Origin of the sequence: Burkholderia sp. HI2500 (genome assembly GCF_002223055.1) — a bacterium.
Lineage (GTDB): Bacteria > Pseudomonadota > Gammaproteobacteria > Burkholderiales > Burkholderiaceae > Burkholderia.
Map to the genome: position 1 here is coordinate 3,025,991 of NZ_NKFL01000006.1, position 54,622 is coordinate 3,080,612.

Below are 54,622 nucleotides of genomic sequence, written 5' to 3' on the forward strand. Positions count from 1 at the left end.
CTCAGCGTCGCGCAGAAGGCGCCGGTCGCGAAGGGCGGCGGCTATCTCGATGCGAACTTCACGCCGAACGGCCAGGTCGCGAACGCGATCACGTACGTCGACAACTCGATCGGCCATATCGTCGCGGCGCTGAAGCAGGCGAACCTGTATGCGTCGACGGCCGTGATCGTCACGGCGAAGCATGGCCAGTCGCCGACCGATCGCACGAAGCTCGTGAAGAACGGCGACACGCTGACGAAGCTGCTCGAAGCGAACAACTACGTCGACCCGAACGGCAACTTCGGCCAGAACAACACGAAGACGGGCAACCTGAACGACGGCTCCGGCCTGGTCGACACGGGTTTCGTGCAGACCGACGACGTCGGCCTGATCTGGCTGCGCGACCGCAACCAGCGCACGGCCGTGGTGCAGACGCTGAAGGCGAACCTGGGCTGCAACGCGCCGGGGATCTGCGCGGACGGCCCGCAGGCGTACGTGCTGTACGGCGCGGCGCTTGCTGACCGCTTCGGCGATCCGGCCAACGGCCGCACGCCGGACATCATCGTCCAGCCGAATCCGGGCGTGATCTACACGTCGAGCACGAAGAAGGACGAGGAGCACGGCGGCAACGCGCCGGACGACAGCCACCTCGGCCTGCTCGTGTCGTACCCGGGCCTGCATCGCGCACGCACGGTGACCGACACGGTCGGCACGAAACAGGTCGCGCCGACGATCCTCGGGCTGCTCGGCGCGAACCCGCGCCTGCTGCATGCGGTGGTGGCCGAGAATACCGGCGTGCTGCCGGGGCTGGGCATCGATCGGCACTGACGACGGTTTCCGGACACCGCTGCCCGGCGGTGTCCGGTACGGCGGGGCGCGCGGTCGAGCGCGTCTCGCCGCATGACGCATGCGGGCCGGCTTACGCCGGCGCGCATTCGTCCAGCATCCATGCCCTGAAGTGCCGCAACGCTTCGCTCGTCTCGAGGCGCTCCGGCGCGTAGCACAGGTAGTGCCCCTGCGCGTCGACCTCGACGGGCGCGTCGAACGGTTCGACGAGCGTGCCGGCCGCGAGATTGTCCGCGATCAGGAAACGCGGCACGAGCGCGAGCCCGAGGCCCGCCTGCGCGCCCTGGATCAGCACCGAATACTGTTCGAAGCGCGGCCCGGCGAGCGCGTTCATCTGCGTGGCGCGATGGCGTTCCGCCCACGCGGACCACGCGATTTCGGCCTGCTCGTGCACGAGGCGCGGCGCCGTGACGGCGTCGGCGGGCGTGCGCAACGCGTGCCGCTCGCCGAATTCGCGCGTACAGACCGGCACGAAGGTTCGCCCGTCCAGGTAATCGCTTCGCACGCCTTCCCATGCTCCGTCGCCGTAGCGGATCGCCGCGTCGAGCCCGAACGGAAAGATGTCGCCGTGCGCGAGATGGCGGCGAAAGCTCAGCGTGACGCCCGGCGCGACGGCCAGGAAACGCGAGAGCCGCGGCACGAGCCACTTGGTCGTAAACGTCGGCACGCTGGCGATCGTCAGCAGGTCGCCGTTTTCGCGCGCGCTCAGCAGTTCGATCGACGCGTTGCCGATCTCGCGCAGCGGGCCGGCGACGCGTGCGTGGTACACCTGCCCGGCACGCGTGAGCACGAGGCTGCGCCCCTCGCGCACGAACAGCTTCACACCGAACAGCGCCTCGAGATTCGCGATCTGCCGGCTGACCGCGCTGGGCGTCAGGCCCAGTTCGCGGGCCGCGTACGAGAAGTTCAGATACTTCGCAGAACAGGTGAATGCATGCAGTTCCGAGACGTTCGGATACAGGTGCTTCATCGCGACTATTCCTTCGGCGCACAGATCGATGCGGGCTTTGTACGTTTTTTTCATGACGATGCCATGTCGGATCCGCACACTTCGGCCATCCAGAAAACGCGTGACAGCCCCGCCCGGCGGGCGTTGCGTGGTGTCTTCGTCTCTTGTCCGCGAGTGTTTTCATGCCTGCGTCTACCGCCCCGGCCCTGGCCGATGGTGTTCCGATTTCGCGTAACAGGCCGGTGCGCCCGAGTGCCGGACGCTTCTTGCTGCACGCGCTCGTCGCGGTGTTCGGGCTCTACCTGTTGCTGCCGATCGTGCTGCTGCTGATCGGCTCGGTCGGCCAGTCGTGGACGAATACGCTGCTGCCGACCGGCTTCACCTGGCACTGGTTCGCCGATCTCGCCGGAAATCGCAGTTTCACCCGCGCATTCGGCGTGAGCCTGACGGTGGCGCTGGCGTGTTGCGCGCTCAACGCGGTGATCGGCCTGCCGCTCGCATATGCGCTGCATCACCGTGCGCAGGCCGGGCGCGGCATGGCGACCCGCCTCGTGATGCTGATGCCGGTGGCCGTGCCCGCGCTGACGCTCGGCTTCGGCTATATCGCGATCTTCAGCGGCGACACGCTGCCCTGGCTCGGCACGCTGCCGCTGATGATCGGGGCCCACGCGGTGCTGACGCTGCCGTACCTGCTGCAGACGCTGCTCAGCGATCTGCGCCACCTCGGGCTCGCACGCCTCGAGGCCTGCGCGGCGACGCTCGGTGCGACGCCGCTGCGCCAGTTCGTCACGATCGTGTTGCCGAACCTGCGGCACAGCCTGTTCTCGGGGCTCGTGATGGTGGCCGCGCTGTCGATCGGCGAATTCCAGATCTCGAACCTGATCGCCGGCTTTCGCTATCGCAACTATCCGATCGTGCTGCTGCAGGCGTTCTACGGCGCGTCGGGGATGGCGTGCGCGGCGACCGTCGTGCTGCTCGTCCTCGCCGTGCTCGCGACGCTCGTATCGGTCGGCACCGTGCAACGTATGAAGTGAGTCCGTCATGAGTCTCGAGTTCGAACACGTCAGTTTCCAGTATCCCGGCGCGCGACACGGCGTCGACGACGTCACGCTGTCCGCCGCGCAAGGCGAACTGCTCGCGGTGATGGGGCGCAGCGGCTCCGGCAAGTCCACGCTGCTGCGGCTCGCGGCCGGCCTGCTCGACGGCGGCAGCGGCCGCATCGTGATCGGCGGTGCCGACATGGCCGGCGTGCCGGTATGGCGGCGCGAGGTCGGCATGGTGTTCCAGCACTACGCGCTGTTTCCGAACCTGTCGGTGGCCGACAACGTCGCGTACGGGCTGAAAATGCGCGGCGTCGCGGCGCATGCGCGGCGGCAGCGTGCGCGCGACATGCTCGAGCGCGTCGGCCTGGCGGCGCATGCGGAGCGCGGCATCGCGATGCTGTCCGGCGGCCAGCAGCAGCGCGTCGCGCTGGCGCGTGCGCTCGTGATCGAGCCGAAGCTGCTGCTGCTCGACGAGCCGCTGGCCGCGCTCGACGCCGGCATCCGCCATCAGCTGCGCGACGAGATTCGCGCGCTGCAGCGCGCGTGCGGCGCGACGACGCTGCTCGTCACGCACGACCAGGACGAGGCGCTGAGCATGGCCGACCGCGTCGCGATCGTCGACGGCGGGCGCGTGCTGCAGGTGGGCACGCCGCGCGACCTGTACGAGCGGCCCGCGTCCGCGCAGGTCGCGCGCTTCGTCGGCCATTCGACGCTGCTGCGCGGCCGCGTGACCGCGCACGATACGGTCGACGTGCGGTTCGCGACGCTGCGCGTCGAGACCGGCGGGCACCGGCCGGGCGCCGAGGTCGAGGTGCTGGTGCGGCCCGAGCACGTGGAGGCCGATCCGCCGGCGCACGGCGTGAACCGCATCGACGGCGCGCCGGGCGACGTGCGCTACTTCGGCGCGACGCAACGCTACGACTTCATTCCCGCCGGCTCGGCCGACCCGCTGCTGTGCGAAGGCCGCGTGCCGGCCACCCGGCGGATCGCGATCGACCCGCGCCATCTGCTCGTGCTGCCGGCCGCGCCGGACGCGCAATGACCCCTTTCATTCAACGGAGATCCCCGATGCCTGCAGGCCACCCTCTTGTGAAGACCCTACGCGCCGGCGTGCTGGCGCTCTGCGCGTTCGCGGCGCTGGCCGCCGCGCCGGCGCACGCCGCGCCGCTGTATCCGGGCGAGGACGCGCTGTATGCGAAGGCCGCCGACGAAGGGCTCGTCGTGTCATTCGACACGGGCCCCGAATGGGCGAACTGGAAGGCGCTGTTCGCCGAGTTCCGCAAGCGCTATCCGAAGGTCGAGATCACCTACAACGACATCGGCTCGGCCGCGACCGTGGTGTCGCTGGACAAGTCGCGCCGCCGTCCGCAGGCCGATACCGCGTACTACTTCGCCGCGTCGGCGCTCGACGCCGAAAGCAAGGATGTCGTCGCGCCGTTCAAGCCGGTCAACTTCGACAAGCTGCCGGACGTGTTTCGCTCGGCGGACGGCCGCTGGTTCGCGGTGCACTCGCTGAACATCGCGTTCCTCGTCAACCGCAAGCTCGTGAAGAACGTGCCGCAGCGCTGGTCCGACCTGCTGAAGCCGGAGTATCGCAACGCGGTCGTCTATCTCGACCCGCGTTCGACCGGGCAAGGGCAGGTCGCCGTGTTCGCGGCAGCCTATGCGAACGGCGGCAGCGTCGAGAACCCGAAGCCCGGCGCGGAATTCCTTGGCAAGCTGAAGCGCGCGGGCAACGTGCTGCGTGTCGAAGGCACGACGCCTTATGCGAAGTTCGTGAAGGGCGAGATTCCGATCCTGATCGGCTACGAGAACGACGGCCTGAAGGCGAAGTACGTCGACGGCATGGGCGACGCGGCCGACGTCGTGATTCCGCAGGACGGCAGCGTATCGGCGCCGTATGCGATGAGCCTCGTGAAGAACGGCCCGAACCCGTCCGCCGCGCAGCTGTGGCTCAACCTGGTGATGAGCGACGTCGGGCAGGGGCTGTTCGCGCAGGGCTTCGTGCGGCCGGCCGTGCCCGGCACGCCGGTCGCGCCGGATGTCGCGGCGAAGCTGCCGAAGGCGCCGCAGGTGCGTCCGCTCGACGTGGCGAAGGCGGCCGCACGCAAGACCGAGATCGACCAGCTCTGGTCGCAGGCGACGCTCGGCCAGTAAGGGGCACACGATGCAGACCTCCCTGGCGGAACGCGGCGCGCTGCGCCGCTTCGGCGCGGTGCCGGCGGCGGTATTGCTGGCGGTGTGCTTCGCGCTGCCGCTCGCCGCGCTCGTCGGCTCGGCCTTCACGGACGGCGGCCGCGCGTTCGGCGCGGTGCTGCGCGATCCGCTCGTCGCCGATGCGATCGCACGATCGCTGGCGCTGGCGGTGGGCGCCGGCACGCTGTCGGTCGGCGTCGGCGTGCCGGTCGCATTCGCGCTGGCGGGGCAGTCGCCCGCCCGCCGCCATTGGACGCTCGCGCTGCTCGGCGTGCCGCTCGCGTTCTCCGGGCTCGTGATCGCGTACGGCTTCATCCTCGCGTTCGGCCGTGCCGGCTTCGTCACCACGCTCGCGGCGTCGCTGGGCGCGGACCCGACCGTGCTCGGCGGCGCGATCTACACGATGCCGGGGCTGGCGGTCGCGTATGCGTATTACCTGATCCCGCGGGTCGCGCTGATGATCTACCCGGCGCTCGCGAATCTCGACCGGCGGCCGCTCGAGGCGGCACTGACGCTCGGCGCGCGGCCGTGGCGTGCGTGGCTCGACGTCGCGTGGCGCGAACTGTGGCCGTCGGTCGCGTCCGCGTGGTGCCTCGTCACGGCGATCGCGCTCGGCACCTACGGCACGGCGCTCGCGCTGGCCGGCACGCAGATCAACATCCTGCCGCTGCTGATGTATCTGAAGCTGTCGGACGGGCAAACCGATTTCTCGCAGGCGGCCGTGCTGTCGATCGTGCTGACGGCGATCTGCACCTGCGTTCTTGCATTGGGGGAAGGCCTTGTACGGCAACGACGTCATGGATGAGTGGTCGGAAGCGGCGTGCGACGCGCTGGCGCAACTCGCGCAGCGGCAGCGCGGCGCGCGGGGGCACCGCATGCCGGTCGGCGTGATCGGTCCGCGCGAGGCGACCGACGAGCAGATGCGGGTCGCGCAGCGGATCGCGCATGCGCTCGCGGCGGCGGGTGTCGCCATCGTCGGCGGCGGCAAGCAGGGCGTGATGGAGGCGGCCGCGCGCGGCGTGCATGCGGCCGGCGGGTGCGCGATCGGGCTGCTGCCGGAAGACGATGCGACGCTCGCGAATCCCTACCTGAGCGTCGCGCTGCCGACCGGGCTCGGCATCACGCGCAACGCACTGGTCGCGCGTGCGTCGCTGTGCCTGATCGCAGTCGGCGGCGGGCTCGGCACGCTGTCCGAGATCGCGCTCGGGTTGCAGTGGGGCAAGCCGGTGTTCGCGATTTGCGACGCGCCGCGCGTGGCGGGCGCCGAATGCTTCGACGAAGCGGATCCGCTCGTGGCGCGGGTCGCGCGGTGGCTGGCTGATTCGGCGTAGGTCGTGTGGCGCGCGTGCCGATCGCCGGCTGCGCCGGCGGGGCGAATGCCGGTTCGAACTTGAAATGAGGCGCGCGGCCCGTCATATTGTCTGCGCCTGAACTTTCAACGACGCCCCCGGAGGATTCCCGATGCGCCTTTTGCTTGCCCTGCTGTTGCCGTGGTTCCAGTTCTTCACGATCGGCCGCCCGATCGCCGGGATCATCTGCCTGATCCTGCAAATTACGATCATCGGCTGGCTGCCCGCCGCGATCTGGTCGGTGTATGCATTGAGCCAGTACAAGACCGACCGCAAGATCGAAGCGGCGTTGGGCGAGCGGCGGTAGGCTGCCGTCGAGCGCGCGAAGTAGCTGTTTCGGCAGGGATCTACATGGATTGCCGGCCTCCATGGACGCGATTCGTATGGATTTCTGCCGAAATGACACTGTTCCTGGTGAACAGGCAGACGCCACACCATGGATCAACTTCGCCATGCCGGAATGGACGCTCGGCGTCGTGCGGCGCGCGCCGCGACAGCGATTCCCGGCGTCGTGGCAACGGCGCATCCGTCGATCGACAGAGGCGCGAGGCGTCAGGAGGGAAGGAATGCCGGTCGGTCGACCGGCTTATTTCACCGCAAACAGCGTCAGGTTCATGAAGATCTTGAACGCATAGCCGAGCGTGACGGCGCCGATCACGCCGCCCGCCCACAGGACGACGAACCACATCCAGCCGCGCATGCGCGGCTTCGGCGCAGCGGGCTGGCGATCGGCGGAATCAGTGGTGGTAGTAATGCTGGTCTTCATGGCGCACCTTGCCTCGGAATACCCAGTAACCCATCGTCGTGTAGGCGATGATGATCGGGAGGATAACCGCTGCGCCGACCAGCGTGAAGGTCTGGCTCGAACGCGGCGCCGCGGCTTCCCAGATCGTCATCGTCTGGGGAATCGCATACGGGAACAGCGTGACGAGCAGGCCGACGTAGCCGAGCAGCACGAGCGCCAGCGCGAGCACGAACGGGGTCATGTCGTGCCGGGCGCGCACCGCGCGGCGCATCCATACCGCGCAGCCGGCGACCAGGAACGGCACCGGCAGCAGGCGCCAGAACAGCCCCGAGTCGAACCAGCGCTGCGCGATGGCCGGATCCTGCAGCGGCGTCCACAGGCTGACGACCGCGATGAAGCCGAGCAGCACGACCGTCAGCGGCCACACGACGCGATGCAGGCGCCGCTGCAGGTCGCCTTCCGTCTTCGCGACGAGCCAGCAGCAGCCGAGCAGCGCATAGGTCACGATCAGGCCGAGGCCGGTCAGCAGGCTGAACGGCGTGAGCCAGTCGAACGCATCGCCCGCGAATACGCCATCCTTCACGTTGATGCCTTGCAGGAACGCGCCGAGCGCGATCCCCTGGAAGAACGTCGCGCCGGCCGAGCCGCCGATGAACGCGAGATCCCACAGCTGCTTCGTGCGCCGCGCCTTCGCGCGGATCTCGAACGACACGCCGCGGAAGATCAGGCACACCAGCATGAAGATCAGCGGCAGGTACAGCGCCGACAGCACGGTCGAATAGACGACCGGAAACACCGCGAACAGCCCGGCGCCGCCGAGCACGAGCCACGTCTCGTTGCCGTCCCACACGGGTGCGACGGTGTTCATCATCAGGTCGCGTTCCTTCTCGTCCGGGAAGAACGGGAAGACGATGCCGATGCCGAGGTCGAAGCCGTCGAGCACGACGTACATGAAGAGCCCCAATGCGATGATCGCGGCCCAGATTACGGTGACGTCCATAGGTTTTCTCGTATGCGAAAAAGGGTGGGCTCAGACGGTCTCGAGCGGCTCGTCGACGGCCGACATCGGGCGGCGCGCGGTGTGGTCGGGGCGCGTGTCCGGGGTGTCGTCGTGCTTCACGTCGGGCAGCGCGGGGCCGGCCTTCATCAGCTTCAGCATGTAGTACACGCCGGTGCCGAACACGAGGAAGTACACGATCACGAACGTCATCATCGACAGGCTGACCTGCTGCACCGACAGCGGCGATACCGCATGCGCGGTGCGCATCACGCCATACACGACCCACGGCTGGCGGCCTGCTTCGGTCGTCACCCAGCCCGCGAGCAGCGACACGAAGCCGGTCGGGCCCATCACGAGCGCGAAGCGCTGGAACCACTTCGATTCATACAGGCGGCCGCGGCGGCGCAGGAACCACGCGAGCGCGGCGAGGCCGATCATCGCGAAGCCGAGGCCGACCATGATCCGGAAGCTCCAGAACACGACCGTCGAATTCGGGCGGTCTTCCGGCGGGAATTCCTTCAGGCCGCGGATCTCGCCGTCCCAGCTGTGCGTGAGGATCAGGCTGCCGAGGTGCGGCACCTTCACCGCGTAGCGGGTCGTTTCCGCCTGCATGTCAGGGATGCCGAACAGGTTGAGCGGCGTGCCGCCCTTCTCGGTTTCCCACAGCCCTTCGATCGCGGCGATCTTCGCCGGCTGGTGCTTCAGCGTGTTGATGCCGTGCTGGTCGCCGATCACGGCCTGCAGCGGCGCGAGCACCAGCAGCAGCCACAGCGCCATCGAGAACATCTTCTTCACGCCCTTGTCGCGGCGGCCCTTCAGCAGGTGCCACGCGCCGGTCGCGGCCACCACGAGCGCGGCGACGATGAATGCGGCGATCGCCATGTGGAACAGGCGGTACGGGAACGACGGGTTGAAGATGATCGCGAACCAGTCGGTCGGCACGACGCGGCCGTCGACGATCTCGAAGCCCTGCGGCGTCTGCATCCAGCTGTTCGACGCGAGAATCCAGAACGTCGAGATCAGCGTGCCGATCGCGACCATCAGCGTCGCGCCGAAGTGCGCGCGCGGGCTCACGCGATTCCAGCCGAACAGCATGATGCCGAGGAAGCCGGCCTCGAGGAAGAACGCGGTCATGACCTCGTACATCAGCAGCGGGCCGGTGACGGCGCCGGCGAAGCTCGAGAAGCCCGACCAGTTCGTGCCGAACTGGTAGCTCATCACGACGCCGGAGACGACGCCCATCCCGAACGCGACCGCGAAGATCTTCGACCAGAACAGGCAGAGGGTTTTGTAGTACTGCTTGCCGGTTTTCAGCCAGCGATATTCGAGCACGGCGATGAAGCTGGCGAGGCCGATGCTCAGCGCCGGAAAGACGATGTGAAAGGAGACGGTGAACGCGAATTGCAGGCGGGCCAGATCGAGGGCCGAAAGAGCGGTGTCCATACCAGTTGACCGAGGCTGACGATACCCGCCGGCGGGTGCCGGCGGACCCCGGCGGACGGGCGTCGGGGTTGGCTGGAGTATGGGCCGCGATGTTGCACCGCGAAATGCGCCAACTCGTCGCAGATGTCCAGCCCGTCGCGCGCATTTCCAGGGTAAATCGTTGATTCGTATCAAGAAGGCTGCTTGCGACGCGCGCGGCCGCGGCGTGGCGGTCTGACGCACGTGCGGCAATATGGCGCGTCGCGTCATCGGAACGGTTCGGCGCGGACGCAAACGCCGCGTGACACCGCGCGTCACGGCGCCCGCGCGGCCGAACCGTTTCAGTGCGTTATCGCGTAACGCAAGCGGTCGTGCCGGCGGGCCGCGGCCGTTGGGGTCTGTCACATGGGTAACGCCGCGCAACCTTCGATACGCACACGCTGCATGAATTGCGTACACTCTGAGTCTCGTTTCGGCAGGGCCGGGCGCATCGGTTCCGGTCCGCGTTTACCCAGGACTCAGCGATGATCGATTTACGCAGCGATACCGTGACACGTCCGAGCCAGGCAATGCTGGCCGCGATGACTGCCGCCGAAACCGGCGACGACGTATGGGGTGACGACCCGACCGTGCTGCGCCTGCAGGCGGTGACGGCAGAGCGGGCCGGCAAGGAAGCCGGCCTGTTCTTCCCGAGCGGCACGCAGAGCAACCTGGCCGCGCTGATGGCCCATTGCGAGCGCGGCGACGAGTACATCGTCGGCCAGCTCGCGCACACCTACAAGTACGAAGGCGGCGGCGCGGCCGTGCTCGGCAGCATCCAGCCGCAGCCGATCGAGAACGCACCGGACGGCACGCTGCCGCTCGCGAAGATCGCCGCGGCGATCAAGCCGCTCGACAACCACTTCGCCCGCACACGCCTGCTCGCGCTCGAAAACACGATCGGCGGCCAGGTGCTGCCGGAAGGCTATGTGCAGGAAGCCACCACGTTCGCGCGCAGCCGCGGGTTGTCGCTGCACCTCGACGGCGCACGCGTGTGCAACGCGGCCGTTGCGTCGGGGCGTTCGATCGCCGAGCTTTCCGCGCCGTTCGACAGCGTGTCGATCTGCTTCTCGAAAGGGCTCGGCGCACCGGTCGGCTCGGTGCTGGTCGGCAACCGTGCGCTGATCGAGCGCGCGCAGCGCTGGCGCAAGGTGCTCGGCGGCGGGATGCGGCAGTCGGGCATTCTCGCGGCCGCCTGCCTGTATGCGCTCGACCACAATGTCGAGCGGCTCGCGGACGATCACGCGAATGCCGCGCATCTCGCCGAAGGCCTCGCACGCATCGACACCGTGAAGGTGCTGTCGCACGCGACGAACATGGTGTTCGCGCAATTCCCCGAAGCCGATTGCGCGCCGCTCGAGGCGTGGCTCAAGGAACGCGGGATCCTCACGCAGATGCTGTACGCGTCGCGTTTCGTCACGCACTGCGACGTGTCGCGTGCGGACATCGATACGTTCATCGATGCGGTCGGTGCGTATTTCGCGCAACGCCGCGCGTAAGGTGGAATGCGCCGGCCGGCGGGGACGCCGGCCCGATGTGGCGCGAAGCAGGGGGCGGAGAGGCGACGGGGGCGACGTGGCAACCCGTCTGTCGATATCGGGCGAGCCGGCGGATCATGCTTGCCGGGGTGCATCGGCGGGCGGTGTGCCGTCGTGGAACAGCGCTTGCAGTTGCGTGCGCAGTTCGGCGCTGTCGGTGTGCTGGTGAACCTGGACCGCATGCTGCACGGCGGCTTCCAGCAGTTCGTTGTCGGAGTCGGCAGAAATCGCGACCGAGCAATTCATCGCGCTGGGAAACTCGCGGCAATCGATGTAGCGGCGAGACATGATGTTCTCCTTGCGGGAAAGGGCGCGGCCGGATAGGCGTGATCGGCCGCGCGGCGCGTTCGCGAGGCCGATGGAAAAAGTATAGGCGGCGCGGCGGGGATTCTCGCCTTCAGGTATACCGCACCCCGCGCACGGTGGCGATGGCGGTGCTTACGGCAGCGGCGCGAGCAGCCGCCGCGCCGCTTCGACGACCCGCTCGGACAACGACGCCATCGTCGGCGACTGCACGGTCCACGCGTGCCAGTACAGCGTGACGTCGGTCGGATGCGCGGGCGCGAGATCGACGAGCCCCTGCGTGTCGAGCGGTTCGCTGCCGATCAGCGGCTCCGGCACCATCGCGTAGCCGAGCCCGTGCCGCACCGCCGCGAAATGCGAATGGGTGCCCGGCACGTAGTGGCACGGGTACGCGCCGTCGGGCAACCCGAACTTCTCCTTCAGGAACGACGACTGCAGCGTATCGCGCCGCGAATACGCGACGACGGGCGCCTTGCGCGCGCTCGTGCGGTTCAGCCCGCGCGGAAACCAGCGCACCGCGAACGCGGCGGCCGCGAGCAGCCGGTAGCGCATCGTGCCGAGCGGCGTCGCGAGGCAGCCGCGCATCGGTTTCGGCTCGGTCGTCACGCAGCCCACCGCCATCCCGCTTTCGAGCAACGCGAACGTGTGGTCCTGATCTTCGACGATCAGCTCGAACAGGATGCGTTCGCCGGCGAGCACGGACGTCAGCGCCGGCAGAAACCACGTGCCGAGGCTGTCGGAATTGAGCGCGATCGTGACGGAGATCGGCGATTCGCGCTCGGTCGCGAGCGTGCTCTGCAGGTCGGCCTGCAGCAGCGCGACGCGGCGCAGGTGCTGCAGCACGCGCTGCCCGGCCACCGTCGGGCGGCACGGCCGCGTGCGCAGCACCAGCGGCGTGCCGAGGCTCGCTTCCAGCGCGCGGACCCGCTGCGTGACGGCGGACGCGGTCACGTGCAGGCGCACGGCGGCCTGCTCGAAGCTGCCCGTGTCGGCGACGGCCAGCAGCGCGGCGGCCTGCTTCGGATCGATCGTCATCGACATGTCGGTGGGATTCCTGTGAACGTAAGACGAGAACAGCCGGTAGTGTAAGTCAGTGCGTATCGGCGGCCGGGTGCGGCGCGAGGTTCTGCAGCCCCGCATTCATCGTCGGAATCGGCCACGATACGCAAGCACGCCGCGTGCTCGATACCGGTGGCGCGCGCATTTTGAACTAGGCTATATGAACGCGCGGACCCCGGCATGTGCCATGCCGGCCCTTCGCGCGCGGACGATCGCGCGTCGCGCGCAAGCCGCGGCGCGGGCGTCGTGACGATTCCCCTTTCACGGAGACGAACATGTCGATTCGACTAGGCGAGGACGCGCCCGATTTCACCGCGGAGACCACTGAGGGAACGATCCGCTTTCATGAATGGATCGGCGACCATTGGGCGATCCTGTTTTCCCATCCGAAGGATTTCACGCCGGTGTGCACGACCGAACTCGGCTACATGGCCGGACTCAAGCCGGAATTCGACAAGCGCAACACGAAGATCATCGGGCTGTCGATCGATCCGGTCAGCGATCACCGGAAGTGGGTGGCGGATATCGCCGAAACGCAGGGGCATGCAGTCAACTATCCGCTGATCGGCGATGACGAGCTGAAGGTCGCGAAGCTGTACGACATGATTCATCCGAATGCGAGCGGCGGCCCGCGCACGGCGGTCGACAACGCGACGGTGCGCTCGGTCTTCATCATCGGGCCGGACAAGAAGGTCAAGGCGATGCTCGTCTATCCGATGAGCGCGGGGCGCAACTTCGACGAGGTGCTGCGCCTGCTCGACGCGCTGCAGCTCAACGCAAAGCATACGGTGGCAACACCGGTGAACTGGAAGCCCGGCGACGATGTCATCATTCCGACGTCGGTATCGGACGATGCGGCGAAGCAGAAGTATCCGGATGGCTTCCGGACGCTGAAGCCGTACCTGCGCTACGTGACGCAGCCGCGTTGACGCACCGTGCCGGCCGGATGCCGGCGATGCCGGACCACGACGGGGCGGCCCGCGCGACAGCGACAGTCGCGGCGCGGGCCGGACGACAGCGTCACGTACGCATAAAACAAGCGTCAACCAGCGACGGAGCGACTTCGCGATGATCTTCCGGCAACTCTTCGACCCGCAATCGTCAACGTACACGTACCTGCTTGCCGACAGCGCGTCGCGCGAAGCGGTGCTGATCGATCCCGTGTTCGAGCAGGTGCGCCGCGACGCGGCGCTGCTCGACGAGCTCGGGCTGCGGCTCGTCGCGACCGTCGACACGCACGTGCATGCCGATCATGTGACGGGCGCGTGGCTGCTGAAGCAGCGCACGGGCAGCACGATCGCGATATCGGCCGCGAGCGGCGCGCAGGGCGCCGACCGCTACCTGAACGACGGCGACCGCTGCGCGTTCGGCGCGCGCTACCTGACCGTGCGCGCGACGCCCGGCCACACGAGCGGCTGCATCAGCCTCGTGCTCGACGACGAATCGATGGCGTTCACCGGCGATTGCCTGCTGATCCGCGGCACGGGCCGCACCGACTTCCAGCAGGGCGACCCGCGCGCGCTGTATCGCGCGGTGCACGGCCGGCTCTTCACGCTGCCGGCCGCGTGCCTGCTGTATCCGGCGCACGACTATCGCGGGCTCACGGTGACGAGCGTCGGCGAGGAGCGGCGCTTCAACCCGCGTCTCGGCGGCGACCTGAGCGAAGACGATTTCGCGGGCTACATGCGCAACCTCGGGCTCGCGCATCCGCGCCAGATCGACGTCGCGGTGCCGGCGAACCTGCAATGCGGCGTCGCCGCGAACGCGCCCGATGTACAGGCCGCGCCCGACTGGGCGCCGCTCGTCTATACGTTCGCCGGCTTCTGGGAAATCGATCCGCAATGGCTCGAGGATCATCTGCCGGCGGTGCAGGTCGTCGACGTGCGCGAGCCGGACGAATTCACCGGCCCGCTCGGCCACCTGCCCGGCGCGACGCCGATTCCGCTCGGCGAACTGGCCGCGCGCGCCGGCGAGATCGCGCGCGACCGGCCGGTCGTGACCGTGTGCCGCGCCGGGGGGCGATCCGCGCAGGCGACCGTCATTCTGCTGAAGGCCGGCTTCGACACGGTGGCGAATCTCGGTGGCGGGATGCTGCGCTGGCGTGCCGAAGGGCGCGTCGTGATGGACGGCCGGTCGTAACGCCCCGAGTCGCACGACAAAATAAATGCCGACTCGCTGTCGAAACGGGCGCGTGCCGTTCGTCGTCAAGGTATCCGATCATGTGGCGCCGCATCACGCGGCGCCGAAACCCTGAGAGACCGCACGATGATGCCGACGCTCTACGCCCATCCCTTTTCGTCCTACTGCCAGAAGGTGCTGACCGCGCTGTACGAGAACGGCACGCCGTTCGCGTATCGCGTGCTCGCGCACGACGATCCGAAGCCGATGCAGGAGCTGGCCGCGCTGTGGCCGCTGAAGCGCTTTCCGGTGCTCGTCGATGCCGGCCGCACGGTGATCGAGGCGTCGATCATCATCGAGTATCTCGGCCTGAACCATCCTGGCCCCGTGCGCCTGCTGCCCGACGATCCGCACGCGGCGCTCGAGGTGCGGACGATGGATCGCTTCTTCGACAACTACGTGTCGACGCCGCAGCAGAAGGTCGTGTTCGACGCGCTGCGGCCGGAGGCCGAGCGCGACGCGCGCGGGGTGGCCGATGCGCGCGCGATGCTGGAGACGTCGTACGCGTGGCTGGACAAGAAGATGGCCGATCGCGAATGGGCGGCCGGCGACCGCTTCAGCCTCGCCGACTGCGGCGCGGCGCCGTTCCTGTTCTACGCGGACTGGACGCATCGGATCGATCCGTCGTTCGCGAACGTGCTGGCGTATCGCCGGCGTCTGCTGGCGCGGCCGTCGTTCGCGCGCGCGGTCGACGAGGCGCGGCCGTTTCGCCCGTTCTTTCCGCTGGGTGCGCCTGATCGCGACTGATCGGCGCGGGCGATGCGCGGCGCGCCGCCACTGCGCATGGCCGGCAGCGCGTGCCGGGGCGGCGGAACGTAAGCAGCGGCAGCATCGCGGCGTCTCTCCGTCACATCGTGTGGGTGGCTGACTGCGCGAGCGTCAGCAGTTCGTCGAACTGCGTGATCAGCTCGAAGCACAGCAGGAACGCGAGCGTGTAGGCCGGCGCGGGGAAGCGCTTGATCATCGCGAGCACCTGCGGCGCGAAGCGCGAGCGGATTGCATCGCGCGTCAGCAGCCACGCGAGCGCGATGCCGATCGCGGCGCCCGCGATCAGGTCGGTCGGATAGTGAAAGCCGAGATACGCGCGCGGCACGCAGATGAACACGACCGCATACACCAGTGCCAATACGCCGACGCGGCGCGCGATGATGAAGATGCCGGTGGCGATCGCCATCCACAGCATCGCGTGATCGCTCGGAAACGAACTCCATGCCTGCAGCGTGGCCGCGCGGAGTCCCGCCGACGGAAAGTGCAGGTGCAGGTCGGCGTTGTAGATCGGCCGCACGCGGAACGGCAACACCTGCGCGAGCAGCCGGCCGAACGCGAGCGCGATGAGCCCGCTCGCGATCGTCGCGACGACCAGCTCGCGCTGCCGCTCGCGGTTCGGGCCGGGCTGGAACCACAGCCAGCACAGCACGGGAATGAGCACGAAGCCCTTGAACGTGTACAGGCCCGCGATCACGCGGATCGCGTGATTCATCAGCGGGCCGAACGTGATGTGGGTGAGGAAGGTCTGGATCGTGGTGTCGAAATCGTTCATGTTCTGTGCGACCCGGGCGGACGCTCAGCGCATGACATGCGGCCGGCAGGATCGAAAAGCGCGCTCGTACCGGAGCGCAACGGGGGGCAAGTATGTCACCCGATATTTCGAAGAAAATGCGAAAAAATACCGGGAATCCCCTGATAAAACGGGGCTGTGCGGTGGGGCCGGATGGGCGGGCGCCACGTGGCGGGGCGCATCGAATCGTCCGACGTTTTCGCATTGATGCACACGGCCATCGGAAAAATAATCGGTTGAACTGGACATTCGTTCGAGCGGGTGCGGACCTTGCGCCGCATGGGGGCTTTTCGTGCCGAATGCGCACGAATCGGCTGGACTGCGCAGCGTCATGCGTGCGCCGATCGAAAATAAAAGAAAAGGCGGACAAGCCCTGTGGGCCTGCCCGCGTTGTGCGTGCGATGCGGAATTTCAGTGGCGCCAGATCCGCACGGCGAGCGCGGCGAGTGACGTCACGACGGCCAGCCCGGTCACCGCATTCCAGCCCAGTTGCGCGAGCAACAAACTGCCGATCGCGGCGCCGGCTGCCATCCCGATGAACATGCCGACGAACAGCACCGCGTTGAGGCGGCTGCGCGACGCGGGGTCGATCCGGTAGACGATTGCCTGGTGCGCGATCAGCGTGGCCTGCACGCCGAGATCGAAGCCGATCGTCGCGACCGCGAGCAGCACGAGCTGGGCATGCGCCGACATCAACGGTGCGGCGGCCATCGACGCGAACGACACCGTCGCGATGCCGATGCCGATGCGCGTGACGCGCTCGGGGCCGTGATGGTCGGCCAGGCGCCCGGCAATCGGCGCGGCCAGCGCACCGGCCGCACCTGCGAGCCCGAACGCGCCCGCGGCCGCGCTGCCGAGGTGGAACGGCGCGCCGTGCAGCATCACCGCGAGCGTCGACCAGAACGCGCTGAACCCGATGGCCAGCAGCCCCTGCGCGAGCGCGGCGCGGCGCAGCGCCGGATGCTGGCGCCACAACTGGCCGAGCGACCCGATCAGTGCGCGATACGGCAGGCGCGTGGTCGGCTCGAAGTGCGGCAGCCCGCGCGCGGCCACGACGCCGATCACGGCGACGCTGACGGCCGCAAGCGCGAACATCGCGCGCCAGCCGGCCGTTTCGGCGACGAATCCGGCCACGACCCGCGACAGCAGGATGCCGAGCAGCAGCCCCGTCATCACCGTGCCGACGATGCGGCCGCGATGCGTGTCGTGCGCGAGCGTCGCGGCGGCCGGCACGACGTCCTGCGCCATCGTCGCCGCGAGGCCGATCGCGAAGCTCGCCGCGAGCAGCAGCCCGAGCGACGGCGCGATGGCGGCGAGCAGCAGCGCGACGACCAGCGTCGCGGCCTTGGTCACGATCACGCGGCGGCGGTCGAAACGGTCGCCGAGCGGCGCGAGCAGCAGGATGCCGAGCGCATAGCCGAGCTGCGTGAGCGTCGGCACGAAGCCGATCGCGCGTGCCGACGCGCCGAGATCGGGCCCGAGCGCGCCGAGCATCGGCTGCGCGTAGTAGAGCGGCGCGACCGCGAGGCCGGCGGCGGCCGCGAGCAGCAGCACGAGCCGGCGATCGGGCATCGAATGGGCGGCCGGCTGGGCCGGGGCGTGAGCGGCGCGGGGCGCGGCATCGAGACGGGACGGGGTGGACATGGCGTGCATCCTGGTTGCGATGAAGGAATGGACGCGAGTGTGGCGGCATGCGGCCGGCCACGGTAGTGCCGCCCTGCGCAGATTTGTTATACGCTCCACGAATGACCGAAAAATCCCCCTTCTCTCCCGCTGCTGGCGGGTCTCCGCGCATTCAGGCGGTGCCGGTGGACGGCGCCGGCTATCGTTTCGAGCTGATGGAAACCTTCGTGCGCATAGTCGAAGCCGGCAGCCTGTCGGCCGCGGCCGCGCAACTGCATACGACGCAGCCGACCATCAGCCGGCGGCTGCAGGCGCTCGAGCGCTCGCTCGGCATGCGGCTGCTGCAGCGGACCACGCACACGATGCGGCTGACCGTCGACGGCGAGCGCTGCTTCAAGCGCGCGAAGGAACTGCTGGCGAACTGGGCGGCGTTCGAGGCCGATCTGCGCGGTGCGCAAGAGGAGCCGGACGGGCTGTTGCGGGTCGCGGTGCCGCACGCGTTCGGCCAGGAGCGCTTCGTCGAGCCGCTCGCGCGGTTCCTGCGCGACTATCCGCGCGTGTCGGTCGAGTGGCTGCTGCAGGACGAGGTGCGGGATTTCGTCGGCAGCGGCATCGATTGCGCGATCCAGGTGGGCGAGCCGACCGATCCGGCCGTGGTCGCGATCCGGCTGTCGAAGGTGCCGCGCTTCGTGGTCGCCGCGCCGTCCGTGCTGAACGGCGCCGACGTGCCGGCCGACCCCGATGCGCTCGCCGAGTTGCCGTGGCTCGCGCTGCGCACGTACTACCGCACGGAGCTGGCGCTCACGCATTCGGTCACGGGCGAGACGCGACGCATTGCGATGCGCCCGCGCATCACGACCGCGAACCTGTACGCGCTGCGCAGTGCGGCGCTGCTGGGGGTGGGGGCGTGCGTCGGCTCGTCATGGATGCTGGCCGATCACCTCGCGCGCGGCGAGCTCGTGCACCTCGCGCCGGAGTGGCAGGCCGCGCCGCTGCCCGTCTACCTGACCTACCCGCATGCGCAGTTCTATCCGTCGCGGCTCGTGCGGTTCGCCGCGATGATGCGCGAGGCCGTGCCGGGGCTCGTCGAAGGGCGCGACAGCTGACCTCCGACGCGGGATGTGCCGCAAGCGGAGGGCGGCGGGCGGCCGCAGCGGCTTCAGCCGCGCCGGATCCCTTCGGGCAGCGCGCTGATGCGGCGCACCTCGGGCGAATCGAGCCACGCGCGCGACGTCGCGCAGTCGGCGAACATGTCGGTCGCATCCTCGCCCCAGAACAGGTCGCCGTCGAGTGCGAAGGTCGGCACGCCGAATACGCCGTGCGCGATCGCGTCGTCGGTGTTTGCGCGCAGTGCGTCCTTCACCGGCTGGGCGTCGACGGCCGTCACGCCTTCCGGAAAATCGACCGCTTCGCACAGCGCGGCGAAGCCCTCCGGCGTCGACACGTCCTGGCCGTCGCGCCAGATATGCCGGAAGATCCGCCGGATCGCGTCGGGAGAATTGCCCATCGCGATCGCGAGGCGCAGCGGCTTGATCGGATTGAACGGGTGCGCGGGCGGCATCCGGAACGCAATGCCGAGCTTGTCCGCGCGATATTGCGCGTGGCGATAGGTGAAGACGCGTTTCGCCGCGATCTCGGCCGGCGCTTTCTGGCCCCAGTGGGCGAGCAGTGCGCCGAGCACGATGGGCTTCGGCTCGAACGCGGCGGCGGCCGGCAACCGGTCGAATTGTTCCTGCTGCAGATAGGCGAACGGCGAAACGAAATCGAAATACCAGGTAGCGGTGCGCGCGGTGTTCATGGTGGCGACCCTCAAGCGTGTCCGGTTGGCGGTGGCTCGCGCGGCATGCCCGCAGGCGGCGCGCGATGCATGCATCGGCGGCCAGTGTCGCACGCGGCCGCCTTTTGCGCTGTTGCGTGGCCAGGCGCGCGCCGCCGCCGGTTACGACGCCGCGTCGCCGTGGTCCGCTGGCGATGCGAGCCGCGCGAGGCTGTCGCGCACGGCCGCTGCGTCGTAGCGTGCACCTGAGCCGCCGAGCGCGACGGTCGCCTTCTGCGCGAACGGCAACAGCATCGCGAGCGCCGCCGCCATGGCCGGTGCGTCGGCGAGCCGCGATTTCGGGCCCGATACGGTCAGCGCGCCGACGCACTCGCCGGCGGCGCCGAACACGGGCACGGATGCCGACGCCGTCTCCGGGTCGCGCTCGCCGTACGACGCGGCCCACAGCTGTTCGCGCACGTCGTGCCATTGCGCATCCTGCATGTCGGTGAACGCCAGCAGCACCTTCCCGGACGCACCCTGGCGCACCGGAAACTCCTCGCCGACCCGAATCGACACGCGCACCGCACGGGCGGGCTCGACCCGGTACAGCACCGAGCGCATGTCGCCCTGGCGCACGTAGAACGACGCCGTTTCGCCGAGTTCGCGGCTCAGCGTCTCGAGCAGCGGCTCGACCACCGGGCCGACCCGGAACGAACGCTGATACAGCGCGGCGAGCCGCAGCGGCTCGTGTCCGATCGCGTACTGGCCGTCGTCGAGCTTGCGCATGAAGCCGCCATGTTCGAGCGCCGTGAGCAGGCGCAGGATCGTGCTCTTGTACAGCCCGGTGCGACGCGACAGCTCCGCGAGCGACAGCCGGTCGTCGGTCTGCCCGAACGCACGGAGGATCGCGAACGCGCGATCGAGCACGGCGACGCCGCTGGACGCTTCTTCGGCCGACGAATCGGGCTCGCTGCCGGCGTGATCGGTTTGAGTCTTGGGCACTGCGTGCTTCCTTCTGAGGATGATCGATCGACTATATCGTTCTGTCTGACAGAACTCAAGTTCCAAAAAATCGCAATTTCACGGGTATACCCCGCTTACAGCCCATTCGACGCACGCATAGAGTTCTATCAAACAGAACGATGTTCTTTCAGACAGAACGATGGAGTGTCAAATGAGCGTTTCCGAATATCCGAAGGTGCTGGTCAGCGAGGTCGGGCCGCGCGACGGCCTGCAGAGCATCCAGGCCGTGATGCCGACGGCCGGCAAGCTGCGCTGGATCACCGCGCTGGCCGCGGCCGGCCTGCGCGAGATCGAGGTCGGGTCGTTCGTGCCGGCGAAGCTGTTGCCGCAGATGGCCGATGTGCGCGAAGTCGTCGCGCACGCGCTGGCGATTCCCGGGTTGCACGTCGCCGCGCTCGCGCCGAACCTGCGCGGCGCCGAGGGCGCATTCGAGGCCGGTGTGCACAAGCTGACGCTGCCGGTCTCGGTGACGGAAGCGCATTCGCTGGCGAACATCCGCAAGACGCCCGCGCAGATGATCGACGAGGTGCGTGCGATCGTCGCGCTGCGCAATGAGCGGTTTCCATCGGTGCAGATCGAGGCGGGCGTGTCGGTCGCGTTCGGCTGCACGATCGCGGGCGCGGTGAGCGACGACGAGACGATCGCGATGGCGGTGGCGATGGCCGAATGCGGCGTCGACGAGATCGGGCTGTCCGACACGAGCGGCTATGCGAATCCGGCGCAGGTGCGCCGGCTGTTCCTGCGCCTGCAGCGCGAAGTCGGCGACAAGGCCGGCGGCGCGCATTTCCACAACACGCGCGGGCAGGGGCTCGCGAACGTCGTCGCGGCGCTCGACGCGGGCGTGACGACGATCGACGCGAGCCAGGGCGGCCTCGGCGGCTGCCCGTATGCGCCGGGTGCGACCGGCAACATCGTCACCGAGGATCTCGTGTTCCTGCTCGAGGCGATGGGATTCGACACGGGTATCGACGTCGACGCGCTGCTCGCCGCGCGCGCGATCCTGCACGCGGCGCTGCCGGCCGAGGCGTTGTACGGCCATGTGCCGGACGCCGGGTTGCCGAAAGGCTTCCGTTACGCGGACGGCCGCGCTCCGAGCGCGGTGCAACCGGAAGGATGCCTGACGGGAGTCGTGCAATGAACGACCACCAACCGGCTTCGACGCTGCCGTACGCAGGCACGCGCGTGATCGAGATGACGCACATGGTGATGGGTCCGACCTGCGGGATGTTGCTCGCGGATCTCGGCGCGGAGGTCATCAAGATCGAACCGATCGCGGGCGACAGCACGCGCGCGCTGCGCGGTTCCGGCGCGGGCTTCTTCGGGATGTTCAACCGCAACAAGAAGAGCCTCGCCGTCGACGTGAAGGATCCGCGCGGGCTGGAGATCGTGCTGCGGCTCGTGGCGACCGCGGACGTGTTCAGCGAGAACTTCAAGAGTGGCACGATGGACCGGCTAGGTCTCGGCTATCCGGCGCTGCATTCGCTGAATCCGCGCCTCGTGTACGTGTCGCACAAGGGCTTCCTGCCGGGGCCGTACGAGCATCGCACCGCGCTCGACGAAGTGGTGCAGATGATGGGCGGCCTCGCATACATGACGGGCCCGGAAGGGCGGCCGCTGCGCGCGGGGGCGAGCGTGAACGACATCATGGGCGGCATGTTCGGCGCGATCGGCGCGATGGCCGCGCTCGCGCAGCGCGAACGCACCGGCCGCGGCCAGCAGGTGCAGAGTTCGCTGTTCGAGAACAACGTGTTCCTCGTCGCGCAGCACATGATGCAGTTCGCGGTGACCGGGCAGGCCGCCTCGCCGATGCCGAGCCGGATTTCCGCGTGGGCCGTCTACGACGTGTTTTCAGTTAAGGATGACGAACAGATCTTTCTCGCGGTCGTGTCGGACACGCAGTGGGCGCTGTTCTGCGATGCGTTCGGCCTGGCCGCGCTGAAGGACGATCCGCGCGTCGCGACCAACAACCTGCGCGTGCAGGCGCGCGAGTGGCTGCTGCCCGAGTTGCGTGCGCGGCTCGCGCCGCATTCGGCCGCGGAGATCGGCGCGATCTTCGAATCGAACGGCCTGCCGTACGCGCCGATCACGAAACCGCAGGACCTGTTCGACGATCCGCACCTGCTCGCCACGGGCGGCCTCGAGGCCGTGACGCTGCCGGCCGACGCGAGCAGCGCCGGGCGGCCGGTCGACACGCGCACCGCGCTGCTGCCGCTGACGCTTGGCGGCGAACGCCTGCGGCTGCGCGCGGCACCGCCCGCACTCGGCCAGGACACGCGCGCGCTGCTCGGCGAGCTCGGCTACACGCCGGACGAGGCGCGTGCGCTGATCGAAGCCGGCGTCGTCGCGGGGCAGCATGGCGCGGACGATGCGGCGCCGGGCGGCGCGCCGTCACCGAACGAGCTGGCGAGCGCGTAGCGCGGCCGCGATTCACCGAACGAACAAAGGCGTCCCGGCCGTGCCACGCACGGGCGCGGCCGCCCCATCCACGGAGACAACCATGACATCCGCTTCCCCGGCACTGGCCGACGATCGCGAGACCGACGCGTCGCTCGAGCAACGGGCCGTGCGCAAGGCCGCGTGGCGCTTCATTCCGCTGCTCGCGCTCGCGTACTTCTTCAACTACCTGGACCGCACGAGCGTCGGCTTCGCGGCGCTCACGATGAACCGCGATCTCGGCCTGACCGCGACGCAGTTCGGCTGGGGCGCGGGGATCATGTTCGCCGGCTACTGCTTGTTCGAGGTGCCGAGCAATCTCGCGCTGTACCGCTTCGGCGCGCGGCGCTGGCTTGCCCGCATCATGATCACGTGGGGGCTGATGGCGGCCGCGACCGCGCTTGCAACCGGGCCGACGAGTTTCTACGCGATCCGGCTGCTGCTCGGCATCGGCGAAGCCGGATTCTTTCCGGGCGTGATCTTCTTCCTCGCCGTGTGGTTTCCGGCGAGCTACCGCACGCGCGTGCTCGCGTGGTTCACCGTGTCGACGCCGCTGTCGTCGCTGATCGGCGGTCCGTTGTCGACGTGGCTGCTGCAACTCGACGGCGTGTTTGGGCTCGCCGGCTGGAAATGGATGTTCATCGTCGAAGGGCTGCCGGCGTGCGCGCTCGGTTTTCTCGTGCTGAAGCTGCTGTCCGACTCGCCGGCGCATGCCGCGTGGCTGTCCGACGACGAGCGGGCGGCGCTGCAGCGTGCGTTCGAGCGCGACGGCGCGGCCGCCGGCCGCAAGAAGCGCTTCGGCATCGCGCTGCGCGACGTGCGCGTGTACCTGCTCGCGCTGATTTCGTTCGGCTTCACGATGGGGTCCTACGGGATCGGCATCTGGCTGCCGCAGATGCTGAAGGCGCACGGCATGTCGACGATGCAGACGGGCTGGCTGTCCGCGGTGCCGTACTTCTTCGCGACCGTCGCACTGCTGTGGTGGGCGAAGCGCGTGGACCGGCGCGGCGGCCCGGTTGCGAACCTGGCGATCGGGTTGTTCATCGGCGCGGTGGCGCTTGGCGTGTCGACGCACTTCCAGACGCTCGGGCCGGCACTCGTCGGCATCACGCTCGCGCTGATCGGCACGATCGCCGGCCGCACGATCTTCTACACGCTGCCGTCGCGCTTCCTGTCCGGCCAGGCCGCGGCCGGCGGGCTCGCGCTGATCAACTCGATCGGCGCGCTCGGCGGCTTCGCGGGCCCTTATCTCGTCGGCTACCTGAAGGACAGCTTCGGCACCTTCACCGCCGGCATGCTGGGCCTCGCGATCGTGCTGGCGATCACGACGCTGCTCACGCTGTCGCTGGTTGCATTCGACCGGAGCGAATGACATGGACACGACGATGTCGATCAAGCGACGCCGGCTGCTCGGCGCGGCCGCCGCCTCGCTCGCGCTGCCCGCGTTCACCAAGGCGCGCGCGGCCACCCAGGAAGGAGTTTCACGCATGACGACGCAAAGCAACTATCTCGCGGTCCGCCCCGACTGGCTCGCGTCGGCGCTCGAACCCGCGCTCGAGCCCGACCTGCCGATCGTCGACGCGCATCATCACTTCTACGAACGGCCGGGCTGGATCTATATGCTCGACGACTATCTGCAGGATGCGCGCTCGGGCCACAACATCCAGGCGTCCGTCTACATGCAGGCGCAGACGCGCTATCGCGACTCGGGCCCGGCCGAACTGAAACCGGTGGGCGAGACGGCCTACGTCGCGGGCGTGACCGAGCCGCTGCAGCACGGCCCGGTGGCGGTCGCGAAAGGCATCGTCGGCCACGCGGACCTGCGCCTCGGCGAACGCGTGCGCGAGGTGCTCGAAGCGCATCTCGAAGCCGGTCGCGGGCGCTTCCGCGGGGTGCGTCACCTGACGACCTGGGACGCCGATCCGACGCTCGCCAATCCGCTGTCGGCGGTGCCGCGCGGGCTGCTGCTCGATCCCGCGTACCGCGCGGGCGTCGCCCAGCTCGCGCCGCTCGGGCTGTCGTATGACGCGTGGCTGTTCTTTCCGCAACTGCCCGAACTGTTCGAGCTGGCGAAGGCGAACCCCGATACGCGCGTCATCGTCAATCACTGCGGCGGTGTCGTGCGGATCGCCAGTTATGCCGACAAGCGGCCGGAGGTGTTCGAGCGCTGGTCGGCGTCGATGCGTACGCTCGCGCAACTGCCGAACGTGTACGTGAAGGTCGGCGGGCTCGGGATGCGCATCAACGGTTTCGATTTCGAGAAGGGCGAACGGCCGCCGTCTTCCGTGCAGCTCGCCGACACGTGGAAGCCGTGGATGATGACCTGCATCGACGCGTTCGGCCCCGGGCGCTGCATGTTCGAGAGCAATTTCCCGGTCGACAAGGGCTCGTATTCGTTCGTGAACGGCTGGAATGCGTTCAAGCGGCTGACCGCGCAGGCGAGCCCGGACGAGCGCGACGCGCTGTTCCGCGGCACGGTCACGCGCGCTTACCGGCTCGGCTGACGCGCGCGGCGGCGGGCCCGGCGCGGCAGGGGCTTACTCGGCTTCCACCAGCGCCGCGAGCCGCGCCAGCGCCATTTGCCAGCCGGTCTCGTTGTCCGCGGCCGGCACGCCCGGCGGCACCCCGTCGTGCACGGCGTCCACACGCGTGCCGCCCGCTTCGTCGGACAGCGTGATCGTGATCGTCATGGCGCCGCGCAGCATCGGGTCGTCGGTCTCGAACACGTCGATCTCGACGATCTGCTCGTCTGGCACGAGCGTGACGAAGCGGCCGTGATAGGTATCGGTGCGCGCGGTGGTCTTGCCGGTGCCGGCCGAAGGCGCTTCATAGCTCAGCGATACCCGCAGCGCACCGCCTTCGCGCGCGTCGTACGCATGCACGCGGCAGGTCATGCCGTCGGGCACTTTCCATTGCTCGACCGCGTGCGGATCGAGGAGCGCGCGGTAGACGCGGCCGCGCGGGGCGTTCAGGTGCCGGCTGACCCGGGTCGAATGCGTGTGCGTGTGCAACATGTGGCCTCCCGCGGAGTGCGCACGACGGTGCACGCCGGCGGCCGGCGTGTCGTCATGCTTCCTTCAGGAATCCTAGGCGCGCGAGCGGCGGCATGCAATGACCGCACACGCGGCCGCGGCCGGCTCAGCGCAATGCGGCCGCGAATTCGTCGAGCTGCGTGATGCAGGTGTTCCAGCCCTCGAAGAAGCCGAGCGCTTCGTGGCGCTCGCGCGTGGCGGCGTCCGGATGCATCACGCGCGCTTCGTAGCGGCTGCCCGCGTCGTCGTCGGCCATCGTGATGATCGCGGTGAAGCCCATCCACGGCGCCTGCGGCCGCCAGCCGCCCGTGAGCATCGACGTGAACGCGATGCGCGATTCGGGCACGATCTCGAGGAAGCAGCCGGGATTGTCGCTGGTGCCGCCATCGGGGCCGCGCATGTAGGTGTGGAAGGCGCCGCCCGGCCGCAGGTCGAACGCGCGCACTTCGGTGGTCCACGGTTTCGGGCACCACCATTGCTTCAGCAGTTCGGGCTCGGTCCAGGCACGCCACAGCGCGTGGCGCGGCGCACGCAGCGTGCGCGTGATGACGAGGTCGTGGGCTTCAACGGGGTCGACGGGGCTGGCTGACATCTTGCTCCTCCTGGTGACGGCGTTCGACGAATTCGACGAGACGATCGGATCGGGCTTCCCACAGTGCGCGCTGCTCGGCGAGCCATGCCTCGGCTTCGGTCAGCCGGCTGCCGACCAGCGTGCAGGTGCGCGAGCGGCCGGCCTTGCGGGTCTGGACGAGACCGCTGCGCTCGAGCACGGCGACGTGCTTCATGAACGACGGCAGCGCCATGTCGAACGGTTCGGCCAGCGCGGAGACGGTCCGTTCTCCGTGGCCGAGCATGCTGACGATCGCGCAGCGCGTCGGATCGGCGAGGGCGTGGAAAACGTCGCTGATGCCGGGTTGAAAGTTAGCCATGTGGCTAAGTATAGGGGGGGCGAACGGCGATGCAACGGAAATTTTCGTCGCGTAGGATGATGGGGCGGTAACACGCGCCGGCCGGGTGCGGCGTTGCCGAGCGCCTGCCGCCGTTGCGCGAGCCGCGACGGCAGGCCGGTGTTTCCTTCCCATCCGGCCGCACGCCGAGCCCGCGTGTGCGACCCAACTGACTACCGGAGTTGGCATGACCGAATCCGTTACCGTCCGCCGCGTCGGCGCGGACGAAGCGAAGCGCTGTGTCGAAGCACTGGCCGACGTGCTGATCGATTGCGTCGAGGGCGGCGCGTCCGTCAGCTTCATGTTGCCGATCGAGCGGGCGACCGCCGTCGCGTTCTGGACGAATGTCGCCGACGGCGTCGCGAACGGCGAGCGCATCCTGCTCGTTGCCGAGGACGCGGCCGGCCGGATCGTCGGCACCGTGCAGGTCGTGACCGCGCAGCCGGAGAACCAGCCGCATCGCGCCGATATCTCGAAGATGCTCGTGGCGCGGCACGCGCGCCGGCAGGGCATCGCCGCGCGGCTGATGGCGGCGGCCGATGCGGCCGCGCGCGACGCGGGCAAGACCGTGCTCGTGCTCGACACCGTGACGGGCGGCGACGCCGAGCGGCTGTACGAGCGGGCCGGCTGGCAGCGTGTCGGTGTCGTGCCGAACTACGCGCTGATGCCTGACGGCACGCTCTGCGCGACGACGTATTTCCACAAGCAGCTCGCGTAACGGCATTCGTCATGCATCCCGTCGCCCCGTTGCTCCTGTTCGTCACGCTCGCGGCGGGTGTCGTGGCGCTGACCGCGCCGGTGTTGCTCGCGGTCGCATGGCGGCGCCGCGCGCAGGTGCCGTTGCGGGTGTTTTTCTACGGGATGCTGACCTTTTTCGTGTTCCAGCCGGTGCTGCGCCTGTCGTGGCAGGTGCCGTTGTTCCGCTGGCTCGCGCACGATCCCGGCTGGCACCTGCCGATGCTCGTGTTCGCCGCGCTGACGGCCGGGCTCTTCGAGGAGTGCGGGCGCTGGGTCGCTTTCCGGTATCTGCTGCCGAAGCGACATGACGCGCCGACGGCCGTGATGCTCGGGCTCGGGCACGGCGGGCTGGAAGCGATGCTGCTGGTCGGCGTCGGATTCATCGCGCTCGCTGCCGCGTACCTGCTCGCGCGAGCAGGCGTCGTGGTGCCTGAAGGTGCGCAGTCACTGATCGGGTCGCAGTTCTCCGGCATGACATTCGCGTCGCCGTTACTCGCGCTGTTCGAGCGCGTGAGCGCCATGGCCGCGCACGTGGGGCTGTCGCTGATCGTGCTGCAGGCATTCGTCCGCGGCACGAAGCGCTGGCTCGCGTATGCGATCGCGCTTCATCTCCTGTTCGACCTCGCCGCCGTGCTGCTGACGCGGTACTGGCATGTCGATACCGTGCTGGTCGAGGTGCTCCTGTTCGTGTGCGGTGTCGCGCTTCTGTGGCTGGGTGTTCGCTGGAGCCGCCGGATGCCGGGTGCCGGCGAGGCCAGCACGGAGCCTGTTGCCTGATTGGCAACGCGCCGTCGCGGAATCAAGCCGGGCCGCGGACATCGCCGGTCCGATATATTCACGCAGGAAGACTTCAGCAGAACGAGAACGCCCCGGAACCACCGCCCCGATGAAACGCTCCCATGTCGCTTTTGCCCTCACGGGCCTGCTCGTCGCGCTGCCGATTGCCGCGTATGCGCTCGTCAAGCCGTTGCGCGTCGTCGCGCCCGCGCTGGTCCCCGGTGTGTCGTGCCCGAGCGCCGATATCTGCACGGACGATGCCGCGAAGCTCGGCGACGCGCGGCAGCTCTATCGCGACGGCTATGCGCGCGCGGCGGCGGCCGTCGGTGCATTCCAGGCGGCGCCGCGCGTCGTGTTCTGCTCGACGCGGGCGTGCGCCGATGCGTTCGGCTTGGGCCAACGCGCGGCGCTGACGCTCGGGAATTTCGGCGTGGTGATCGCACCGCGCGGCTGGCAGACCTACTTTCTCGCGCACGAGCTGATCCATCACCGGCAGGCCGAAGTGCTCGGCAACCTGGCCGTCGCGACCCGGCCGCGCTGGCTGATCGAAGGGATGGCGTATTCGCTCAGCGACGATCCGCGCCACCCGCTGGCGGAGCCGTTCGAAGCGTGGCGCACGCATTTTGCCGCCTGGAATGCGGCGCGCGGTGCGCAGCCGCTGTGGGATGCCGCCCGGGCGGTCGAATAGCGCGGCGAGACGTTGAACCATCACCGCGCACGCCGACACGCCGCACCGGCCGACGCACCATGACATCTTGGCGCGGCTACGCCGGCGCGCCCGGATCGTCGCGCCCGGCGGTGAGCGTTTCCCGCGCGGCGGCGAGGATCTCGTCGGCCAGCGCCGGATCGGTGCCGGCGATCGCGCGCGACAGCACGAGCGCGCCGACCATCTGGCTGAAGACCGCGACCGCATCGCGACGCGTCTGCGCCGGCGTCGCGCCTTCCGTGGCCACCATCCGTTCCAGCCGATCGAGGTACGTGGCGAGGCCGTGCGCGTAGCGCGCGCGTGCCGCATCGGTCAGTCGCGGCGCATCGCCGGCGAAACCGGACAGCGGGCATCCGGCCTCGACGTTGTCGCGATGCGCGGCCGACAGATACAACGCCACCTGCGCATCGAGACTGCCGGCATTCGGCGAATCCGCCCGGTCCTGCATTGCCTTTTCCATCACCTCGGCGACCAGCGCGTCCTTCGACTTGAAGTGGTTGTAGAAGCCGCCCTGCGTGAAGCCGGCTTCCTTCATCAGCTCCGTGAGCCCGACCGCGTCGACGCCGCGCGCGCGGAACAGCCGCTCGGCGGCCGCGACGATCGCGCTCCGGTTCTCGGCAGCCTGCTGTCTTGACACGCCCATAGATCCCTCCCTGATTTTGTCGATCGCGTCGATTGGAAAGCACAATGGCGATCACCATTGACATGCCCGAAGGGCGAGAACACAATGCATCGCAAAGACGATGGTGATCGACATTGACATCGAGTGTAGCCGACTTGGCGGCGGGCGCAAAGCCGCGACCGGAACACCGGATGGCAAGCGGTCGGGGTCTTGGGCGCCGCCGGGTCACGGGCAGCGGGCGGCTCGCCGTCTGCCGGCGGCGGCGCCACGATTCGGCAAGCAAAGGGCAGGCTGGTTTTCCACCGGATCTCACGCGCGCGGCGAGCCGGCGCGCATGCGATTCATCATGCGAAAGGAACGAACATGAAGATCGAAGGTGCAGTGGTGTTCATCACGGGCGCAAACCGCGGGCTCGGGCTCGAGTTTGCGAAGCAGGCGCTCGCGAGAGGGGCGCGCAAGGTCTATGCGGCGGCGCGCGATCCGGCCACCGTGACGCTGCCGGGCGTCGTGCCGGTGAAGCTCGACGTGACCGATCCGGCGGCCGTCGCCGCGGCGGCCGATGCCGCACGCGACGTCACGCTGCTGATCAACAACGCGGGCATCGCGCGGCTCGGCAGCCTGACCGACGATGGCGCGCCCGACGCGTTGCGCGATCACTTCGAAACCAACGTGTTCGGGATGCTGGCGATGTCGCGCGCGTTCGCGGGCAGCCTCGCCGGGAATGGCGGCGGCGCGATCCTGAACATCCTGTCGGTCGCGAGCTGGGTGAACCGGCCGATCCTGGCGGGCTACGGCGTGTCGAAATCGGCTGCGTGGGCGCTGACCAACGGGCTGCGCCATTCGCTGCGCGAGCAGCACACGCAGGTCGTCGGGCTGCATGCCGGTTTCATCGATACCGACCTGACGGCCGGCCTCGACGTGCCGAAGGCCACGCCGGCCGACGTCGTGCGCCAGGCGTACGAAGCGATCGAAGCGGGAGAGGAGGAAGTGTCGACCGACGAGTTCACGCGGCAGGTGAAGGCCACGCTGTCGTCGGGCGTTTATCTGGAAGAACCGGCGCCGCGTTGAAGCCGCCGGTATCCCGAGCCCGCCGCCCCTGCTGCGCGTGCAGCGGGGGCGGCGGGCCGTACCGTCAGACGGTGGTGTCGATGATGCCCGGGATCTTCACGTCCGGGTTCACGTCCGCGTCGTAGTCGACGCCGGCGATCTCGAAGCCGAACAACCGCAGGAACTCGGTCTTGTAGCCGGTGAAGTCGGTCAGCTCGTACAGGTTCTCGTTCGTCACGTGGTTCCACTGCGCGACGACCTTCGCCTGCACCTGCGGATCGAGCTCCTTGTAGTCCGCGCGCAGGCGGCCTTCTTCGTCGACGTGCGGCGTCGTGCCGTACAGGCTGTCCTTGAACAGGCCGTACACCTGCTCGATGCAGCCTTCGTGCGTGCCGGCTTCCTTCATCGTCTTGAACAGCAGCGACAGGTACAGCGGCATCATCGGGATCGCCGAGCTGGCCTGCGTGACGACCGCCTTCAGCACCGACACGCGCGCGTCGCCGCCGTGCGCGGCGAGCTTGTCGCGGATCGACAGCACTTTCTTGTCGAGATCCTTCTTCGCTTCGCCGATCGAGCCGTTCCAGTAGATGTCGTGCGTGATCTGCTCGCCGAGATACGTGAACGCGGTGGTCTTCGCGCCGTCGGCCAGCACGCCGGCTTCATCGAGCGCGTCGATCCACATCTGCCAGTCCTCGCCGCCCATCACGGCGACGGTGCCGTCGATCTCTTCCTGCGTCGCCGGTTCCAGCGTGACGTCGCGGATCACTTCCTTGTCGGTGTCGAGGCCGCGGAACGTGACCGTCTTGCCGATCGGCTTGAGCGTCGAGCTGATGGTTTCGCCCGTCTTCGGATGCGTGCGGCGCGGTGCCGCGAGGCTGTAGACGACGAGATCGACCTTGCCGAGATCCTGCTTGATGGTGTCGATCGTGACCTGCTTGACCTTGTCGGAGAATGCGTCGCCGTTGATGCTGCGCGCATAGCGCCCCTTTTCGGCGGCGAATTTCTCGAACGCGGCGGTGTTGTACCAGCCGGCCGTGCCCGGCTTCGTCTCGCTGCCGGCACGCTCGAAGAACACGCCGAGCGTGTCCGCGTCGGCGCCGAAGGCGGCCGAGATCCGGGCGGCGAGGCCGTAGCCGGTCGACGCGCCGATCACGAGCACCTTTTTCGGGCCGTTGGCGATCGGGCCGTGCGAAGTCACGTAGTCGATCTGTTCCTTGACGTTGGCTTCGCAGCCGACCGGATGAGTCGTCACGCAGATGAAGCCACGCACGCGCGGTTTGATGATCATGGAAACCTCTACTCTAGTCAGAAAGGCTGGGACGGCCTGAATTCGGAAAATCCCGCGCATTGTAAAGGAAGCGGCCGATCGCGGGCGGGCGCCGCCGGAACCGGTCGGATCGTCCAGTTATTTCTCTCTTGACAGAAATAACTGAAATGCCTAAATTTCACGTCATGGAACTCACACCGATTGCCGAACGATTCATTCTCCACTGGGGCGAAATGGGCTCGCGGTGGGGCGTCAACCGCACCGTCTCGCAGATCCACGCGCTGCTCTATCTGGCCGGCCGGCCGGTCGCGGCCGACGAGATCGCCGAGACGCTCAATGTGGCGCGCTCCAACGTCAGCACGAGCCTGAAGGAGCTTCAGGCGTGGCGGCTGGCGAAGGTCGTGCACGTGCTGGGCGACCGCCGTGACCACTTCGAGACGTCGACCGACATCTGGGAGCTGTTCAAGCTGATCGTCGAAGGGCGGCGGCAGCGCGAGATCGAGCCGACGCTGACGGTGCTGCGCGACTGCCTGACGAATCCCGAGATCGCGAACGAGAGCCGCGAGACCGAGCAGCGCATCCGCGACACGCTGCAGTTCGTCGAGACGCTCACGACCTGGTCGGACGAGATGCTGCGGCTCAAGCCCGATACGCTGATGAAGGCGCTCGGCATCGGCGCGAAGATCAGCCAGACGGTCAGGCGCAAGCCGTCGAAGTAGGCAGGACACGCAGTGCGGGCAGCCAGCCCGCTTTTTTTGGGATCGTTATTTCTGTCTGTACAGAAATAACTGTAAATAGAGGATGAAAATGGACACCGTCTTGCCGTCGACCCGCCCGCCCGGTCGCACCGCGGCGCGCAGCATGACCGTTCTCGTGTGCGGGGCGAACGGCTTCATCGGGCGGGCACTGTGCGCGCAGCTCGAAGCCGGCGGCCATCGTGTGCTGCGCGGCGTGCGTCAGGCGGCCGGCCCGTCCGACGTCGCGATCGACTTTGCGAAGGACGTCGACCCGGACGCGTGGCTCGCGCGGCTGGAAGGCGTCGACGTGGTGATCAATGCGGTCGGCATCCTTGCCGATCAGCGCGGCGCGACGCTCGACGCCGTGCATCGCGCCGCGCCGTGCGCGCTCTTCACCGCGTGCTGCCGCGCCGGCGTGCGGCGCGTGATCCAGATCTCGGCGCTCGGCGTCGAGCGTGGCGATACGCGCTACTTCGCGAGCAAGTCCGCGGCCGACCGCTTCCTGCAGACGCTGCCGATCGACAGCCGGATCGTGCGTCCCGCGCTCGTCTACGGCACGGACGGCGCGTCGGCGCGGTTTTTCCGGATGCTCGCGAGCCTGCCGGTGCAGGTCCTGCCGGCGGGCGGCCGTCAGCGGTTGCGCCCCGTGCACGTCGACGATCTCGCCGAAGTCGTCGCGCGATGCGTCGATGCGCCGGCGGCCGGCCGCCCGGTGATCGACGTCGTCGGCGCCGACGAAGTCGAATACCGCGAGATGCTGGCCCGCTACCGCGCGGCGCTGGGGTTTCCGCCGGCCGCTCGCATCGGATTGCCGGGCCCGCTGGCCGGTGTGGCGGCCGTGCTGCTCGGCACGTTGCCGAGCGCGATCTTCACGCGCGATACGTGGACGATGCTGCGTGGCGGGAATACCGGCGATCCGGCCGCCGCCACGGCGATGCTCGGCCGGCCGCCGCGCGGGATCGACGGCTTCATCGGCGCGGAAGCCGCCGCGCTGCGTCGCGATGCGCTCGCGATGTGGCGTCGCCTGCTGTTGCGCGGCGCGCTGGCGATCGTGTGGATCTGGACGGCCATCGCCAGCGCGTTCATCCATCCGCTGCACGCGAGCCTCGCGCTGCTTGCACCCGCGCACCTGACGGGGCTGCCCGCGCTGCTCGCGCTCTATGCGGCCAGCGCGCTGGACTTCGCGTTCGGCGTCGCAACCGTCGTCGCGCCGTCGCGCCGCCTGTGGGTCGCGCAAGCCGCGCTGATCGTCGCGTATTCGGCCGTCATCGCGGTCACGATGCCGGGCCTGCTCGCCGAACCGTTCGGCCCCGTGCTCAAGAACGTGCCGATTCTCGCGATCCTGTTGATCCTTTTTTCAGAAGAAGAACAATCATGAATACCTATCTCGTCATCAAGGCGCTTCACATCCTGTCTTCGGTGCTGATGGTCGGCACCGGGTTCGGCACCGCGTTCTACCTGTTCTTCGCGAACCGCACGCGCTCGGTGCCCGCGATCGCGGCCGTGTCGCGGCTCGTGGTGCGCGCGGACTGGTGGTTCACGACGCCGGCCGTGATCTTCCAGCCGGCATCCGGGCTGTGGCTCGCGCACATGGCCGGCTGGCCGTGGGATACGCCGTGGCTCATGGCGTCGATCGTGCTGTACGCGATCGCCGGTGTGTGCTGGCTGCCGGTCGTGTGGCTGCAGGTCGAACTGGCCGCGATGGCGAAGCTCGCCCACGCGAACGGCGATGCCGCGCTGCCGGAGCGGTACTGGCTTTACGCGAAGCGCTGGGAACTGCTCGGCTATCCGGCGTTCTTCGCGATGCTGACCGTCTACTTCCTGATGGTGCTCAAGCCGATGTAAGTGCGTTGCCGCCGCTGCGCAGAAGCGGCGTTGTGGCACAGCGGAGAGCCGTCGATCGATTCATGAAGCATGCGAAGGGTAATAAGAAGGAATGCGAATCATGGAATCAAGTGAACTGGTGCTGTACTTCGACGGACGATGTCCGTTGTGCGTGGCGGAGATCAAGCGTCTCGGGGCTCGCGACGCGCGACACCGGCTGGCCTTCGTCGATATCGCCGCGCCGGGTTTCGATCCCGTGCCGCTGGGCGTCGACCTGCCGGCGCTGAATCGCGCGCTGCACGCGCGCCTGCCCGACGGACGCATGCTGACCGGCGTGGACAGCATCCTGGCCGCCCAGGCGCTGACCGGGCGTCGCCGGCTCGTCCGGCTGCTTCGTGTGCCGGTCGTGCGCGGTGCGCTGGCGCCGCTGTATCGCCGCTTCGCGCGCAACCGGCATGCGGTATCACGCTGGCTCGGCTATCGCACCGAAGCGCGTTGCGATGGGGCGGCGTGCCGTGGCGGTAGCGAACGTGCCGCTGAACACCCGACGGATCGTCCGGCGCGAGACAACGTTCGCCGCATCGTCGTGACCTGGATGTACTGCGCCGCGATCGCACATCTGCTCGTCGGCGTTGCCGTTCCGTGGGTTGCCGGCGCACCGTGGCTCGACGCGTATCACCGCGTCATCGAGCTGCATTTCTGGGCGGAATCGGCTCCCGACGCGGCGCGTGCGCAGCAGATCTGGTGGATGTCGCTGATGGGCGCGACGGTGCAATGCGCGTCGGTCTGGATGCTGGCGCTCGTGCATCTCGGCAACAGGTTGCAGAAACGGGAAGTGTGGGGATGGCTGCTGGCCGGCCTGCTGATCTGGGCGCCGCAGGACATGCTGCTTTCATTGCAGGCCCAGGTATCGGGCCACGTGGCGATCGACGCGGCGGCACTCGTCGCGATGGTGCCGCCGCTTGTCTGGCTTTGGAGGAGGGACGCGGTATGAACACCTTGCCTGCTTACGACTGGGCGCTCAACCTGCTGATCGTGCAGGGTGCGATGGGCGCATTCGATACGCTTTATCACCACGAACTCACGCAGGATCTGCCGCACAGCCCGCGCGCGCGGCTCGAGCTGGGAATTCATGCGGTGCGTTCGGTGCTTTACGGCCTCGTGTTCGCATCGATCGCGAACGTCGCTTTTCACGGCGCGTGGGTCGCGGCCCTCGCGGCGGTGGTCGTCGTCGAGATAGTGCTGACGCTGTGGGATTTCGTCGTCGAGGACCAGAGCCGCAAGCTGCCGGCGACCGAGCGCGTGCTGCACACGCTGCTGGCCGTCAACGGCGGCGCGCTGTTCGGAATGATCGCGATGCAGCTGGCCACGTGGGCGCACGAGCCGACCGCGCTGCAGGCGATCGATCTCGGCTGGCGCGGCTGGGTGCTGAGCCTCTTTGCCGTCGGTGTGACGATTTCGGGAATCCGCGACGGAATCGCGGCCTGCCGGATTGCGCGACGCGAGCCGGTCGTCAATCCGTTCGCGGGGCAGCCGCCGGGAAACGTGCTCGTCACTGGCGGCACCGGCTTCATCGGCGAAACCCTCGTGAACCATCTGCTCGATGCAGGGCATGCGGTCACGTTGCTGGCGCGCGATCCGCTGCGCGCGGCCTACCAGTTTCACGGCCGCGTGCGCAGCGTCACGTCCGTTGAGCAGCTGCAGCCGCACGAGCGTTTCGACACGGTCATCAATCTCGCGGGTGCGCCGGTGCTCGGTGCACGCTGGAGCAAGCGCCGGCGGGCGGTGCTGCTGGCCAGCCGCGTCGGCGTGACGGAATCGCTGATGCGCTGGGTCGAGACCGCCGAGGTCAAGCCGAGCACGTGGATCCAGGCATCGGCGATCGGTTACTACGGCGTGCGCGCTGCCGACGAGCGGCTCGACGAAGGCAGCAGCGCCGGCAGCGGCTTCATGTCGGAGCTGTGCCGGCAATGGGAGCAGTCTGCACGACAGCTCGAGCGTCATGGCGTTCGTTCGGTGGTGCTGCGGCTGGGCGTCGTGTTCGGCCCGGGCGGCGCGCTGCGCCCGATGCTGTTGCCGCACTACTTCGGGATGGGCGGGCGCTTCGGCGACGGCGCGCAGGTGATGAGCTGGATCCACCGGGACGACGTGCTGCGGATCATCGCGCGTGCGATGGCGAACCCGGGCATGTACGGCGTCTACAACGCGGTCGCGCCCGCACCGCTGACCCAGCGCGAGTTCGTGCAGGTCGTGTCGAAGGTGCTGCAGCGCCGGGCCTGGCTGCACGTGCCGGCCGCGCCGCTGCGTATCGCGATGGGCGAGATGGCCGAGCTGCTGCTGGACGGCCAGCGCGTGATGCCGGCGCGGCTGCATCAGGACGGATTCATGTTCCGCTTCCCGACGGCCGAGCACGCGCTGCGCGACCTGACGAATCGTCCGCACGCGGATTTTCCGCGTACGGCCTGTCGTTTGCCCCGCGGTCGCGTTTGACTGCTCTCCTCCCTGAGAGAAGGATATTCCCACTTCATTGAATGCAACCCGACATCGCCTCAAAGAGACATGGGACTTACGCTTTCTCCATGGGCTGACACCGCCAGTCCGGCGGCCAAAACGTTACGCGCTGCATTGACGTCGCGGTCGTGGGGCGCCCCGCATTCTGGACAAACCCACGCCCGCATTTTCAACGGCAGCTTGGCTACGATATGCCCGCAGCCGGAGCATCGCTTGCTGGACGGATGCCACCGATCGATGCCGATCAGTATGCGGCCGTGCCATTTGGCTTTGTACGTCAGTTGCCGCACGAATTCCGACCAGCCTGCATCGCTGATCGATTTTGCGAGTCTTCGATTCTTCAGCATGTGGCTGACGGAAAGGCTTTCGATGGCGATCACTTGGTTTTCGTTGATGAGCCGGGTCGAAAGCTTGTGCAGGAAATCCCTGCGGCGGTCCGCTATTCGAGCATGCATGCGAGCGACTTTGAGCCTGGCCTTCCTGCGATTGGCGGAACCTATTTGTTTCTTCGCCAACCGCCGTTGCAACTTGGCGAGCTTTGCTTCGGTCTTGCGAAACTCGTTCGGTGCAGCGATCTTCTCGCCCGTCGAAAGAACGACAAAATCTGTCAACCCTAAGTCGATTCCGACCTTGTTTTTCGATTCCGATTTTGCGGAAACCACGTCGTCGCAAAGCATTGAAACGTGGTATCGGCCCACAGCGTCCTTCGACACTGTGACGGTCGTCACTGTCGTGCCTTTGGGAATCGTACGCGACCAGCGGATCGCGAGCGGCGTGTCCATCTTCGCCAGCTTCAGCGAAGTGCCGTCCCACCTGAAGGCGCTTGCCGTGTACGTGGCCGACTGCGTACCGTCCTTGCGTCGGAAGTTAGGATACTTCGCCCGCTTGGCGAAAAAGTTCGCGAATGCTGTCTGCAAATGGCGCAGCGCCTGCTGAAGCGGGACCGAACTTACTTCGTTCAGCCACGAATGCTCAGGGGTTTTCTTCAGCGCGGTGAGCGCGGCGGAAGTCTCGTGATACCCGACACGCACCTGATGCTGTTGCCATGCATCGGTGCGCATTTTCAGCATGTGGTTATACATAAAGCGCGCGCACCCAAATGTCCGGGCAAGAATCGCTTTTTGCTCGAGTGTCGGGTAGAACCGGAATCGGTAGGCACGCTTGATGTCCATGCCTTGAACATGTCATAGGTTTGCGTTTGCCTCAAGCGTTGGGAGAAGCGGCAGTTCCGCCGCGCTCCTTTCATCCCCGCACCGCACCCCGAAGGAAGTCCCCTTGGGGAAAGGACGAGGGTTCTCGGAGCAAACCTGATAAATTCGGCGTGTACGCGTTCGGGAACTGTCGTGCGTCCCGGGCGCCCCGCATCCGACCTCACAAGGAGACTGCATGCTGCACATCCTCGGCAAGATCCCGTCCATCAACGTTCGCAAGGTGCTGTGGCTGTGCACCGAGCTGAACCTGCCGTTCGAACAGGAAGACTGGGGCGCGGGCTTCCGCACGACCCACGATCCGGCCTATCTCGCGCTGAATCCGAACGGTCTCGTGCCCGTCATCAAGGACGACGATTTCGTGCTCTGGGAATCGAACACGATCATCCGCTACCTCGCGAACCGCTACGGCGGCGACGCGCTGTATCCGGCCGAGCCGCAGGCGCGCGCGCGGGTCGATCAATGGATCGACTGGCAGGGCGCGGATCTGAACCGCTCGTGGGTCGGCGCGTTCCTCGGCCTCGTGCGCAAATCGCCCGATCACCAGGACCCGGCCGGCATCGCGCAGTCGATCGCGGGCTGGACGAAGCACATGCAGGTGCTGAACGCGCAGCTCGAAGCGACCGGTGCGTACGTGGCCGGCAACGGCTTCACGCTCGCGGACATTCCGATCGGCCTGTCGGTGAACCGCTGGTTCGGCACGCCGTTCGAGCATCCGGATTTCCCGGCGGTGTCGCGCTATATCGAACGTCTCGCGACGCGCGAAGGCTTCCAGAAATACGCGGGCAGCGCGAACCCGTGATGCGTCGCGGGTAGTGTGCGAGGCGGCGCCGTGGCAAGCGCCATCGCGTTTGCGTCACGACCGATATGCACGGGCCCTCGGGCCCGTTGTCACGCGCCGGGCGCCGGCACCGCGTCGAGCACGCGCGCGAGAAACGCCTCGTGATTCCACGCGGATTCCGGCCGCGACAGCCCGAGCCGCACGACCACCAGCTGCCGGCTCGGCACCACGCTCACGAACTGGCCTTCATGGCCGACCGCATGAAACGCGTCGGCCGGCATCGCGACCGCATGCGGATCGCGATCGTTGAACGGCTCCGGCACCTTGACCCACAGCTGCGCGCCATACTCCTGTCGCGCCGACTGCGGCGTCGTGCGCGTCAGGTAGCGCACCCAGCCGTCCGGCAGCAGCCGCTGCCCGCCCCACACGCCATCCTGCAGCAGCAGTTGCCCAAAGCGCGCCCAGTCGCGTGCGCTCGCATACATGTACGACGGGCTGACGAGCGTGCCGGACGCATCGGGTTCGAACACCGCGCTGCGCATCCCGAGCGGCGCGAACAGCGCGCGGTGCGGTAACGCGAGGTAGTCGGCGTTGCTGCCGCCCAGTGCCTCGCGCATCACGCGCGCGAGGATCGCGCTCGTGCCGCTCGAGTAGGACCACCGCGCGCCGGGTGTCGCGGCGAGCGGCTTCGCCGACGCGAACCGCGCGGTATCGGGCTGCGCGTACAGCATCAATGCGACGTCGGACAGCGGGTCGTCGTAGTCCTCGTTGAATTGCAGGCCGCTCGTCATCCGCAGCAGCTCGTCGAGCGTGATGGCCGCGCGCGGATCGCCGCCGCCGCGCCATTCGGGCAGCAGCGCCGACGCATCGGGCGACAGCTTGTGCTGCGCGACGAGCGTGCCGACCAGTGCGGCCGTGACGGTCTTCGTCATCGACCAGCCGGGCAGCGGCGTGTCGGCGGTGAAGCCGGGCGCATAGCGTTCGGCGATCACCTGGCCGCGCCACATCACGACGACCGCGCGCGTGCGCCGCGGCCGCGCCGGATCGGGCTCGTCGAACGCGCGGTCGAGCGCGGTCTGCAGCTTCTGCGCGTCGATGCCGGCCGGCAGCGTGGCCGGGGCCGGCTGTGTGGACGGCGGATCGGGGAGAGGCGGCAGCGCGGCCGGCAACGCACCGGGCGACGGCCCGAGCGCGAGCGTGCAGCCGAGCCCGGGCCGGAAGTCGGCTTCGCGTTCGGCGAAGCCGGCGAAGGTCGCCGTCGCGCGATGATGGTCGGGGTCGATCGACGGGTGTACCAGTTTCAGCAGTGGGTGCACGCCCGCCATGATGTCGACGTCGATCACGGACGCGGCCGGGCGGCCCGACACGTACACGCCGGAACACAGCGCCTTCGCCGCATAGCCGGTCGCGATCGGCGCGAGCCGGGACAACATATGGCCCGTGTAGCCGACCGCGGCGACGACGGCGAGCGCGACGCCGCGCAGGATCAGCTTCTTGAAGGGGATCGTCATGCGCGAGCGTCCTCGATTGTCGGCAGGCGGAACCTGAACCGGCAGTGTCGCAGGTTCGGGCCGGCGGTGGCAATCGCGGGTGCGGGCGACGCCGGGCGGCGCCGACAGCGCGCAAGGTGCCCGGCGTGTGTGACGCGCATGTGTCGATCGTCTGGGGCGAACGGGCCGCATGCGGCCCGTCCAGGCGGCGCGTTACTGCGCGTTGTTGTTGTCGGAGCGCAGGGTCCAGACCGTCGCGGTATTCGTGTTGTCGTCGACGGCTGCGAATTCCAGCTGGCCTTTGCTGCCGTGCCCGAACGCGAGGCCGAAGGCGGCCCCCGGCACGGTGTCGACCTGCATTTGCGCGACGAAGCGCCCGTCCACCGTGAATTCGACGATCTCGCTCGGCTGCTGCGGGTCGGCGTTGACCGCGTCGCCGTTCGCGGTCACGAGATGGCCGTTCGGTGCGAGCGCCAGCGCGAGCGGGCCGTGCAGGTGTGCCGCGTCGAAGTAGATCATCCGTCCGACGCCGCCGTTGCGATTCGTCGACGCCGCGTTCTGGATCGCGAACACGGCGTTGTCGCCGGTGGAGGCGACATACAGCACGTCGCTGTTCGGGTCGTAAGCGAGGCCGGTCGGGCCGACGACGAGTGCACTGGGATCGGTTCGATTCACGTAGCCCGACGCGATGACGCGCGAGCCCGGCAGCATCGTGGCGCCGTTGTCGCCGATCGCGAGTTCGATGCGCGAGACCGTTCCGTTCAGCACGTTCGACACGAATGCGGTCACGCGCTGGCCGCGATCGATCACGGTCATGTCCCACGGCCCGTCGAGCAGCGCCGCGCTGCTGAGTTGCGTGACGAGATTGCCTTGCGGACCGATGACGAGCAGCGACCCCGGCGGCACGACGGTCTTGCCGTCCGGCGCCGGGACGTTGCCGACCAGCACGAAGCCGCTGCGCAGCACCGCGAGCGCGGTCGTCAGGCCGAGATTGCTGCCCTGGAAGAAGGCCGCCGGCGTCTTGCCGGGCGACAGCTTCACGATCGTCGTGCCGGTGCCTTGCGTGTTCGACGCCGCGTTGAAGTTGGACACGACGACGTCGCCGGGTTTCAGCGTGCTCCAGCTCGGCACGCCGCGCGGCACGAACGCGATGCCGTACGGATTGACATCGCCGTTGGCGGGCACGGTCGACGCGGTAAACGATGGAATCGGCAAGATGATGTCGCTGCCGCCGGCCCATGCGAACGCCGACGACAACGCGACCAGCCCGGCGCCGCATGCCGCGCGGCATAGCGAATGCGCAAGCGTGCGCCGGACGCGCGCGACGACCGGCGGATCAACCGCAAGGACGGGCGTGGCGGGGGAACGACAGGAGGGGAGAGGGTCCATGGCATGACTCCGGTTGATGATCGCGAGCAGTCATCCCGGCTGCCGGCCTGCGCAGCCGACGGGTGTCCGGCGCGGGTTCGCGATCGTGCTGTTGCCGCGTGAACCCACGCTCGAAATAAACGGATGGCGACGGCCGGATATTCCATTCCGTTACCGATGTTGCAGGCGAGCCGGCGGCCATTGTTCGCCGCAAGGGCGATGCGGCCCGACAAGTTGAAATCCGACCCGCCGTCGGCCGATAATCGTCCGGCATCGCTTTCCCCCTCTCCCAGTCCAACCGTAATCGGAAAACGCCATGTCCTACGACAACAACAACCCGTTCGCCAAGATCCTGCGCGGCGAACTGCCGTGCGTGAAAGTCGCGGAAGACGACGCGACCCTCGCGATCATGGATCTGATGCCGCAGGCCGACGGCCACGTGCTCGTGATCCCGAAGGAGCCGGCCGCGCAGATCTTCGAGTTGTCCGGCGATGCAGCCGCGGCCGGCATCCGCATGACGCAGCGCGTCGCGGCGGCGGTGCGCGCGGCGCTCGAGCCGGACGGCGTGTTCATCGGCCAGTTCAACGGCGCGGCCGCCGGCCAGACGGTGCCGCATGTGCACTTCCACGTGATTCCGCGCTGGGAAGGCGCCGAGCTGCGAATGCATGCGCGCGAGATCGCCGACGCGGCGACGCTCGAAGCGCTCGCCCAGCGCATTCGCGCGCGTTTCGTGTAACGCGTCGATTGCATTCGGCGACGGCACGGCTTGGCGTACCGGCTCGCCGCCGTGCCAACGCCTGTTTCAGCGGTCATGCGAGGTAACACGTGTAACCGCCGGCGAAACTCGTCTCGGCCCACCCGGCGCTAGACTCCGCGCATTGCTTCACCGAGCGACAGGAAGGGCGGATCGCCTCTTCGTGCCGGCCGGCCGCCTTTCATGGCGACAAGGCTTTCGCGAGGTGCCATTCGTCTTTCGCGCCGGGAATCGAGCCATGACCAGACTTCTCATCACGCTTGCCCTGATCGGCGGCCTGTCCGGCTGCTACGTCGCGCCGCCGTACGGCTACGCGCCCGCGCCGGCCTACTACGGCTATGCGCCGGCGTATTACGCGCCGCCCGTCAGCGTCGGGATCGGCGGCAACTTCCGCATCCGCTGATCGGGCATCGGGCGTAGCTGCCGGCCGCATCGGTCAGTGCCAACACGTTGCGCCGGAGACTCGCGCGGATTCGCGTATCGCATGACGGCGGTGCGCAGCGCGGCGTGCGCGCGCTTCCTATACTTCACAGGAAAGCGCATTCCGCATTCCGCGTTCCGGTGAGGCAGCCATGGCAGTCACCCGCAAGGTCGCAGTCGCGTCGGCCATCTCCACGCTCGTCTATCTCGGGCTCGCGGTGCTTGGCAGCGGCGGGTTCGCGGCGTTCTTCTCGCATCCACCGCTGACGGTCGTCGTCGTCGCGACGCTCGCGATGGCCGTCGCCGCGCTGTTCACCGAAGGCAACCTGAGCAGCGGCGAGCGCGAGAACCGCGACAACCGCTGGGTGCTCGCGGCGTTCGGGGTGAGCGGGTTCCTGCTCGCATACCTGCCTGCGCTGACCGACCGGCTCGACTTCTGGACTTTCGGCGGCGAGGCGGTGCGCTGGATCGGCGTCGTGCTGTACATCGTGGGCGGCGTGCTGCGCATCTGGCCCGTATTCGTGCTCGGCAAGCGCTTCAGCGGGCTCGTCGCGATCCAGCCGGGCCATACGCTCGTGACCGACGGCATCTACCGCCGCATCCGCAATCCGAGCTATCTCGGCCTGGTCGTCAATTCCGTCGGGTGGGCGCTGGCATTCCGCTCGGGTGTCGGCGTGCTGCTGGTCGCATTGATGATGGTGCCGCTCGTCGCGCGCATTCGCTCCGAGGAGGCGCTGCTGCGTGCCCAATTCGGCGCCGAATACGACGCGTATTGCGCGCGGACCTGGCGTCTGCTGCCGGGCGTGTACTGACCCTCTTCATTTCTTTCCCACCGCCGTTTCGGGCGCTGCCCACGATCCGTTCCCGATGTGTTGCCACGTGTGTCGCAAACGTGCGACGCCGTGGATGGGCGGCCTGTCGTTCCACAGGGCCGGACCGTCGGCGAAGCCAATGCTGGCGCGGGTTTGCGGGCATTCCGGTGCGGCTGTTCGAACGCGCTTATTCGTAAACAACTTGTTACCAGAATGTCCACGGCAAGGATGGGGGACCGGTGCTATTCTTCGCCGCAAGCTCATTGAAATGAATTGGTCCGCGGTTCGGCACAATGCCTGACACGACGTCGATCGATTCAGATCGTCGTACCGAGCGGACCTTCAATAACCAGATTGCGAACAAGGAAGAATACGGGAATGTGGAAGAAAATCGCCCCCGCTCTCGTCGTCGCCGCTTTGACCGGCGCGACTGCACTGCCGGCCATGGCAGGTGACATGAACAACGCGCTTGGCGGCGCGCTCGGCGGGGTAGCCGGCGCAGCGGTCGGCGGTGCGCTCGGCGGCAGCACGGGCTCGGTGATCGGCGGCGCCATCGGCGGCGGCGCGGGTGGCGCGGTGACGTCGAACCGTCGCGAGCGCACCGGCGCGATCATCGGCGGCGCCCTCGGCGGCGGCGCAGGTACCGCGGCAGGCAACGCGATGGGCGGCCGCACGGGCGGCCTGCTGGGTGCGGCGGTCGGCGGCGGTGCCGGCGCGGCCCTCGGCGGCAACATGTCGCGCAGCTCGTACGAGCGCGATTACGGCGGTCGCGGCGATCGTGGCTACCGCCACCGCAAGCATCACCATCACCGCGACTGGGACTGATCGCCGCTGGCGCGGCTCGGTGCGCGAACCGCGCACCGGCGCGCCGACGGCGTCGGCACCCGACGCGAGATTCGGCCCGGCGGCCTGCCGGGCCGTCATCGCCGGCCAGACCGGCGAATACCCTTCTGGCTTCCTCAGCCGCGGCCAGATGCCCGATCGACGGGCCGGCAAGTTTCCCGCCTCGCTGTATTTCCCCGTTTTCCGACTCCATCGACTCTCGTGACTGAATGCGTCCGAGGAGCACCGAGACCATTCGCGTTCCATTCGATTTCCGTTGCCCCCGTTCTGCGGCCTGACGGCGGCTCATGACTGGCGCGGTGCGGCTTGCTGCCGTGCGCACGTCGGCGCGATCCAGTCTGCGTAACCGGATGTATCGCGCACCGCGTGTGTCGCTACAGCGGCTGCGGCTTTTCATCTGTCCGGTAGCGTCCGGGCAAACATGCGCGTTGCCCCGTCCGTCAGGATTTCCCTGATAGCCAGAGCGTCGTTTCGCGCGTCCTTACCGCGTATCGCGGCTGCCGGCTGGTAGTGGGAAATCGAATGGAATCCATCGCAACATTTAATTGGTCGATTGCGAATGAGTTCGCTATCGTCGGCGATGCTCGCGTACGGCATCGCACCGTGCCGCTGGCCGCGTCTCCCGCATGATCGCGAGCGCCACGGCCCGGTCGCCGGCCCCACAAGCACGGGCCGCTACGTCCGAAGAACCGGACGGACCCGTCGCGAAGCCTGGCCGACCGAACGAAGGCGCATGCGCCTTCAAGCCACCCCGGCAACGATGTCCCGCCGCCGCATGCGTGCCCCACGCGCGTACGTGCCGCCCGATGCCGTTGGCACCCGGGGCCGGACCAACCCATTGCCTGGATGCACTATGTCTAAGACAACGTATTACGCGCCGCACGGCGGCCACCCGCCGCAGACCGATCTGCTGACCGATCGCGCGATGTTCACCGAGGCGTACGCGGTGATCCCGAAGGGTGTGATGCGCGACATCGTCACGAGCTGGCTGCCGTTCTGGACGAACACGCGCCTGTGGGTGATCGCCCGCCCGCTGTCGGGGTTCGCGGAAACCTTCTCGCAGTACATCGTCGAAGTGAGCCCGGGCGGCGGCAGCGACAAGCCCGAGCAGGACAAGAACGCCGAAGCGGTGCTGTTCGTCGTCGAAGGCGAAGCCGAGCTGACGCTGCAAGGCACGAAGCACGTGCTGAAGCCGGGCGGCTACGCGTTCATTCCGCCGGGCGCGGACTGGACGCTGCACAACGTCAGCGATGCCGCGGTGCGTTTCCACTGGGTGCGCAAGCACTATCAGGCCGTCGACGGCATTCCGCTGCCGGAAGCCTTCGTGACCAACGAGCAGGACGTCGAGCCGATCCCGATGCCGGGCACCAACGGCGCATGGGTGACGACGCGCTTCGTCGACATGAGCGACATGCGCCACGACATGCACGTGAACATCGTGACGTTCGAGCCGGGCGGCGTGATTCCGTTCGCTGAAACGCACGTGATGGAGCACGGGTTGTATGTGCTCGAAGGGAAGGCTGTTTATCGGCTGAACCAGGATTGGGTCGAGGTCGAAGCCGGTGACTTCATGTGGTTGCGTGCTTTCTGCCCGCAGGCGTGCTACTCGGGTGGGCCTGGGCGCTTCCGTTACCTGCTGTACAAAGATGTGAACCGTCACATGAACCTGTTGCTGAATCCGGCGCGTTAAGCGTCGTTCAGGCAGTTGGATGTGAAAGCCCGCCGGTGAATGCCGGCGGGTTTTTTTTCGGGTTCTTCGCGGGTTTCCAGGCGGGCCGTTTGACGCCCCGTTTCCGGCGGTCGGGTGGCCGCGGTTCCAACGGCAGGTATCACCTGCGGATTCAACCCGGCATCGACGGAATCCAGCCAGTGCGTGTTGCGAACCCACCGACCGTCAGTCGGATGCCGCCGGCGACTCATTGCCCTGCGTCGCGCCACATTGATGGCAATGCGGGAAGAAGAAGAAATTCCGGCCACCGCATCCGCATACGTTGAAGAGCCGCAATCCGCAATGCACGCAGAACGTGGAGTCGTCGCCGCCGAGATTCCATTGTTTGTCGCAGGACGGGCAGCGCTTTTTCTCGAGTGAGCGAACGGCCTTTTCGTATCCGATCGTGCGCGCACGTTCTCCCTGGTCCTGCTGCAATTCGAGCCGCTTGCGTTCGGCATAGCGCTGAAAGGCCTTCATCATGTAAAGGCCGGCGAACACCGTGAGCGCAATGCCGACCAGGACCCGGACATAGCCGCCGAAATTCGGCAAGTACGGGACCAGTTCGATGAAAAACGCGCTCAGTGAAAACAGGCCGAAGCCATACACGAAAGGCCAGTAGCGCATCTTGCGATAGCGCACGAACAGCCAGATCGCCATCAGCAGAATCGGCAGTGTGAGCGCAAGCCGCAGTCCGAACACCTGCAACTCGTAATGCCGGTTCGCCTTTTCGAAGCGCTGTTGGGCTGCCGCGTCCGCGTCGGCGATTTGCGTGTCGACTTGAGTCTGCTGCGACGCCAGGGCCCGTTGCTGGTCGCCGATCGCATCGATCTGATGCTGCCAGTTGACGACCACGGCCTGGAGCGTATCCAGCTTGCGAGTTCGCGCCAGAATGTCCGGGTCCCTCGCACTGTCTCCCGTCACCGAGCGGGTTGCCAGCCAGTTGCGGAAACTTTCTTTCTCGGCCGCGTACTCCTTCGCGGCGCGTCCGCGAGCCACCTCCATTGCGTCGGCCTTCTCGGCAAGCGCGTCGTGCCGTGCCTGCAGATCGCGCCGGGCTGCATCCAGCCGCGCCTTCAATGGCGCATCCGCGAATTGCTCGACGACGGGCGGCCCGCCCCTCGGAGCGAAGGCCATGTCGCGAATCACGAGACTGCCGAGCATGTTCAGAAAGACAGCGAAGATGATCGCAATTACCCACGAGGCTATCCGCAGGAGACGTGCCGGACTGGTCAGGCCGTCGCTGGAAGTCATCATTGTTTTGCCTTTGTTGGAATGGTTATATAAGCGGGCTTGATTGTCGACGATTCCCGCACCCTTGTCGAACGTCCCCTCCTGGCCGGGAGCCGTCGGTCTTCCCGCGTTCCGCGGGAATTCATGATGAACGTGTTTTCACGGGCGATGCGTGTGGCTATAGGCCGAGCGCCGCCGCCGCGAGCGTCGCGACCTGCAGCCGTGTATCGGGCGACAGGCCGTCCTCGATCAGCCACACGGCCGACAAACCCGACCACGCGAGAATCCACTGCAGTAACCGGCGCCTGTCGAGCCGTGCAGCATCGGCCACGACTATGACACGCTGTTCGAACCGCACCGGATCGACCGCAATATCGTGCGACGGATTGCAGAACAGGTTCGCGTAGTCGAACGCGCGATCGCCGCGCAGGCCTTTCGGGTCGATCGCACGCCAGCCGCGCTCGCCGAAATGGAGAATGTTGCCGTGATGGATGTCGCCGTGCAGGACGACTTCGTCGACGGCCGGCCCGTCCAGCAGCTGGCGCGCGACCGTTCCCGAGCAACGAAGCACGTCATTGGCTGACGCGTCAGACAACAGCGCCTGAAACCAGTCATGCAGCGGCACGACCGAAGGCGGCTCCGAAGCACGATACGCATGCAGCCGCGCGACGACATCACACGCGATGCGCATCGCATCGTCGTCATGCCCCGATGCCGAAAAGCCGGCCAGCGTCGGTTCCGGCTGCGCCCGTTCGAGCAGAATCGCATCGCCGTCGTGCTGCCACACCTGCGCGGCGCCTTGCCCGTTCCACCAGGTCATCAGCGCATTACCGCGACGTTCTTCGTCGCAGGTAGCGACTTTCAACATCGCCGGCCGCGATTGCCAGACGACGGGCAACAGGCCGCCGCTCGCGGTCAGGATCGGGCCGCCGTCAGGAACGAGGCCCCACAGGCCGAGGTATCGATCGAACATCACCCGATGCTACCGCCGAACCGGATCGCGCGCAGCACGGTTCGTCCAACGGTGCGTCACGCGGTCGCAGATGCGACGTGAACGGCCAAGGCACACTTTCCTAAATAAAATTTAGCCAGCCAAACTTTGGCTAAAGAATGTTCCGGTTTCGTGCCATCCCTTCGACAATGCGCGCCTTTCGTGACCGTCGGTGCCTCTCGCGCACCGGCCGCCACAGCATCGAAGAAGGAGCCCGACATGACCGACCACACCGCATCCCCGCCGCCGCCATCCGCGCCACCGCCACGCCGTCGCCGTGTGTGGCGCACGCTTGCGGGCGCGCTGCTCGGCCTGACGGTCGCCTGCGCGGGCATCGGCGCATGGACGATCCAGCGGATCTGGACGCAGTTGCCGTCCGTCGAGCACCTCGCCGTGTACCGTCCCGCGTTGCCGCTGCGGATCTTCTCGCGCGACGGCGACCTGCTGGCCGAATACGGTGTCGAGCGGCGCGAGTTCGTGCCGCTCGAACGCATCCCGCCGCTGATGCGGCAGGCGCTGCTCGCGGCCGAGGACGCGAAGTTCTACCAGCACGGCGCGGTCGATTTCAACGGCCTCGCGCGCGCGACGTTCGCGAATGTCGTGACGGGGCAGCCGGGGCAGGGCGGCAGCACGATCACGATGCAGGTCGCGCGCAACTTCTACCTGACGCGCGACAAGGTGCTGAGCCGCAAGCTCGCCGAGATCCTGATGGCGACCAAGCTCGAACGCGAATACAGCAAGGACAAGCTGCTCGAGCTGTACATGAACGAGATCTATCTCGGCGAGCGGGCCTACGGTTTCGCGGCGGCCGCGAACGTGTATTTCGGCAAGCCGCTCGACGCGCTGAGCGTGGGCGAGGCGGCGGTGCTCGCGGGGCTGCCGAAGGCGCCGTCCGCGTTCAACCCGGTCGTCAATCCGGCACGCGCGACCGCGCGGCGCAACTACGTGCTCGGCCGGATGCATGCGCTCGGCCAGCTCGACGAAACGACGTACCGCGCGGCCGTCGACGCGCCGATCGCGCTGGCTACCACGCCGCCGCCGGGGATCATCGCGGCGCCGTACGTCGCCGAGCGCGCGCGCCGGATGATGGTCGAGCGTTTCCATGACGATGCCTATACGCTCGGCCTCGACGTGACGACGACGATCTCGATGCGCGACCAGCGCGCGGCCGAATCGTCGCTCGCCCGCACGCTGAGCCGCCAGCCGCGCGCGCAGCGCGATGCGCGCAACGGGCTCGAAGGCGCACTGGTATCGCTCGACGCGGCAACCGGCGACATGCTCGCGCTCGTCGGCGGCGCGGATTTCAACCGCAACGTATTCGACCATGCGCTGCAGGCGTATCGCCAGCCGGGTTCGAGCTTCAAGCCGTTCGTCTATTCGGCGGCGCTGGAAAAGGGCTACTTCCCGGGCGTGCTCGTCGACGATACGCAGCGCACGCTCACGCATGAGGAAACCGGCGCGCGTCCATGGCGCCCGCGCAATTTCGCCAACAACTACGAGGGATTCATTCCGGTGCGGCGCGGGCTCATGCGCTCGAAGAACCTGGTGGCGGTCAGCCTGATGCAGGCCACTGACGCGCGCTACGTGCAGCAGCACGCGGTGCACTTCGGCTTCGACGCGCAGCGCAATCCGGCGTCGCTGCCGCTCGCGCTCGGCGCGGGCGCCGTGACGCCGCTCGAACTGGCGAGCGCGTACAGCGTGTTCGCGAACGGCGGCACGCGGATGGAGCCGCGCCTGATCCTGTCGGTGAAGCAGCGTCACGGCGGCGCGATATACGAGGCGACGGCGCCGTCGGGTGAGCGCGTCGTGTCGGCGCGCAACGCGTTCGTGATGGACAGCATGCTGCGCGACGTCGTGAAGTCCGGCACCGCGCGCGGCGCGCTCGCGCTGCGCCGCGACGACGCGGCCGGCAAGACGGGCACGTCGAACGGCTCGAAGGATGTCTGGTTCGCCGGCTACTCGTCGGGCATCGTCGCCGTTGCGTGGCTCGGCTACGACACGCCGCGCCCGATGGGGCGCGCGACCGGTGCGTCGCTGGCGCTGCCGGTCTGGCTCGACTACATGAAGACGGCCGTCGACGGGCGTACGCCGGTCGAGGCAACGCCGCCGCAGGACGTCGCACTCGTCGACGGTGACTTCGTCTACGCCGAATACACGCGCGGCACGTGCACGGCCGACGTGCCGTCGTACATCCGCAGCCGCTTCGCGTGCGGCGGGGCGGCGGCGGTGGGCGGTGCGTCCGACGCGCCGGGCAACAACGGCAAGCCTGCCGAGCCAATGCCTGCCGCGGTCGATGCGGCCGAGCGCGAACGCGTGCTCGACCTGTTCCGGACGGATGACTGACGCGCACCATGCATACGCTTTATCTGATTGCGATCGTCGCGGAAGCGATGTCGGGGGCGCTGATGGGCATGCGCCGCGGGATGGACCGCTTCGGGCTCGCGCTCGTCGGCGCGGTGACGGCGCTCGGCGGCGGCACCGTGCGCGACGTGCTGCTCGGCCACTATCCGCTCGGCTGGATCGCGCATCCCGAGTACCTGGTGATCACGCTCGTCGCGGCGACCGTCGCGTCGTGGGTCGCACGGCATGTCACGCGCATGAAGACGCTGTTCGTCACCGTCGATGCGATCGGCCTCGCGGCGTTCACGATCATCGGCTGCGACGTCGGCGCGTCGACGGGCACTGCGCCGATCATCGTCGTGCTGGCCGGCGCGATCACGGGTGTCTGCGGCGGGATGCTGCGCGACCTGCTGTGCAACGAGATGCCGCTGATCCTGCGCGAGGAGCTGTATGCGAGCGTCGCGTTCGTCACGGGCGGGCTCTATGTCGGGATGCAGCATCTCGGCGTCGAGGCGGGCTTCGCGACGGTCGTCGCGCTGGCGGCCGGGTTCTCGATGCGAATGCTCGCCGTGCGGCTCGGGTGGAAGATGCGGACGTTCGGCGCGGCGGATCTCGAGCATTGAGCGGGGAGGCGCGCCGTCCGTGCGGCGCTGGGTGAGGGCGATGTCGGCCGGGGCGTTTGAGTGAGCGCCCAGGCCGAACGGAACGTCAGTCGGCCTGCATCACCTGGAAGACGTTGCCTTCCGGATCGATGCCGTCGTACATCGTGTACGCGAACCCTTCATAGCGCTTGAGGTCGCGTACCGTCACGCCGCTGCGGGCCAGCCGGTCGCGATGCGTGCCGATGTCCCGGTCGATCGAGAACACGAACTTCACGTGGCTGGTTTCCGCGCGCGCTTCCGTGTGAGCCGACACCGCGTGGCGGAACGCCGGGCCGGCGAGATGCAGCGCGAGTTCGATGGCGCCTGCGCCGAGCACGACCCACTCGTTTTCGATTTCCTCGATGACGGGTAGATCAAAATACCGTTGGTAGAACGCCTTCAGCAACGCGACGTCCTGGACGTACAGGATGATGCGGGTCATCGGAAGCGGCACGTGGGTCTCCTTGAAGGGGATTCGCGAAGCGCGAATGATGCGTCGTGACAGTCGTTGCCATCGATCAAGCAGGGCATCGCGCGACTCAAAGCTCATGCGACCTGCGGCACACGCCCGCGCTACGCCGGCACCATCACCGGCGGTGCACCGTCGCCGGTTTCCACCATCTTCACCGCGAATCCGTAGCACTGCGCGATGTGCGCCGGCGTCATCACGTCGCGCGGCGTGCCGTGCGCGACGATCGTGCCGTCGGCGAGCATCGCGATCGTATCCGCATGCCGTGCGGCGAGATTCGGGTCGTGCACGATCGCGAGCACGCCGAGCTGCCATTCGCGTGCAACGGCGCGCACGGTTTCGAGCAGGCGGTGCTGATGTGCGAGATCGAGCGCGGCGGTCGGCTCGTCGAGCAGCAGGTAGCGCGGGCCGCTTTCCGTCGCATCGTCGTCCGGCCACAGCTGCGCGAGCACACGGGCGAACTGCACGCGCGCGAGTTCGCCGCCGGACAGCGTCGTGACGTCGCGGCCGACGAGTGCATCGGCGCCCGCGCGTTCGAGCGCGCACCACGCGATCTCGCGATCGCGATGCGACGTCGCACCGCTGCGCCGCGCATGCGGATAGCGGCCGAGCAGCACGATTTCGTCGACGCTGAACGGGAACGCCGGCTGCGCGGCCTGCGGCAGCACCGCGCGCAGGCAGGCGAGCCGCGGTGCGTCGATGCGTGCGAGCGGTTCGCCGTTCAGCGTGATGTCGCCGGTCACGCGCACGCCGTTCGGCGCGATGCCGCCGGTGAGTTCGCCGGCGAAGGTTTTCAGCAGCGTGCTTTTGCCCGCGCCGTTGCGGCCGAGCAGCGCGGTCACGCGGCCGGGTTCGATCGACAGCGACAGGTCGCGCAGGATCGCGTTGTGTCGACGGGCGACGTCGAGGTGATGGGCGGTCAGCATGAGCGTCGTGAAAGAAGGGTTAGCCGCCGAGCGCGCCGCGGCTCTTCCACAGCAGCGCGAGAAAGAACGGTGCGCCGAGCAGCGCGGTCAGCACGCCGAGCGGAATTTCGGCGGGCGCGGCAATGGTGCGCGCGGCGAGATCGGCGGCGAGCGTCAGCAGCGCGCCGAGCAGCGCGGCGCCCGGCAGCACGACGCGCTGGTCGGGGCCGCACGCGAGCCGCACGCAATGCGGCGCGACGAGCCCGATGAAGCCGATGATGCCCGCGCACGACACCAGCGCGCCGACCGCGAGCGCGACCGCGACGAGCACGCGCCGCTTCAGCCGCTGCACGGGCACGCCGAGGTGCAGCGCCTCGGTTTCGCCGAGCTGCAACGCATTCAGCGCGTCGCGTTCACGCGCGAGCAGCACGCAGCCGATCGCGACGCACGGCGCGACGGCCGCCAGCGCGGACCATTGCGCGCCGCCGAGGCTGCCGAGGCTCCAGAAGGTCAGCGAGCGCAATTGCGCGTCGTCGGCGACGAACGTGAGGAGCCCGATCGCCGCGCCGACCAGCGCGTTGATCGCGATGCCGGCGAGCAGCAGCAGCGGCAGCGCGAGCCGGCCGCGCGACGCGGCGAGCCGATAGACGAGCGCCGCGACCGCGAGCGCGCCTGCGAACGCGGCGATGGGCAACGCGGCCGCGCTCACGTGTGCGGCAAAGAGCGCGGGGCCGAGCACGATCATCGTCGTCGCGCCGAGCGCGGCGCCGCTCGACACGCCGACGAGCCCCGGATCGGCGAGCGGGTTGCGGAACAGCGCCTGCATCGCGGCGCCGGTCGCGCCGAAGCCGCCGCCGACCAGCAACGCGAGCGCGACGCGCGGTGCGCGGATGTCGAACAGCACCGCGCGCGCCTGCTGTGCGGCCGCATCGCCGGTCAGCGCGGCCCAGGCTTCCGCGAGCGGAATGCGATAGGCGCCGACGCACAGCGCGACGACGGACATCGCGCATACGAGGCAGGCGAGCGCGGCCAGCGCGAACGGGGCGAAACGGCGCGACGCGCCGATGCGCGCGGCACCGGCGCTTGACGCGGGCGACGATGCGGGGAAAGGCGAAGCGTGAGCGGGCATCGGGTCGATCCGGAATCAGGCGAGCGCATCCGACAGGCGTCGGTGCAGGGTCGTGACGGCGAGCGGCAGGCGCGGGCCGAAGCCGAGCAGGAACAGCGCGTCGAGCGCGACCACGCGCTGCGCGCGGCCGGCCGGCGTCGCGACGAAGCCGGGCGTCGCGAGCAGCGCGGCGCGGCCGCCGACGGCCGCGAGCCCTTCGTCGGAGATCAGCACGATGTCGGGCGCGGCGGCGGCCAGCGCCTCGGTCGTCAGCGGCTTGTAGTGATCGAAGCCCTGCATC

General features: G+C 68.2%; 57 protein-coding genes (2 of these 57 cut by a window edge). 33 read left to right on the forward strand and 24 right to left on the reverse strand.

Annotated elements, in window-relative coordinates; translation table 11 throughout:
* Window positions 1–807: the final stretch of an alkaline phosphatase family protein gene (locus CFB45_RS31385; protein WP_373558424.1), read on the forward strand. Its footprint begins 870 nt before the window's first position; only the last 807 of its 1,677 coding nucleotides appear in the window; the start codon falls outside the window, past its left edge; the stop codon is at window positions 805–807.
* A gap of 91 nt (window positions 808–898) precedes the next feature.
* Here the strand turns inward: CFB45_RS31385 and CFB45_RS31390 are convergent, their stop codons facing one another.
* Window positions 899–1,795 carry a LysR substrate-binding domain-containing protein gene (locus CFB45_RS31390; RefSeq protein WP_089428879.1) on the reverse strand — a complete coding sequence of 299 codons (897 nt, stop codon included), beginning with the start codon at window positions 1,793–1,795 and terminating at the stop codon, window positions 899–901.
* A 161-nt stretch (window positions 1,796–1,956) separates the two neighbouring features.
* On the opposite strand from CFB45_RS31390, the gene CFB45_RS31395 reads away from it, so the two are divergent.
* From CFB45_RS31395 to CFB45_RS31420, 6 genes are all read left to right on the forward strand, one after another.
* Entirely contained in the window at window positions 1,957–2,808 is an 852-nt protein-coding gene (locus CFB45_RS31395; RefSeq protein WP_089428880.1) for an ABC transporter permease, read from the forward strand.
* Between the two features lie 7 nt (window positions 2,809–2,815).
* Complete coding sequence (locus CFB45_RS31400) at window positions 2,816–3,859, forward strand: ABC transporter ATP-binding protein (protein WP_089428881.1); 1,044 nt, start codon at window positions 2,816–2,818, stop codon at window positions 3,857–3,859.
* Window positions 3,860–3,885: 26 nt separating this feature from the next.
* Entirely contained in the window at window positions 3,886–4,974 is a 1,089-nt protein-coding gene (locus CFB45_RS31405) for an extracellular solute-binding protein (RefSeq protein ID WP_089428882.1), read from the forward strand.
* Between the two features lie 10 nt (window positions 4,975–4,984).
* On the forward strand, window positions 4,985–5,818 hold the full coding sequence (locus tag CFB45_RS31410; protein WP_089428883.1) for an ABC transporter permease: 834 nt from the start codon (window positions 4,985–4,987) through the stop codon (window positions 5,816–5,818).
* Entirely contained in the window at window positions 5,811–6,344 is a 534-nt protein-coding gene (locus tag CFB45_RS31415) for a TIGR00725 family protein (RefSeq protein ID WP_089428884.1), read from the forward strand. The genes CFB45_RS31410 and CFB45_RS31415 overlap by 8 nt, the downstream gene beginning before the upstream one ends.
* Before the next feature lie 130 nt (window positions 6,345–6,474).
* Entirely contained in the window at window positions 6,475–6,669 is a 195-nt protein-coding gene (locus CFB45_RS31420) for a YqaE/Pmp3 family membrane protein (RefSeq protein ID WP_060317401.1), read from the forward strand.
* Window positions 6,670–6,948: 279 nt separating this feature from the next.
* Here the strand turns inward: CFB45_RS31420 and CFB45_RS31425 are convergent, their stop codons facing one another.
* Genes CFB45_RS31425 through CFB45_RS31435 form a run of 3 tightly spaced genes read right to left on the reverse strand, consistent with a single transcriptional unit; the run spans window position 6,949 to window position 9,550 of the window.
* A complete protein-coding gene (locus CFB45_RS31425; RefSeq protein ID WP_089428885.1) occupies window positions 6,949–7,128 on the reverse strand; it encodes a hypothetical protein in 180 nt (59 codons plus the stop codon).
* Window positions 7,100–8,107 carry a cytochrome d ubiquinol oxidase subunit II gene (gene cydB / locus CFB45_RS31430; RefSeq protein WP_039364378.1) on the reverse strand — a complete coding sequence of 336 codons (1,008 nt, stop codon included), beginning with the start codon at window positions 8,105–8,107 and terminating at the stop codon, window positions 7,100–7,102. Before cydB ends, CFB45_RS31425 begins: the two co-directional genes overlap by 29 nt.
* Window positions 8,108–8,137: 30 nt before the next feature.
* Window positions 8,138–9,550, reverse strand: coding sequence for a cytochrome ubiquinol oxidase subunit I (locus CFB45_RS31435; RefSeq protein WP_089428886.1), 1,413 nt, complete (start codon window positions 9,548–9,550; stop codon window positions 8,138–8,140).
* A gap of 503 nt (window positions 9,551–10,053) precedes the next feature.
* Between CFB45_RS31435 and ltaE the strand changes: the two genes are divergently transcribed.
* A complete protein-coding gene (ltaE, locus tag CFB45_RS31440; protein WP_089428887.1) occupies window positions 10,054–11,067 on the forward strand; it encodes a low-specificity L-threonine aldolase in 1,014 nt (337 codons plus the stop codon).
* 114 nt (window positions 11,068–11,181) lie between these two features.
* On the opposite strand, the gene CFB45_RS31445 is transcribed toward ltaE, so the two are convergent.
* Window positions 11,182–11,394, reverse strand: coding sequence for a DUF1059 domain-containing protein (locus CFB45_RS31445; protein WP_089428888.1), 213 nt, complete (start codon window positions 11,392–11,394; stop codon window positions 11,182–11,184).
* Between the two features lie 150 nt (window positions 11,395–11,544).
* On the reverse strand, window positions 11,545–12,450 hold the full coding sequence (locus CFB45_RS31450) for an HTH-type transcriptional regulator ArgP (RefSeq protein ID WP_089428889.1): 906 nt from the start codon (window positions 12,448–12,450) through the stop codon (window positions 11,545–11,547).
* 293 nt (window positions 12,451–12,743) lie between these two features.
* On the opposite strand from CFB45_RS31450, the gene CFB45_RS31455 reads away from it, so the two are divergent.
* From CFB45_RS31455 to CFB45_RS31465, 3 genes are all read left to right on the forward strand, one after another.
* On the forward strand, window positions 12,744–13,397 hold the full coding sequence (locus CFB45_RS31455) for a peroxiredoxin (protein ID WP_089428890.1): 654 nt from the start codon (window positions 12,744–12,746) through the stop codon (window positions 13,395–13,397).
* A gap of 139 nt (window positions 13,398–13,536) precedes the next feature.
* Window positions 13,537–14,607: an MBL fold metallo-hydrolase gene (locus CFB45_RS31460; protein WP_089428891.1), complete on the forward strand. Its 1,071-nt coding sequence runs from the start codon at window positions 13,537–13,539 to the stop codon at window positions 14,605–14,607.
* A 126-nt stretch (window positions 14,608–14,733) separates the two neighbouring features.
* A complete protein-coding gene (locus tag CFB45_RS31465; protein ID WP_089428892.1) occupies window positions 14,734–15,393 on the forward strand; it encodes a glutathione S-transferase family protein in 660 nt (219 codons plus the stop codon).
* Window positions 15,394–15,493: 100 nt separating this feature from the next.
* Here the strand turns inward: CFB45_RS31465 and CFB45_RS31470 are convergent, their stop codons facing one another.
* Window positions 15,494–16,186, reverse strand: coding sequence for a phosphatase PAP2 family protein (locus CFB45_RS31470; protein ID WP_089428893.1), 693 nt, complete (start codon window positions 16,184–16,186; stop codon window positions 15,494–15,496).
* 429 nt (window positions 16,187–16,615) lie between these two features.
* On the reverse strand, window positions 16,616–17,848 hold the full coding sequence (locus CFB45_RS31475; RefSeq protein WP_089429218.1) for an MFS transporter: 1,233 nt from the start codon (window positions 17,846–17,848) through the stop codon (window positions 16,616–16,618).
* 101 nt (window positions 17,849–17,949) lie between these two features.
* Between CFB45_RS31475 and CFB45_RS31480 the strand changes: the two genes are divergently transcribed.
* Window positions 17,950–18,933 (forward strand): LysR family transcriptional regulator, encoded by a 984-nt coding sequence (locus CFB45_RS31480; RefSeq protein WP_089428894.1) that lies wholly within the window; start codon window positions 17,950–17,952, stop codon window positions 18,931–18,933.
* Between the two features lie 53 nt (window positions 18,934–18,986).
* Here the strand turns inward: CFB45_RS31480 and CFB45_RS31485 are convergent, their stop codons facing one another.
* A complete protein-coding gene (locus CFB45_RS31485) occupies window positions 18,987–19,625 on the reverse strand; it encodes a 2-hydroxychromene-2-carboxylate isomerase (RefSeq protein WP_089428895.1) in 639 nt (212 codons plus the stop codon).
* Between the two features lie 141 nt (window positions 19,626–19,766).
* Window positions 19,767–20,588, reverse strand: a complete 822-nt coding sequence (locus tag CFB45_RS31490; RefSeq protein ID WP_089428896.1) for an IclR family transcriptional regulator — start codon at window positions 20,586–20,588, stop codon at window positions 19,767–19,769.
* Between the two features lie 172 nt (window positions 20,589–20,760).
* On the opposite strand from CFB45_RS31490, the gene CFB45_RS31495 reads away from it, so the two are divergent.
* The 4 genes from CFB45_RS31495 (at window position 20,761) to CFB45_RS31510 (ending at window position 25,546) form a co-directional block, all read left to right on the forward strand.
* Window positions 20,761–21,747 (forward strand): hydroxymethylglutaryl-CoA lyase, encoded by a 987-nt coding sequence (locus CFB45_RS31495; protein WP_089428897.1) that lies wholly within the window; start codon window positions 20,761–20,763, stop codon window positions 21,745–21,747.
* Entirely contained in the window at window positions 21,744–23,024 is a 1,281-nt protein-coding gene (locus CFB45_RS31500; RefSeq protein ID WP_089428898.1) for a CaiB/BaiF CoA transferase family protein, read from the forward strand. Before CFB45_RS31495 ends, CFB45_RS31500 begins: the two co-directional genes overlap by 4 nt.
* An 82-nt stretch (window positions 23,025–23,106) precedes the next feature.
* Entirely contained in the window at window positions 23,107–24,414 is a 1,308-nt protein-coding gene (locus tag CFB45_RS31505; RefSeq protein ID WP_089428899.1) for an MFS transporter, read from the forward strand.
* 1 nt (window position 24,415) lies between these two features.
* The gene (locus CFB45_RS31510; RefSeq protein WP_089428900.1) at window positions 24,416–25,546 is read left to right on the forward strand and encodes an amidohydrolase family protein; all 1,131 of its coding nucleotides are present in this window, start codon (window positions 24,416–24,418) and stop codon (window positions 25,544–25,546) included.
* 33 nt (window positions 25,547–25,579) lie between these two features.
* On the opposite strand, the gene CFB45_RS31515 is transcribed toward CFB45_RS31510, so the two are convergent.
* From CFB45_RS31515 to CFB45_RS31525, 3 genes are all read right to left on the reverse strand, one after another.
* Entirely contained in the window at window positions 25,580–26,056 is a 477-nt protein-coding gene (locus tag CFB45_RS31515; protein WP_089428901.1) for an SRPBCC family protein, read from the reverse strand.
* 124 nt (window positions 26,057–26,180) lie between these two features.
* Window positions 26,181–26,666, reverse strand: coding sequence for an SRPBCC family protein (locus tag CFB45_RS31520; RefSeq protein WP_089428902.1), 486 nt, complete (start codon window positions 26,664–26,666; stop codon window positions 26,181–26,183).
* Complete coding sequence (locus CFB45_RS31525) at window positions 26,638–27,003, reverse strand: ArsR/SmtB family transcription factor (RefSeq protein WP_089428903.1); 366 nt, start codon at window positions 27,001–27,003, stop codon at window positions 26,638–26,640. Before CFB45_RS31525 ends, CFB45_RS31520 begins: the two co-directional genes overlap by 29 nt.
* A 205-nt stretch (window positions 27,004–27,208) precedes the next feature.
* Here CFB45_RS31525 and CFB45_RS31530 point away from each other — a divergent pair, with 205 nt between their 5' ends.
* The 3 genes from CFB45_RS31530 (at window position 27,209) to CFB45_RS31540 (ending at window position 29,224) form a co-directional block, all read left to right on the forward strand.
* A complete protein-coding gene (locus CFB45_RS31530) occupies window positions 27,209–27,739 on the forward strand; it encodes a GNAT family N-acetyltransferase (RefSeq protein ID WP_089428904.1) in 531 nt (176 codons plus the stop codon).
* 11 nt (window positions 27,740–27,750) lie between these two features.
* Complete coding sequence (locus CFB45_RS31535) at window positions 27,751–28,536, forward strand: YhfC family intramembrane metalloprotease (protein ID WP_089428905.1); 786 nt, start codon at window positions 27,751–27,753, stop codon at window positions 28,534–28,536.
* 109 nt (window positions 28,537–28,645) lie between these two features.
* Window positions 28,646–29,224, forward strand: a complete 579-nt coding sequence (locus CFB45_RS31540; RefSeq protein ID WP_089428906.1) for a hypothetical protein — start codon at window positions 28,646–28,648, stop codon at window positions 29,222–29,224.
* A 76-nt stretch (window positions 29,225–29,300) separates the two neighbouring features.
* On the opposite strand, the gene CFB45_RS31545 is transcribed toward CFB45_RS31540, so the two are convergent.
* Window positions 29,301–29,885, reverse strand: a complete 585-nt coding sequence (locus tag CFB45_RS31545) for a TetR/AcrR family transcriptional regulator (RefSeq protein ID WP_089428907.1) — start codon at window positions 29,883–29,885, stop codon at window positions 29,301–29,303.
* A 342-nt stretch (window positions 29,886–30,227) separates the two neighbouring features.
* On the opposite strand from CFB45_RS31545, the gene CFB45_RS31550 reads away from it, so the two are divergent.
* A complete protein-coding gene (locus CFB45_RS31550; protein ID WP_089428908.1) occupies window positions 30,228–30,932 on the forward strand; it encodes an SDR family oxidoreductase in 705 nt (234 codons plus the stop codon).
* Window positions 30,933–30,996: 64 nt separating this feature from the next.
* On the opposite strand, the gene fabV is transcribed toward CFB45_RS31550, so the two are convergent.
* Window positions 30,997–32,199: an enoyl-ACP reductase FabV gene (gene fabV, locus CFB45_RS31555; RefSeq protein ID WP_089428909.1), complete on the reverse strand. Its 1,203-nt coding sequence runs from the start codon at window positions 32,197–32,199 to the stop codon at window positions 30,997–30,999.
* Window positions 32,200–32,363: 164 nt separating this feature from the next.
* Here fabV and CFB45_RS31560 point away from each other — a divergent pair, with 164 nt between their 5' ends.
* From CFB45_RS31560 to CFB45_RS31580, 5 genes are all read left to right on the forward strand, one after another.
* Window positions 32,364–32,897 (forward strand): GbsR/MarR family transcriptional regulator, encoded by a 534-nt coding sequence (locus CFB45_RS31560; RefSeq protein ID WP_006480371.1) that lies wholly within the window; start codon window positions 32,364–32,366, stop codon window positions 32,895–32,897.
* 88 nt (window positions 32,898–32,985) lie between these two features.
* Window positions 32,986–34,293: an SDR family oxidoreductase gene (locus CFB45_RS31565; RefSeq protein ID WP_089428910.1), complete on the forward strand. Its 1,308-nt coding sequence runs from the start codon at window positions 32,986–32,988 to the stop codon at window positions 34,291–34,293.
* A complete protein-coding gene (locus CFB45_RS31570) occupies window positions 34,290–34,760 on the forward strand; it encodes a DUF2269 family protein (RefSeq protein ID WP_089428911.1) in 471 nt (156 codons plus the stop codon). Before CFB45_RS31565 ends, CFB45_RS31570 begins: the two co-directional genes overlap by 4 nt.
* A gap of 100 nt (window positions 34,761–34,860) precedes the next feature.
* Window positions 34,861–35,733 (forward strand): thiol-disulfide oxidoreductase DCC family protein, encoded by an 873-nt coding sequence (locus CFB45_RS31575; RefSeq protein WP_089429219.1) that lies wholly within the window; start codon window positions 34,861–34,863, stop codon window positions 35,731–35,733.
* Window positions 35,730–37,229, forward strand: a complete 1,500-nt coding sequence (locus CFB45_RS31580; protein ID WP_089428912.1) for a TIGR01777 family oxidoreductase — start codon at window positions 35,730–35,732, stop codon at window positions 37,227–37,229. Before CFB45_RS31575 ends, CFB45_RS31580 begins: the two co-directional genes overlap by 4 nt.
* A gap of 59 nt (window positions 37,230–37,288) precedes the next feature.
* Here CFB45_RS31580 and CFB45_RS31585 read toward each other — a convergent pair whose 3' ends face one another.
* Complete coding sequence (locus CFB45_RS31585) at window positions 37,289–38,422, reverse strand: RNA-guided endonuclease InsQ/TnpB family protein (protein ID WP_089428913.1); 1,134 nt, start codon at window positions 38,420–38,422, stop codon at window positions 37,289–37,291.
* Window positions 38,423–38,636: 214 nt separating this feature from the next.
* On the opposite strand from CFB45_RS31585, the gene CFB45_RS31590 reads away from it, so the two are divergent.
* Window positions 38,637–39,260, forward strand: a complete 624-nt coding sequence (locus CFB45_RS31590; protein ID WP_089428914.1) for a glutathione S-transferase family protein — start codon at window positions 38,637–38,639, stop codon at window positions 39,258–39,260.
* A gap of 89 nt (window positions 39,261–39,349) precedes the next feature.
* Here CFB45_RS31590 and CFB45_RS31595 read toward each other — a convergent pair whose 3' ends face one another.
* Together CFB45_RS31595 and CFB45_RS31600 are read right to left on the reverse strand one after the other, a co-directional pair.
* The gene (locus CFB45_RS31595) at window positions 39,350–40,750 is read right to left on the reverse strand and encodes a serine hydrolase domain-containing protein (RefSeq protein ID WP_089428915.1); all 1,401 of its coding nucleotides are present in this window, start codon (window positions 40,748–40,750) and stop codon (window positions 39,350–39,352) included.
* A gap of 192 nt (window positions 40,751–40,942) precedes the next feature.
* Complete coding sequence (locus CFB45_RS31600) at window positions 40,943–42,118, reverse strand: hypothetical protein (RefSeq protein WP_179255116.1); 1,176 nt, start codon at window positions 42,116–42,118, stop codon at window positions 40,943–40,945.
* 295 nt (window positions 42,119–42,413) lie between these two features.
* Between CFB45_RS31600 and CFB45_RS31605 the strand changes: the two genes are divergently transcribed.
* From CFB45_RS31605 to CFB45_RS31620, 5 genes are all read left to right on the forward strand, one after another.
* Window positions 42,414–42,833 carry an HIT family protein gene (locus tag CFB45_RS31605; RefSeq protein WP_043181059.1) on the forward strand — a complete coding sequence of 140 codons (420 nt, stop codon included), beginning with the start codon at window positions 42,414–42,416 and terminating at the stop codon, window positions 42,831–42,833.
* 256 nt (window positions 42,834–43,089) lie between these two features.
* Entirely contained in the window at window positions 43,090–43,254 is a 165-nt protein-coding gene (locus CFB45_RS39205; protein WP_011353821.1) for a hypothetical protein, read from the forward strand.
* 169 nt (window positions 43,255–43,423) lie between these two features.
* Window positions 43,424–44,083: a methyltransferase family protein gene (locus CFB45_RS31610; RefSeq protein WP_089428916.1), complete on the forward strand. Its 660-nt coding sequence runs from the start codon at window positions 43,424–43,426 to the stop codon at window positions 44,081–44,083.
* 378 nt (window positions 44,084–44,461) lie between these two features.
* The gene (locus CFB45_RS31615; protein WP_043181055.1) at window positions 44,462–44,908 is read left to right on the forward strand and encodes a hypothetical protein; all 447 of its coding nucleotides are present in this window, start codon (window positions 44,462–44,464) and stop codon (window positions 44,906–44,908) included.
* Window positions 44,909–45,779: 871 nt separating this feature from the next.
* Entirely contained in the window at window positions 45,780–46,616 is an 837-nt protein-coding gene (locus CFB45_RS31620; RefSeq protein ID WP_089428917.1) for a bifunctional allantoicase/(S)-ureidoglycine aminohydrolase, read from the forward strand.
* A gap of 204 nt (window positions 46,617–46,820) precedes the next feature.
* Here CFB45_RS31620 and CFB45_RS31625 read toward each other — a convergent pair whose 3' ends face one another.
* On the reverse strand, window positions 46,821–47,888 hold the full coding sequence (locus tag CFB45_RS31625; protein ID WP_179255130.1) for a zinc ribbon domain-containing protein: 1,068 nt from the start codon (window positions 47,886–47,888) through the stop codon (window positions 46,821–46,823).
* A 157-nt stretch (window positions 47,889–48,045) separates the two neighbouring features.
* A complete protein-coding gene (locus CFB45_RS31630) occupies window positions 48,046–48,840 on the reverse strand; it encodes an aminoglycoside phosphotransferase family protein (RefSeq protein WP_089428919.1) in 795 nt (264 codons plus the stop codon).
* A 237-nt stretch (window positions 48,841–49,077) separates the two neighbouring features.
* On the opposite strand from CFB45_RS31630, the gene CFB45_RS31635 reads away from it, so the two are divergent.
* Both CFB45_RS31635 and CFB45_RS31640 read left to right on the forward strand, forming a co-directional pair.
* Window positions 49,078–51,201, forward strand: a complete 2,124-nt coding sequence (locus CFB45_RS31635) for a penicillin-binding protein 1A (protein ID WP_089428920.1) — start codon at window positions 49,078–49,080, stop codon at window positions 51,199–51,201.
* An 8-nt stretch (window positions 51,202–51,209) separates the two neighbouring features.
* The gene (locus CFB45_RS31640) at window positions 51,210–51,821 is read left to right on the forward strand and encodes a trimeric intracellular cation channel family protein (RefSeq protein ID WP_089428921.1); all 612 of its coding nucleotides are present in this window, start codon (window positions 51,210–51,212) and stop codon (window positions 51,819–51,821) included.
* Between the two features lie 85 nt (window positions 51,822–51,906).
* Here CFB45_RS31640 and CFB45_RS31645 read toward each other — a convergent pair whose 3' ends face one another.
* The 4 genes from CFB45_RS31645 to CFB45_RS31660 form a co-directional block, all read right to left on the reverse strand.
* Window positions 51,907–52,293 carry a VOC family protein gene (locus tag CFB45_RS31645; RefSeq protein WP_179255117.1) on the reverse strand — a complete coding sequence of 129 codons (387 nt, stop codon included), beginning with the start codon at window positions 52,291–52,293 and terminating at the stop codon, window positions 51,907–51,909.
* Window positions 52,294–52,412: 119 nt separating this feature from the next.
* On the reverse strand, window positions 52,413–53,234 hold the full coding sequence (locus tag CFB45_RS31650; protein WP_089428923.1) for a heme ABC transporter ATP-binding protein: 822 nt from the start codon (window positions 53,232–53,234) through the stop codon (window positions 52,413–52,415).
* A 19-nt stretch (window positions 53,235–53,253) separates the two neighbouring features.
* Window positions 53,254–54,342 (reverse strand): FecCD family ABC transporter permease, encoded by a 1,089-nt coding sequence (locus CFB45_RS31655; RefSeq protein ID WP_089428924.1) that lies wholly within the window; start codon window positions 54,340–54,342, stop codon window positions 53,254–53,256.
* A gap of 15 nt (window positions 54,343–54,357) precedes the next feature.
* A protein-coding gene (locus tag CFB45_RS31660; protein WP_089428925.1) for a heme/hemin ABC transporter substrate-binding protein crosses the window boundary here: on the reverse strand, window positions 54,358–54,622 show its end. It continues 653 nt past the right edge of the window; 265 of the gene's 918 nt are visible here — the last part of the coding sequence; its start codon lies beyond the right edge, outside the window; the stop codon is at window positions 54,358–54,360.

Coding starts and splice junctions, on each gene's coding strand:
- CFB45_RS31390 (WP_089428879.1), bottom strand. CDS start 1,795: ATGAAGCACCTGTATCCGAACGTCTCGGAACTGCATGCATTCACCTGT.
- CFB45_RS31395 (WP_089428880.1), top strand. CDS start 1,957: ATGCCTGCGTCTACCGCCCCGGCCCTGGCCGATGGTGTTCCGATTTCG.
- CFB45_RS31400 (WP_089428881.1), top strand. CDS start 2,816: ATGAGTCTCGAGTTCGAACACGTCAGTTTCCAGTATCCCGGCGCGCGA.
- CFB45_RS31405 (WP_089428882.1), top strand. CDS start 3,886: ATGCCTGCAGGCCACCCTCTTGTGAAGACCCTACGCGCCGGCGTGCTG.
- CFB45_RS31410 (WP_089428883.1), top strand. CDS start 4,985: ATGCAGACCTCCCTGGCGGAACGCGGCGCGCTGCGCCGCTTCGGCGCG.
- CFB45_RS31415 (WP_089428884.1), top strand. CDS start 5,811: ATGGATGAGTGGTCGGAAGCGGCGTGCGACGCGCTGGCGCAACTCGCG.
- CFB45_RS31420 (WP_060317401.1), top strand. CDS start 6,475: ATGCGCCTTTTGCTTGCCCTGCTGTTGCCGTGGTTCCAGTTCTTCACG.
- CFB45_RS31425 (WP_089428885.1), bottom strand. CDS start 7,128: ATGAAGACCAGCATTACTACCACCACTGATTCCGCCGATCGCCAGCCC.
- cydB (WP_039364378.1), bottom strand. CDS start 8,107: ATGGACGTCACCGTAATCTGGGCCGCGATCATCGCATTGGGGCTCTTC.
- CFB45_RS31435 (WP_089428886.1), bottom strand. CDS start 9,550: ATGGACACCGCTCTTTCGGCCCTCGATCTGGCCCGCCTGCAATTCGCG.
- ltaE (WP_089428887.1), top strand. CDS start 10,054: ATGATCGATTTACGCAGCGATACCGTGACACGTCCGAGCCAGGCAATG.
- CFB45_RS31445 (WP_089428888.1), bottom strand. CDS start 11,394: ATGTCTCGCCGCTACATCGATTGCCGCGAGTTTCCCAGCGCGATGAAT.
- CFB45_RS31450 (WP_089428889.1), bottom strand. CDS start 12,450: ATGTCGATGACGATCGATCCGAAGCAGGCCGCCGCGCTGCTGGCCGTC.
- CFB45_RS31455 (WP_089428890.1), top strand. CDS start 12,744: ATGTCGATTCGACTAGGCGAGGACGCGCCCGATTTCACCGCGGAGACC.
- CFB45_RS31460 (WP_089428891.1), top strand. CDS start 13,537: ATGATCTTCCGGCAACTCTTCGACCCGCAATCGTCAACGTACACGTAC.
- CFB45_RS31465 (WP_089428892.1), top strand. CDS start 14,734: ATGATGCCGACGCTCTACGCCCATCCCTTTTCGTCCTACTGCCAGAAG.
- CFB45_RS31470 (WP_089428893.1), bottom strand. CDS start 16,186: ATGAACGATTTCGACACCACGATCCAGACCTTCCTCACCCACATCACG.
- CFB45_RS31475 (WP_089429218.1), bottom strand. CDS start 17,848: ATGTCCACCCCGTCCCGTCTCGATGCCGCGCCCCGCGCCGCTCACGCC.
- CFB45_RS31480 (WP_089428894.1), top strand. CDS start 17,950: ATGACCGAAAAATCCCCCTTCTCTCCCGCTGCTGGCGGGTCTCCGCGC.
- CFB45_RS31485 (WP_089428895.1), bottom strand. CDS start 19,625: ATGAACACCGCGCGCACCGCTACCTGGTATTTCGATTTCGTTTCGCCG.
- CFB45_RS31495 (WP_089428897.1), top strand. CDS start 20,761: ATGAGCGTTTCCGAATATCCGAAGGTGCTGGTCAGCGAGGTCGGGCCG.
- CFB45_RS31500 (WP_089428898.1), top strand. CDS start 21,744: ATGAACGACCACCAACCGGCTTCGACGCTGCCGTACGCAGGCACGCGC.
- CFB45_RS31505 (WP_089428899.1), top strand. CDS start 23,107: ATGACATCCGCTTCCCCGGCACTGGCCGACGATCGCGAGACCGACGCG.
- CFB45_RS31510 (WP_089428900.1), top strand. CDS start 24,416: ATGGACACGACGATGTCGATCAAGCGACGCCGGCTGCTCGGCGCGGCC.
- CFB45_RS31515 (WP_089428901.1), bottom strand. CDS start 26,056: ATGTTGCACACGCACACGCATTCGACCCGGGTCAGCCGGCACCTGAAC.
- CFB45_RS31520 (WP_089428902.1), bottom strand. CDS start 26,666: ATGTCAGCCAGCCCCGTCGACCCCGTTGAAGCCCACGACCTCGTCATC.
- CFB45_RS31525 (WP_089428903.1), bottom strand. CDS start 27,003: ATGGCTAACTTTCAACCCGGCATCAGCGACGTTTTCCACGCCCTCGCC.
- CFB45_RS31530 (WP_089428904.1), top strand. CDS start 27,209: ATGACCGAATCCGTTACCGTCCGCCGCGTCGGCGCGGACGAAGCGAAG.
- CFB45_RS31535 (WP_089428905.1), top strand. CDS start 27,751: ATGCATCCCGTCGCCCCGTTGCTCCTGTTCGTCACGCTCGCGGCGGGT.
- CFB45_RS31540 (WP_089428906.1), top strand. CDS start 28,646: ATGAAACGCTCCCATGTCGCTTTTGCCCTCACGGGCCTGCTCGTCGCG.
- CFB45_RS31545 (WP_089428907.1), bottom strand. CDS start 29,885: ATGGGCGTGTCAAGACAGCAGGCTGCCGAGAACCGGAGCGCGATCGTC.
- CFB45_RS31550 (WP_089428908.1), top strand. CDS start 30,228: ATGAAGATCGAAGGTGCAGTGGTGTTCATCACGGGCGCAAACCGCGGG.
- fabV (WP_089428909.1), bottom strand. CDS start 32,199: ATGATCATCAAACCGCGCGTGCGTGGCTTCATCTGCGTGACGACTCAT.
- CFB45_RS31560 (WP_006480371.1), top strand. CDS start 32,364: ATGGAACTCACACCGATTGCCGAACGATTCATTCTCCACTGGGGCGAA.
- CFB45_RS31565 (WP_089428910.1), top strand. CDS start 32,986: ATGGACACCGTCTTGCCGTCGACCCGCCCGCCCGGTCGCACCGCGGCG.
- CFB45_RS31570 (WP_089428911.1), top strand. CDS start 34,290: ATGAATACCTATCTCGTCATCAAGGCGCTTCACATCCTGTCTTCGGTG.
- CFB45_RS31575 (WP_089429219.1), top strand. CDS start 34,861: ATGGAATCAAGTGAACTGGTGCTGTACTTCGACGGACGATGTCCGTTG.
- CFB45_RS31580 (WP_089428912.1), top strand. CDS start 35,730: ATGAACACCTTGCCTGCTTACGACTGGGCGCTCAACCTGCTGATCGTG.
- CFB45_RS31585 (WP_089428913.1), bottom strand. CDS start 38,422: ATGGACATCAAGCGTGCCTACCGATTCCGGTTCTACCCGACACTCGAG.
- CFB45_RS31590 (WP_089428914.1), top strand. CDS start 38,637: ATGCTGCACATCCTCGGCAAGATCCCGTCCATCAACGTTCGCAAGGTG.
- CFB45_RS31595 (WP_089428915.1), bottom strand. CDS start 40,750: ATGACGATCCCCTTCAAGAAGCTGATCCTGCGCGGCGTCGCGCTCGCC.
- CFB45_RS31600 (WP_179255116.1), bottom strand. CDS start 42,118: ATGGACCCTCTCCCCTCCTGTCGTTCCCCCGCCACGCCCGTCCTTGCG.
- CFB45_RS31605 (WP_043181059.1), top strand. CDS start 42,414: ATGTCCTACGACAACAACAACCCGTTCGCCAAGATCCTGCGCGGCGAA.
- CFB45_RS39205 (WP_011353821.1), top strand. CDS start 43,090: ATGACCAGACTTCTCATCACGCTTGCCCTGATCGGCGGCCTGTCCGGC.
- CFB45_RS31610 (WP_089428916.1), top strand. CDS start 43,424: ATGGCAGTCACCCGCAAGGTCGCAGTCGCGTCGGCCATCTCCACGCTC.
- CFB45_RS31615 (WP_043181055.1), top strand. CDS start 44,462: ATGTGGAAGAAAATCGCCCCCGCTCTCGTCGTCGCCGCTTTGACCGGC.
- CFB45_RS31620 (WP_089428917.1), top strand. CDS start 45,780: ATGTCTAAGACAACGTATTACGCGCCGCACGGCGGCCACCCGCCGCAG.
- CFB45_RS31625 (WP_179255130.1), bottom strand. CDS start 47,888: ATGACTTCCAGCGACGGCCTGACCAGTCCGGCACGTCTCCTGCGGATA.
- CFB45_RS31630 (WP_089428919.1), bottom strand. CDS start 48,840: ATGTTCGATCGATACCTCGGCCTGTGGGGCCTCGTTCCTGACGGCGGC.
- CFB45_RS31635 (WP_089428920.1), top strand. CDS start 49,078: ATGACCGACCACACCGCATCCCCGCCGCCGCCATCCGCGCCACCGCCA.
- CFB45_RS31640 (WP_089428921.1), top strand. CDS start 51,210: ATGCATACGCTTTATCTGATTGCGATCGTCGCGGAAGCGATGTCGGGG.
- CFB45_RS31650 (WP_089428923.1), bottom strand. CDS start 53,234: ATGCTGACCGCCCATCACCTCGACGTCGCCCGTCGACACAACGCGATC.
- CFB45_RS31655 (WP_089428924.1), bottom strand. CDS start 54,342: ATGCCCGCTCACGCTTCGCCTTTCCCCGCATCGTCGCCCGCGTCAAGC.